At 49.3% G+C, this 57,671-nt stretch carries 57 protein-coding genes (1 of these 57 running past the window's edge); 6 read left to right on the top strand and 51 right to left on the bottom strand.

Annotation, left to right across the window (positions count from 1 at the left end):
• Positions 1 to 629: the 5' portion of a lytic transglycosylase domain-containing protein gene (locus BLQ32_RS17250; protein WP_074511434.1), read on the bottom strand. It extends 19 nt beyond the left edge of the window; 629 of the gene's 648 nt are visible here — the first part of the coding sequence; the start codon lies at positions 627 to 629; its stop codon lies off the left edge, out of view.
• 162 nt (positions 630 to 791) lie between these two features.
• Here BLQ32_RS17250 and mscL point away from each other — a divergent pair, with 162 nt between their 5' ends.
• On the top strand, positions 792 to 1,181 hold the full coding sequence (mscL, locus tag BLQ32_RS17245) for a large conductance mechanosensitive channel protein MscL (RefSeq protein WP_074511433.1): 390 nt from the start codon (positions 792 to 794) through the stop codon (positions 1,179 to 1,181).
• 7 nt (positions 1,182 to 1,188) lie between these two features.
• On the opposite strand, the gene BLQ32_RS17240 is transcribed toward mscL, so the two are convergent.
• The 4 genes from BLQ32_RS17240 to BLQ32_RS17225 form a co-directional block, all read right to left on the bottom strand.
• Positions 1,189 to 1,749 (bottom strand): SCO family protein, encoded by a 561-nt coding sequence (locus tag BLQ32_RS17240; RefSeq protein WP_074511432.1) that lies wholly within the window; start codon positions 1,747 to 1,749, stop codon positions 1,189 to 1,191.
• A 95-nt stretch (positions 1,750 to 1,844) separates the two neighbouring features.
• Positions 1,845 to 1,973 carry a YvrJ family protein gene (locus BLQ32_RS17235; protein WP_074511431.1) on the bottom strand — a complete coding sequence of 43 codons (129 nt, stop codon included), beginning with the start codon at positions 1,971 to 1,973 and terminating at the stop codon, positions 1,845 to 1,847.
• A 55-nt stretch (positions 1,974 to 2,028) separates the two neighbouring features.
• Positions 2,029 to 2,244: a DUF2922 domain-containing protein gene (locus tag BLQ32_RS17230; protein ID WP_036809155.1), complete on the bottom strand. Its 216-nt coding sequence runs from the start codon at positions 2,242 to 2,244 to the stop codon at positions 2,029 to 2,031.
• Positions 2,245 to 2,264: 20 nt separating this feature from the next.
• Positions 2,265 to 2,483 carry a DUF1659 domain-containing protein gene (locus BLQ32_RS17225; RefSeq protein WP_036809158.1) on the bottom strand — a complete coding sequence of 73 codons (219 nt, stop codon included), beginning with the start codon at positions 2,481 to 2,483 and terminating at the stop codon, positions 2,265 to 2,267.
• 121 nt (positions 2,484 to 2,604) lie between these two features.
• Between BLQ32_RS17225 and BLQ32_RS17220 the strand changes: the two genes are divergently transcribed.
• Positions 2,605 to 3,039, top strand: a complete 435-nt coding sequence (locus BLQ32_RS17220; RefSeq protein ID WP_074511469.1) for a DUF2621 family protein — start codon at positions 2,605 to 2,607, stop codon at positions 3,037 to 3,039.
• A gap of 86 nt (positions 3,040 to 3,125) precedes the next feature.
• Here BLQ32_RS17220 and BLQ32_RS17215 read toward each other — a convergent pair whose 3' ends face one another.
• From BLQ32_RS17215 to BLQ32_RS17175, 9 genes are all read right to left on the bottom strand, one after another.
• Positions 3,126 to 3,635: a CcdC family protein gene (locus tag BLQ32_RS17215; RefSeq protein ID WP_083335392.1), complete on the bottom strand. Its 510-nt coding sequence runs from the start codon at positions 3,633 to 3,635 to the stop codon at positions 3,126 to 3,128.
• A gap of 83 nt (positions 3,636 to 3,718) precedes the next feature.
• Positions 3,719 to 4,429, bottom strand: coding sequence for a cytochrome c biogenesis CcdA family protein (locus BLQ32_RS17210; protein ID WP_036809163.1), 711 nt, complete (start codon positions 4,427 to 4,429; stop codon positions 3,719 to 3,721).
• A 353-nt stretch (positions 4,430 to 4,782) separates the two neighbouring features.
• The gene (locus BLQ32_RS17205) at positions 4,783 to 6,552 is read right to left on the bottom strand and encodes an ABC transporter ATP-binding protein (RefSeq protein WP_074511429.1); all 1,770 of its coding nucleotides are present in this window, start codon (positions 6,550 to 6,552) and stop codon (positions 4,783 to 4,785) included.
• Positions 6,552 to 8,306: an ABC transporter ATP-binding protein gene (locus BLQ32_RS17200; protein ID WP_074511427.1), complete on the bottom strand. Its 1,755-nt coding sequence runs from the start codon at positions 8,304 to 8,306 to the stop codon at positions 6,552 to 6,554. Before BLQ32_RS17200 ends, BLQ32_RS17205 begins: the two co-directional genes overlap by 1 nt.
• Positions 8,307 to 8,423: 117 nt before the next feature.
• Complete coding sequence (locus BLQ32_RS17195) at positions 8,424 to 9,704, bottom strand: Y-family DNA polymerase (RefSeq protein WP_074511426.1); 1,281 nt, start codon at positions 9,702 to 9,704, stop codon at positions 8,424 to 8,426.
• 264 nt (positions 9,705 to 9,968) lie between these two features.
• On the bottom strand, positions 9,969 to 11,342 hold the full coding sequence (argH, locus tag BLQ32_RS17190) for an argininosuccinate lyase (RefSeq protein WP_074511424.1): 1,374 nt from the start codon (positions 11,340 to 11,342) through the stop codon (positions 9,969 to 9,971).
• Positions 11,339 to 12,574 (bottom strand): argininosuccinate synthase, encoded by a 1,236-nt coding sequence (locus tag BLQ32_RS17185; protein ID WP_175557144.1) that lies wholly within the window; start codon positions 12,572 to 12,574, stop codon positions 11,339 to 11,341. The genes argH and BLQ32_RS17185 overlap by 4 nt, the downstream gene beginning before the upstream one ends.
• Positions 12,575 to 12,699: 125 nt before the next feature.
• Positions 12,700 to 13,263, bottom strand: coding sequence for a YobA family protein (locus BLQ32_RS17180; RefSeq protein WP_235525039.1), 564 nt, complete (start codon positions 13,261 to 13,263; stop codon positions 12,700 to 12,702).
• A gap of 104 nt (positions 13,264 to 13,367) precedes the next feature.
• Positions 13,368 to 14,318: an MBL fold metallo-hydrolase gene (locus tag BLQ32_RS17175; protein ID WP_074511422.1), complete on the bottom strand. Its 951-nt coding sequence runs from the start codon at positions 14,316 to 14,318 to the stop codon at positions 13,368 to 13,370.
• Between the two features lie 768 nt (positions 14,319 to 15,086).
• On the opposite strand from BLQ32_RS17175, the gene proC reads away from it, so the two are divergent.
• Together proC and namA are read left to right on the top strand one after the other, a co-directional pair.
• Positions 15,087 to 15,890 carry a pyrroline-5-carboxylate reductase gene (gene proC / locus BLQ32_RS17170; protein WP_074511420.1) on the top strand — a complete coding sequence of 268 codons (804 nt, stop codon included), beginning with the start codon at positions 15,087 to 15,089 and terminating at the stop codon, positions 15,888 to 15,890.
• 56 nt (positions 15,891 to 15,946) lie between these two features.
• Positions 15,947 to 16,963: an NADPH dehydrogenase NamA gene (namA, locus tag BLQ32_RS17165; protein ID WP_074511418.1), complete on the top strand. Its 1,017-nt coding sequence runs from the start codon at positions 15,947 to 15,949 to the stop codon at positions 16,961 to 16,963.
• Positions 16,964 to 17,606: 643 nt separating this feature from the next.
• Here the strand turns inward: namA and rnz are convergent.
• The 5 genes from rnz to mce form a co-directional block, all read right to left on the bottom strand.
• Positions 17,607 to 18,566 (bottom strand): ribonuclease Z, encoded by a 960-nt coding sequence (rnz, locus tag BLQ32_RS17160; RefSeq protein ID WP_074511416.1) that lies wholly within the window; start codon positions 18,564 to 18,566, stop codon positions 17,607 to 17,609.
• A 7-nt stretch (positions 18,567 to 18,573) separates the two neighbouring features.
• Positions 18,574 to 19,815, bottom strand: coding sequence for a DNA polymerase IV (locus BLQ32_RS17155; RefSeq protein WP_074511414.1), 1,242 nt, complete (start codon positions 19,813 to 19,815; stop codon positions 18,574 to 18,576).
• Positions 19,816 to 20,014: 199 nt separating this feature from the next.
• Positions 20,015 to 21,130, bottom strand: coding sequence for a M20/M25/M40 family metallo-hydrolase (locus tag BLQ32_RS17150; RefSeq protein ID WP_074511412.1), 1,116 nt, complete (start codon positions 21,128 to 21,130; stop codon positions 20,015 to 20,017).
• Positions 21,131 to 21,223: 93 nt separating this feature from the next.
• On the bottom strand, positions 21,224 to 22,765 hold the full coding sequence (locus BLQ32_RS17145) for an acyl-CoA carboxylase subunit beta (RefSeq protein ID WP_036809207.1): 1,542 nt from the start codon (positions 22,763 to 22,765) through the stop codon (positions 21,224 to 21,226).
• Positions 22,766 to 22,780: 15 nt separating this feature from the next.
• Positions 22,781 to 23,179, bottom strand: a complete 399-nt coding sequence (gene mce / locus BLQ32_RS17140) for a methylmalonyl-CoA epimerase (protein ID WP_074511411.1) — start codon at positions 23,177 to 23,179, stop codon at positions 22,781 to 22,783.
• Positions 23,180 to 23,348: 169 nt separating this feature from the next.
• Between mce and prli42 the strand changes: the two genes are divergently transcribed.
• Entirely contained in the window at positions 23,349 to 23,444 is a 96-nt protein-coding gene (gene prli42 / locus BLQ32_RS19890) for a stressosome-associated protein Prli42 (protein ID WP_152911803.1), read from the top strand.
• Positions 23,445 to 23,480: 36 nt separating this feature from the next.
• Here prli42 and BLQ32_RS17135 read toward each other — a convergent pair whose 3' ends face one another.
• The 13 genes from BLQ32_RS17135 to BLQ32_RS17075 all read right to left on the bottom strand — a co-directional run bounded on the left by BLQ32_RS17135 (position 23,481) and on the right by BLQ32_RS17075 (position 40,678).
• The gene (locus BLQ32_RS17135; protein ID WP_074511466.1) at positions 23,481 to 24,473 is read right to left on the bottom strand and encodes an aromatic acid exporter family protein; all 993 of its coding nucleotides are present in this window, start codon (positions 24,471 to 24,473) and stop codon (positions 23,481 to 23,483) included.
• 55 nt (positions 24,474 to 24,528) lie between these two features.
• Positions 24,529 to 24,969 (bottom strand): BrxA/BrxB family bacilliredoxin, encoded by a 441-nt coding sequence (locus BLQ32_RS17130; RefSeq protein ID WP_074511409.1) that lies wholly within the window; start codon positions 24,967 to 24,969, stop codon positions 24,529 to 24,531.
• Between the two features lie 65 nt (positions 24,970 to 25,034).
• Positions 25,035 to 26,102 carry a methylmalonyl Co-A mutase-associated GTPase MeaB gene (meaB, locus tag BLQ32_RS17125; RefSeq protein ID WP_074511407.1) on the bottom strand — a complete coding sequence of 356 codons (1,068 nt, stop codon included), beginning with the start codon at positions 26,100 to 26,102 and terminating at the stop codon, positions 25,035 to 25,037.
• The gene (gene scpA, locus BLQ32_RS17120; RefSeq protein ID WP_074511405.1) at positions 26,102 to 28,249 is read right to left on the bottom strand and encodes a methylmalonyl-CoA mutase; all 2,148 of its coding nucleotides are present in this window, start codon (positions 28,247 to 28,249) and stop codon (positions 26,102 to 26,104) included. The genes meaB and scpA overlap by 1 nt, the downstream gene beginning before the upstream one ends.
• A gap of 1 nt (position 28,250) precedes the next feature.
• A complete protein-coding gene (locus tag BLQ32_RS17115; RefSeq protein ID WP_083335391.1) occupies positions 28,251 to 29,945 on the bottom strand; it encodes a methylmalonyl-CoA mutase family protein in 1,695 nt (564 codons plus the stop codon).
• Between the two features lie 99 nt (positions 29,946 to 30,044).
• On the bottom strand, positions 30,045 to 31,394 hold the full coding sequence (locus tag BLQ32_RS17110; RefSeq protein WP_074511403.1) for a dihydrolipoamide acetyltransferase family protein: 1,350 nt from the start codon (positions 31,392 to 31,394) through the stop codon (positions 30,045 to 30,047).
• Between the two features lie 305 nt (positions 31,395 to 31,699).
• Entirely contained in the window at positions 31,700 to 32,683 is a 984-nt protein-coding gene (locus BLQ32_RS17105) for an alpha-ketoacid dehydrogenase subunit beta (RefSeq protein WP_036809219.1), read from the bottom strand.
• Positions 32,683 to 33,684 carry a thiamine pyrophosphate-dependent dehydrogenase E1 component subunit alpha gene (locus tag BLQ32_RS17100; protein WP_036809221.1) on the bottom strand — a complete coding sequence of 334 codons (1,002 nt, stop codon included), beginning with the start codon at positions 33,682 to 33,684 and terminating at the stop codon, positions 32,683 to 32,685. The genes BLQ32_RS17105 and BLQ32_RS17100 overlap by 1 nt, the downstream gene beginning before the upstream one ends.
• A 13-nt stretch (positions 33,685 to 33,697) precedes the next feature.
• Positions 33,698 to 35,125: a dihydrolipoyl dehydrogenase gene (gene lpdA / locus BLQ32_RS17095; protein WP_074511401.1), complete on the bottom strand. Its 1,428-nt coding sequence runs from the start codon at positions 35,123 to 35,125 to the stop codon at positions 33,698 to 33,700.
• Positions 35,126 to 35,146: 21 nt separating this feature from the next.
• Positions 35,147 to 36,235, bottom strand: a complete 1,089-nt coding sequence (gene buk / locus BLQ32_RS17090) for a butyrate kinase (protein WP_074511399.1) — start codon at positions 36,233 to 36,235, stop codon at positions 35,147 to 35,149.
• A 236-nt stretch (positions 36,236 to 36,471) separates the two neighbouring features.
• A complete protein-coding gene (locus BLQ32_RS17085) occupies positions 36,472 to 37,566 on the bottom strand; it encodes a Leu/Phe/Val dehydrogenase (RefSeq protein WP_036809228.1) in 1,095 nt (364 codons plus the stop codon).
• A 24-nt stretch (positions 37,567 to 37,590) separates the two neighbouring features.
• Positions 37,591 to 38,499 (bottom strand): phosphate butyryltransferase, encoded by a 909-nt coding sequence (gene yqiS, locus BLQ32_RS17080; RefSeq protein WP_074511462.1) that lies wholly within the window; start codon positions 38,497 to 38,499, stop codon positions 37,591 to 37,593.
• A gap of 133 nt (positions 38,500 to 38,632) precedes the next feature.
• Positions 38,633 to 40,678, bottom strand: coding sequence for a sigma-54 interaction domain-containing protein (locus tag BLQ32_RS17075; RefSeq protein WP_074511397.1), 2,046 nt, complete (start codon positions 40,676 to 40,678; stop codon positions 38,633 to 38,635).
• A 125-nt stretch (positions 40,679 to 40,803) separates the two neighbouring features.
• On the opposite strand from BLQ32_RS17075, the gene BLQ32_RS17070 reads away from it, so the two are divergent.
• On the top strand, positions 40,804 to 41,037 hold the full coding sequence (locus tag BLQ32_RS17070) for a DUF2627 domain-containing protein (protein WP_036809233.1): 234 nt from the start codon (positions 40,804 to 40,806) through the stop codon (positions 41,035 to 41,037).
• Positions 41,038 to 41,108: 71 nt separating this feature from the next.
• On the opposite strand, the gene BLQ32_RS17065 is transcribed toward BLQ32_RS17070, so the two are convergent.
• The 19 genes from BLQ32_RS17065 to BLQ32_RS20065 form a co-directional block, all read right to left on the bottom strand.
• The gene (locus tag BLQ32_RS17065) at positions 41,109 to 41,843 is read right to left on the bottom strand and encodes a glycerophosphodiester phosphodiesterase (RefSeq protein ID WP_244890384.1); all 735 of its coding nucleotides are present in this window, start codon (positions 41,841 to 41,843) and stop codon (positions 41,109 to 41,111) included.
• Positions 41,844 to 41,946: 103 nt separating this feature from the next.
• Positions 41,947 to 42,414, bottom strand: coding sequence for a plastocyanin/azurin family copper-binding protein (locus tag BLQ32_RS17060; protein ID WP_074511395.1), 468 nt, complete (start codon positions 42,412 to 42,414; stop codon positions 41,947 to 41,949).
• Positions 42,415 to 42,566: 152 nt separating this feature from the next.
• Positions 42,567 to 43,325 carry a sporulation transcription factor Spo0A gene (spo0A, locus tag BLQ32_RS17055; protein ID WP_036809236.1) on the bottom strand — a complete coding sequence of 253 codons (759 nt, stop codon included), beginning with the start codon at positions 43,323 to 43,325 and terminating at the stop codon, positions 42,567 to 42,569.
• 34 nt (positions 43,326 to 43,359) lie between these two features.
• Positions 43,360 to 45,057 carry a DNA repair protein RecN gene (gene recN, locus BLQ32_RS17050; protein ID WP_036809240.1) on the bottom strand — a complete coding sequence of 566 codons (1,698 nt, stop codon included), beginning with the start codon at positions 45,055 to 45,057 and terminating at the stop codon, positions 43,360 to 43,362.
• A gap of 16 nt (positions 45,058 to 45,073) precedes the next feature.
• Complete coding sequence (ahrC, locus tag BLQ32_RS17045) at positions 45,074 to 45,523, bottom strand: transcriptional regulator AhrC/ArgR (protein WP_036809248.1); 450 nt, start codon at positions 45,521 to 45,523, stop codon at positions 45,074 to 45,076.
• 182 nt (positions 45,524 to 45,705) lie between these two features.
• The gene (locus BLQ32_RS17040; RefSeq protein WP_074511393.1) at positions 45,706 to 46,527 is read right to left on the bottom strand and encodes a TlyA family RNA methyltransferase; all 822 of its coding nucleotides are present in this window, start codon (positions 46,525 to 46,527) and stop codon (positions 45,706 to 45,708) included.
• Positions 46,524 to 48,428 carry a 1-deoxy-D-xylulose-5-phosphate synthase gene (dxs, locus tag BLQ32_RS17035; RefSeq protein ID WP_074511391.1) on the bottom strand — a complete coding sequence of 635 codons (1,905 nt, stop codon included), beginning with the start codon at positions 48,426 to 48,428 and terminating at the stop codon, positions 46,524 to 46,526. Before dxs ends, BLQ32_RS17040 begins: the two co-directional genes overlap by 4 nt.
• A 91-nt stretch (positions 48,429 to 48,519) precedes the next feature.
• Positions 48,520 to 49,398: a polyprenyl synthetase family protein gene (locus BLQ32_RS17030; RefSeq protein ID WP_074511389.1), complete on the bottom strand. Its 879-nt coding sequence runs from the start codon at positions 49,396 to 49,398 to the stop codon at positions 48,520 to 48,522.
• A complete protein-coding gene (gene xseB / locus BLQ32_RS17025; protein ID WP_036809260.1) occupies positions 49,395 to 49,631 on the bottom strand; it encodes an exodeoxyribonuclease VII small subunit in 237 nt (78 codons plus the stop codon). The genes BLQ32_RS17030 and xseB overlap by 4 nt, the downstream gene beginning before the upstream one ends.
• Positions 49,624 to 50,985: an exodeoxyribonuclease VII large subunit gene (gene xseA, locus BLQ32_RS17020; RefSeq protein WP_074511459.1), complete on the bottom strand. Its 1,362-nt coding sequence runs from the start codon at positions 50,983 to 50,985 to the stop codon at positions 49,624 to 49,626. The genes xseB and xseA overlap by 8 nt, the downstream gene beginning before the upstream one ends.
• A gap of 70 nt (positions 50,986 to 51,055) precedes the next feature.
• On the bottom strand, positions 51,056 to 51,931 hold the full coding sequence (folD, locus tag BLQ32_RS17015) for a bifunctional methylenetetrahydrofolate dehydrogenase/methenyltetrahydrofolate cyclohydrolase FolD (protein WP_074511387.1): 876 nt from the start codon (positions 51,929 to 51,931) through the stop codon (positions 51,056 to 51,058).
• 15 nt (positions 51,932 to 51,946) lie between these two features.
• On the bottom strand, positions 51,947 to 52,336 hold the full coding sequence (gene nusB / locus BLQ32_RS17010; protein WP_053166972.1) for a transcription antitermination factor NusB: 390 nt from the start codon (positions 52,334 to 52,336) through the stop codon (positions 51,947 to 51,949).
• Between the two features lie 238 nt (positions 52,337 to 52,574).
• On the bottom strand, positions 52,575 to 52,973 hold the full coding sequence (locus tag BLQ32_RS17005) for an Asp23/Gls24 family envelope stress response protein (RefSeq protein WP_036809269.1): 399 nt from the start codon (positions 52,971 to 52,973) through the stop codon (positions 52,575 to 52,577).
• A gap of 14 nt (positions 52,974 to 52,987) precedes the next feature.
• A complete protein-coding gene (gene accC, locus BLQ32_RS17000; protein ID WP_036809272.1) occupies positions 52,988 to 54,337 on the bottom strand; it encodes an acetyl-CoA carboxylase biotin carboxylase subunit in 1,350 nt (449 codons plus the stop codon).
• A gap of 13 nt (positions 54,338 to 54,350) precedes the next feature.
• Positions 54,351 to 54,863, bottom strand: coding sequence for an acetyl-CoA carboxylase biotin carboxyl carrier protein (gene accB / locus BLQ32_RS16995; protein ID WP_053166970.1), 513 nt, complete (start codon positions 54,861 to 54,863; stop codon positions 54,351 to 54,353).
• Between the two features lie 143 nt (positions 54,864 to 55,006).
• Entirely contained in the window at positions 55,007 to 55,567 is a 561-nt protein-coding gene (efp, locus tag BLQ32_RS16990) for an elongation factor P (protein ID WP_036809277.1), read from the bottom strand.
• Positions 55,568 to 55,584: 17 nt separating this feature from the next.
• Complete coding sequence (locus BLQ32_RS16985; protein WP_280513369.1) at positions 55,585 to 56,652, bottom strand: M24 family metallopeptidase; 1,068 nt, start codon at positions 56,650 to 56,652, stop codon at positions 55,585 to 55,587.
• Positions 56,649 to 57,089 carry a type II 3-dehydroquinate dehydratase gene (gene aroQ / locus BLQ32_RS16980; RefSeq protein ID WP_053166968.1) on the bottom strand — a complete coding sequence of 147 codons (441 nt, stop codon included), beginning with the start codon at positions 57,087 to 57,089 and terminating at the stop codon, positions 56,649 to 56,651. Before aroQ ends, BLQ32_RS16985 begins: the two co-directional genes overlap by 4 nt.
• A 311-nt stretch (positions 57,090 to 57,400) precedes the next feature.
• A partial coding sequence (locus tag BLQ32_RS20065; protein ID WP_280513356.1) for a group II intron maturase-specific domain-containing protein occupies positions 57,401 to 57,671 on the bottom strand: 271 nt, incomplete at its 5' end.

The raw sequence follows: 57,671 nt of genomic DNA, 5'->3' as shown, positions 1-57,671 counted from the left end.
TCTTCGTATAAATGGTAATAATGCAAAACATCTTTTACGTATTGGTCGCTGTGGTTATACTGGAAAATGGCTTGCTCAAGTTTCCCATCAGCTGCCCCGTTCTTCGACAAGTAATTTGCCGCACTGTAAAGTGCATCCGCCAGATTATAAGGATCGGCTACTCCGTCACCGTCCCCGTCAAGCCCATACCCGCCATATTTTGCAATAACGGCCGGATCGGTCTTTTCTTTTTCAGGAATTTCCCCTTGACCTTTTCCGGAGCATGTCGGATGGGTCCACCCGACAAACGTGCACGGCATAAACTGAAGATGCCCTTCTGCCCCGACCGGCGAAAGCAAAGGATCCATCGTCGAAAACTTCGTTTCAATGCGGTGGTGCGCGGCAAGCAATGTCCAGGGGATGCCGAATGCATCCGCAGCCTCTTGATAAAGCGGAATGTTTTCTTCAGGCAATTCGATTTCAAATAATTGTTGTGGCGCTTCTTTTAATGTATTCGCGACTGACATTGGATTAACTATATAAAAAACCACGACAAACAGTGTGGTCAGCACAATAACAGCTGGAAACAGGATAATTAAAAACCACAATTTCAAACGGATGCTCCGCTTGAGTTTTCTTTTTTTCTTCATTCTTCCCACACCTAAATGTCCATTTTCCCCAGTTTACCACAGTTTATCCTACTTATCTGCATCCATCTTTCGCTTAAAAAAGTACGACTTCGAATCGTTTTGGTAGAATAATATTGAAAACCATTCACCCTAACTCTATACTGAAGTTTAGGAGGTGATCATGTGTGGGAGGACTTTAAGAAATTTGCTTTAAAAGGAAATGTATTGGACTTGGCAATTGCAGTCGTTATCGGAGCTGCATTCGGGAAAATCGTTTCCTCATTGGTAGAAGACATCATCATGCCGGCAGTCGGAATCTTGCTCGGCGGTTTTAGCGTTGAAGACTGGACTTATACATTTCAAGGGGCAGAATTACGGTACGGACTGTTTGCACAATCCGTCATCGACTTTTTCATCGTTGCCTTCTCTATTTTCTTAGTTATTCGCATTTTTACGAAATTGAAACGCAAAAAAGATGTGCCTGCTGAAGCGGAGCCTGAAGTGCTGGATAAAAAAGAAGAACTGCTGCTAGAAATTCGGGATTTATTGGCAAAAGAAAAAACCGGTCTATGACCGGTTTTTATTTTTGGATCAATTCGTTTAAGTCGCCTGCAATCTCGTCTACCGGCACATCCGTATAGCCATCGTAGTTATTGGCGACGGCCCCTTCTGCATCCATCAAATAAAACGAAGTGCCATGGACCACCTGGTCGCTGTTCGGATCGTCTTTGACCAGCGCCTTGAAATTGTCAACGGCAAAGTCTGCGATTTCTTCTTGGCTGTACCCGGTCAACAAATGCCATTTGGATTCATCGGGCACAGAAAAATTGCCCAAGTACGCTTGCATTTTTTCCGGTGTATCTTCTTCAGGATCGACACTGAACGCTACAATTTTATAATCTTCGATGCCTTCTTCCACCAGTTTTTCCTGAATGCCGGCCATGTTAAACGTCATCGGCGGGCAGACCGTCTCACAATTGGTGAAGACAAAAGTGGCAAGCCATGGCTTCCCTTTTAAGCTATCCAGGGAAACTTGCTCCCCTCTATGATCGGTATAGGAAAAATCCTCAATTGATTGATTGCCGCAGGCTGAAAGAATCAGGATCAGCCCCATCAGGAGGGCAATTCGCAGATGTCTCATGATGCATTCCTCCATTCATCCATAACCTTAATCATAGCGAATGCCCCTGGCCAATTCAACTGAACCTCTCTGCTCTTTGTCACAAATCTGTGAAGTCAGGAAAGCTTTAATGTCACCAGTGCATCGTGTATCGCCACTAGCTTCGCTTCCACCCGGTGCATCAAGTAAAAAGATACAAAAATCGGGAAGCCCACTTCCTGGATCAACCGCATCCACTCATCCATTTTTCCACCTCGCTTCTATTCAAAAAGGCTCCCCCGAATCAGGAGAGCCCACTTGTTAAACTTCGTAATCGACGACGTTGCGTTCCACGATGCGGGCGCCTTTGGCGGCAGCAAAACGTGAACCTTCCACTTCAAAAATATTTTGTGCAATGATCGTCTGCATGCCCGCCTGAAGTTCAAGCGAAGTGACGTTCTCGCGCGGATCCTCTACCGACAGCGTGACTTCTTTGCCCGCAGTTGTAGCAAAGATCAATTCCAATGTTTTTGCCATTCGTTAATCCCCCTTTGTCATTATGCGTAAATGTTGAGTCCGGACTGTTTTTCCAGGAACATCAGCTCTTTCGTGCCAAAGCCTGTCAATACGATGGCGACGGCGTGGATGGCGTCAGCCGCAGCTGTTTCCGTTACGTTGTGGTACGCTTTTACTTTTTTCTTTGTCTTTCCTTTGTCGTCCAACCCGTTGTCGTATGTGCACCGGATGCTTGCACTTTTAAATTCGCTTGCTGCCATGTCGATCACCTCCTTTCATTCGCTATATAGACACAAATCAAAAAAAGAGATACCTTTTGGATGAATTTTTACGAAAATCCTTCTATAATAGATGAAGGTAAGAATAAACGAGGTGAACAAAGTGGCACTTGAAGGCTGGTTTTTATGGTTTATCCTGTTCTGGGTCGTGGTATTGGTCGGCTTGTTTGCAATCGGCGGCTATTTCATGTTCCGGAAGTTTTTAAAGTCGATGCCCAAAAAAGACGGCTTATCGGATTTGAACTGGGAAGAGTATTACGTGGATAAAACCATCCACTTGTGGGGTACGGAAGAAAAAGCAATGCTGAACGAATTGGTGCAGCCGGTTCCAGACTTGTTCCGCCCTGTGGCTAAGCAAAAAATCGCTGGCAGAATCGGCCAGATCTTGTTGGAAGAAAAAGTGAAGAAAATGAAGCTTGAACATATTATCCGAGGATATATCATTGCGACGCCAAAACGCGACCATAAATTCCTCCGGAAAAAGCTGGCGGAAATGAAAATCGACATTTCGCCGTACGAGCAATATTTCGAGAAATAACAAACGCCATTCCTTTTGAGGGAATGGCGTTTTTCTTGCTCTCTGCGCTATATTACAACAGATTTGATTTTAAAAAAGCGCAGCCCTCAATTAGGGACTGCGCTTTCCAGTTTTCCCTGCAATTTTTTATACTGCAGGTACATGGCAAGACGCCATGGAACAATCATGCCAAAGGCCAGAATCCAGAACATGCCGCCCAGTTCCCCGATATCAATCGTAGAACTTAGCACGACTTTGCCGACCACACGGATCAGCAATAAGCCAATCAGGATAAAAACAAAGGCTTTTGATTGTTTTAAATAGATATCGCCGTCGCGGATTTCAAACTTGGATGACCAAATCAGCACCGTGGAAAACAATACGCCGACGAGCAATGCTTCTCCTATTTGGATAGGTGCGACTCGGAAAAAAGGAAATACGAACATCAAAGCTCCCGTAGACATAAATAAAGGAGGCAAAATGATTTTTTTCGCCGAAGCCGGTTTTTTGGCAGATTTGCTGCGGACGATCATTGCCATAATCCCCATACCCAGCGCGCCGACAGTGGTCACCACCAGCATAATCCAAGGAGGAACCATTTCCAGAAACTCAAACATGTCGGTCAACTCCGAAGCTCCGTATTTTTAGGCCATTTTCTTCTATTATAAATCTAGTACTCATGCTTCCACCTGCTTCATCATTAGAATCCTTGGAAATCGCCGAAAACCGGGCTCAAAATACGGATTAGGTACGTCATGCCATCAAAGAACAGAAGCACACCGACAGCAATCATGACATAGCCGCCAACGGTCATAATCTTTTGGCTGTTGCGGCGCAGCCATCCTGTCTGGGCCACAAAGAATGACAAGACGAAGAACGGAATCGCAAAGCCGAGAATATAAGCTACCATATACCAGATGCCGGACCCCGGGTTCGTTGCAGCAAGCGCGTAAATGGCTGCTGTAATCGGTCCGGTACACGGCGTCCACCCCGCGGCAAAAGCCAATCCGATAACGAATGTTCCAAGGAAGCCGGACGGACGGTTTTTAAACGACACTTTCCGATCTTGCATCAAGAACTTCGGCGTAAAAACACCGACAATCATCAAGCCGAACAAGACAATGAAAATGGCCCCGACTTGGCGGATCAGTTCATCATACCGGACAAACCATTCGTAAAAGAAAGAAGTGCTGAATCCGAGGGCAATAAAAATGGTTGAAAATCCTAACAGGAAAAATAAGGTATGGTACATGCCGCGTTTGCGCATGACCTTTTTGTCGTTTTTGAGCTCATCTATCGACATCCCGGTTATATACGATAAAAATGCCGGATACAACGGCAGCGTACAGGGCGAAATAAAACTCAAAAATCCCGCACCAAATGCGAGAAACAAATTGATATCACTGGCCACAATTGTCACCCTTTCACTATGCTCTCCCTATCTTACCAAATTTGTCTTTACATGACCGCCTCTTTGCCTGTGACATCTTTGTGGACAATGAAAAAAGGAAGAATCACCTGACAAAAATAGAAAGGATGCCCTAGGAAAATTTCGACTACGGGCCGCGCCTATTTGCTGGTTCTTTTATTTTTTATCATCATATCATTTTCCCTCTGTTTTTCCTTTTTTATTGCTGGATTTTCTCTTCTTGTTTCTTGTTTTGAACTTTTTTCATTTTTCCTTATGTAGCTTTCTACATGTATTAGGGATTAACGCCTTTTATTCTGAAATTAAAAAAGAACGGCCGCAGCCGTCCCCTTCTTTTATTCCACAATGCCGTTTTGAAGCAGGTACATTTTATGATACAGTCCGCGTTTCGCCAGCAATTCCTGATGGGTGCCGCGTTCGACAATTTCCCCGTGGTGCAACACCAAAATCAGTTCCGCATCCTGGATCGTGCTGAGGCGGTGCGCAATCGCGATTGTCGTCCGCCCTTGCCGCATCCGCTCAAGCCCGACCTGGATTGCCACTTCCGTCTCTGTATCGATGTTGGCTGTCGCTTCGTCGAGCACCAGTATTTTGGGATCGGTGGCCATTGTACGGGCAAATGCGACGAGCTGCCGTTGCCCGCTTGAAAAGGTGGATCCGCGTTCCGTCACCTGCTGCTGATAGCCTTTCGGCAATTCGTTGATAAAACGGTCGGCTTGCACAAACTGCGCTGCAGCCTGGACTGTCTGATCCGGCATGCTGTGGTCATGCAAGCGGATATTGCTGTCGATTGTGCCATAAAACAGGAACGGATCCTGCAGCACGAGCCCCATTTTGCTGCGCAGCTCTTTTGCCGGGTATTCTTTCACCGACTGCCCATCAATCAGGATATCGCCTCGTTCAAACTCGTAAAACCGCATCAGCAAATTGATGATGGAACTTTTTCCGCTTCCTGTATGGCCGACAAGCGCCACGGTTTCTCCCGGCATTGCCGTGAAACTGATGTTTTTCAATACATCGCCTTTGCCGTCATACGAAAAGCTGACATTGCGGAATTCGATTTTCCCGTCCACAATCTCGCCGCCTGCCCCGGCTTGCGCCGGCGCCAAGTCGTCTTCATCGAGCAATTCAAAAACGCGGGATGCCGAAACAATCGCCTGCTGGAAAATCGACAGCCGCTCCATGACCTGGTTGACCGGTTCGAAAAAGCGGTTGATGTACGCCACAAAAGCGTACAGGACCCCAACTTCTACCGTATTTGTAAATGATGTCACACCAAAATAGCTGAGCAAAAGGATCAGTGCCAACGCATACACCAGGTCAATCGCCGGATGCAGCAGCAAGCCGTCCAATTTGATGTTGCGCTTGCCCGCCTGCCAATGTTTTTCGTTGATGTTATTGAATTCATCCTGCAGCCGCGCTTCCTGGCCGAATGCCTGGACCATGCCCATTCCCTGCAGCGATTCAGACAATTTGGCATTCAGCTGCCCGAGCCGCTCGCGAAGATCCTGGTAGAATTCCGAACTGTATTTGCGGTACAAGTACATGATCCATACAAGTATTGGCAGCACCAATAGCGTGATAAGGGCGAGCCGGACATTCAGGAAGAACATCGCAATATAAACGCCGACGATCAAAAAAATGCTTTGCACAAATCCGATCAGCACGCTGACGAACATTTCCTTGATGGCTTCGGTGTCATTGGTGACGCGTGACACCATGCTGCCGGCAGGAGTCCGGTCGAAATAGCGCATGCCCAGATTTTGGACTTTCGTGAAGACATCGATGCGCAGCTGCTGAATGATTTTCAATGCCGCTTCCTGGAATTTCAGCAGCTGGAAATAGCTGATGACGACATTGGAAACCTGGATGAAAAAGTAGCCCAACGCGAGCCCGGCAACCGGGCCCGTTGGAAACGAGCCGGGCGTCAAGTAATCGTCGATAAACGTCTTGATCAGCACCGGCCCGAGCACATCGCCAATGACGGTCAGCACCAAGAGGAACATGGCGACGGCCAGCATCCTCTTATGCGGCGCCAAGTACTTCAATAAGCGTTTGAAGACGAGCCACTGGTCTTTGCCGGTCAATTCTTTCGGTTTTTCCATTACGCCTCGCCTCCCTGTTCGACGAGCGCTTCCAATTGCTGCAGCTCATACATTTCGTAATAACGCCCTTTTTTCTTCATCAATTGGTCATGGGTCCCGATTTCAGCGACTGTGCCTTCATGCATGACAATGATCTGATGCGCATGCTGAATCGCGCTCAAACGGTGGGAGGTGATGATTGTCGTTGCGCCGGTCCGTGTTTTTTTCAAAGAAGAAAGAATCGCTTCTTCCGTTTTGGCATCAACCGCTGACAAGGAATCGTCCAAGATCAGCAGTTCCGGCCGCATCATCAAGGCACGGGCAATGGAAATCCGCTGTTTCTGCCCGCCTGACAGCGACACCCCGCGCTCTCCGACAACCGTGCTGTAGCCTTCCGTAAAATTCAGGATATCCTGATGGATATGGGCAAGCTTTGCCGCTTCGTGCACTTCTTCCATGGCGGCATCCGGCCGGGCAAAAGCGATGTTGCCGGCTATTGTTGTGGAAAACAGGAAATGGTCCTGCGGCACATAGCCGATCGCTTTTCGCAGCTGCTGTTTTTTATAGTCGTTGACCGAAATGCCGCCAAACGTGATGTCGCCGTCGTAATGGTCGAATTCACGCAGCAGCAGGCGCAAAATTGCCGATTTTCCGGAACCGGTCTTTCCGACGATGCCAAGCGTCTCTCCGCGGCGCAAGGTGAAATAAACATCCCGGAGCGCCGCCCGGTCGTCGCCGGTGAATTGGAATTGTTCAAGCGAAAAGACGATATCGCCTTGCGGGCGCACGTCAACGGCGTCTTCCCGGTCATCGATATCGACCGGTTCTGCAAGCAAACGGCGGATCCGGTCATAGGAAGCCCGTCCGCGTTCGACGATATTGAAAAGCCAGCCGAAAGCAAGCATCGGCCAAACCAACAAGCCAAGATAAGTCGTGAAAGCCACCATGTCGCCGATGGTCATTTCGCCGTTCATGACAAAATATGTACCAAATCCGAGCGCCAGGAAATAACAGACGCCGATAATCGCCGAAATGGTCGGATCGAACAGCGAATCGACGCGGGCCACCCTGATGTTTTCATCGACTACACGGTCCGACAATCTTTTGAAGTCGTCAATGTCCTGCTTCTCCTGCCCGAATGTTTTGATGACTTTCATGCCGGAAATGCTTTCCTGCGTCTTGTCATTGAGGCTTGAAAAGGCTTCCTGCGCCCCGTGGAAGCGTTCGTGCAGCAGCTTGCCGTAATAATTGGTCATATACGCCATCAGCGGCATCGGCAGCAGCACAATCAACGTCAATTTCCAGCTGACGGTAAGGGCCATCGCCGCAATGACAAAGCCGCCCGTCGCAATCGAATCGACCAGCGTCAAAACGCCGATGCCGGCTGTCTGCTGCACCGCCTGCAAATCGTTTGTGGCATGCGCCATCAAATCCCCGACCCGCCGCTTCTGGTAAAACGCCGGCGACATCCGGGTGAAATGGGTGAACAGCCGCTCACGCAAATTCTGTGCCAGCAGGATCGATGAACCGAAGATCATCAAACGCCAGGCGTAGCGGAGCGCATACATCAAAAGCGCCGAGGCGCCGAGTATCCCCAGCCATTTCACCAAAAAAGCGGGCGTCAATGTGCCCCGTCCGATTTCGTCCACGACAAACCCGATAATGCGCGGCGGCAGCACTCCGAGAAATGCCACAAACAAAAGCAGGATGACTCCGGTTATGTATTGCTTTTTTCTTTCTTTGAAAAACCAGCCCAACTCCCAAAAAACGCGCATCTTCTTTTCCCCTTGCTCTTTAAAATATATGTATGAGTGGATTCTTTTTTTATTTTACCAAGCTTATTTATGGAAAGATAGAAAATAATTCGAGTTTTGAAATAAATTGAGCAGGCGTCAGTCTTCCGGTTCTTCAAAGCTGCCGTCTGCATTATGGCCGCCGATCAGGCGGGCACGTTCGCGTGCCGTGCCGGCTTCTGTATAGGAAACCGCCCGCAAGACGGCGGTCGGCCCGTATTTTGAGCGCAGCTGGTCCATCGCTTCCCCGAGTTTTCGCGTCTGCCATTTGCGCTGTTCAAACAAACTCAACTGCATCGACGTTTCGTCTTCGAGCTTTGTCAATGTAATGGCGAGCCTTCTCGCCGGGCGGCCGTCATAAAACTCCTCCAGCAGCTCTTTGCACACTGCATATATTTTCAATGTCTCATTGGTCGCTTCGTCAATGGTGCGGGCCCGGTGGAAACCGCCGCCGAACGCTTTTTTGCTGTATCCGACCGACAGCGTTACCGTCCGACCCGCTTTCCCCGCCGTGCGCGCCCGTCTGGCTACATCTTCTGCCATTTCAAGAAGCACCGTCAAAATATCCCGGGCAGTTGTGTAATCGCGGTACAGGATTTGCCCTTTTCCGTAACTCACTTGCCCTTCGATGATCGGCGGGCCAAGCTCGGACAAATCGATGCCCCAGGCGTGGTGGTACAACTGGTTGCCCAGTATCCCGAAACTGGCTTCAAGCTGCACCAAGTCCGTGTGCGCCAAGTCGCCGACAGAAAAAATGCCCATGCCGTTCAATGTGGTTTCAAGCCGTGAACCGATTCCCCACATTTTGCTGAGCGGTGCGACCGGCCATAGCTTTTCCGGCACATCTGCAAAAGTCCATTCTGCAAACCCTCTGCTTTTGGCCTCCAAATCAAGCGCCAATTTTGCCATCAGCATATTCGGGCCCATGCCGATTGCCGAAGGCAAACAGAACTGGCGGATGATATCGTCCTGGATCCGGGCAATCAACTGCTCCGGCGTCCCCCATAATTTTCGGGTGCCGCTTAAATCGACAAAACTTTCATCGACGCTGTATACATGGATCGCTTCAGTCGGTACATATTCCTTCAGCAAACGGGTAATTTCCATGGATACATCCAGAAAAAAGCCCATTTTCGGCTCGATTTTCATAATGCGCGGATCGTCCGGAATCTCGAAGAGCCGGGTGCCGGTCCGCACGCCGAATTCTTTTTTCAGCACCGGCGAAGCGGCCAACACCACACTGCCGCGCCGCTCCTGGTTGCCGATGACGGCAATGCAGGCGGTCAATGGATCAAGGCCAAGGTCAATCGCTGTGCAGCTGGCGTAGAAACTTCGCATGTCGAGGCAAATGATCGGCCTTGTTTCCAATCCTTCATACATGCCTTTCGCCCCCTTTTTTCTCTTTCCTTTAAGCATATAGGAACACTTGTTCTTAATCAATAACCGTTTTGGGCGGAACTCAAACCCGCAGCGGCTGTTTCCGAAGCCAGTGGGCAAAGAAAAAACGGTTTGCCCTTGTGGAAGAGGCAAGCCGTTTTGGTTCAAACCAACTGTAAAAGCCGATTTTCCTTAGGGGAGAGGAAAATCGGCTTTCAGTTTCCAGATGCGGGTACCAAGCGCATCTGGCGTATATGATTGGACTTTTCACCCGATGAGTTGCTTGGCAAGTCCCAGTTGATGGTGTACTTGATCAAATCCTGTGCCCCCGAGCGAATTTCTGCGCTGAACGGCAGTTTTCGGCTTCAAGGTTTCGTAAATGTCTTCGCCAATCAATGGGCTTGCATCCTGCAGATCCGAAAGAGGCAAATCTTTCAGGAAATAACCGCGCTGGATGCAGGTGAATACCAGTTTGCCGGTCACGTCATGCGCTTCGCGGAACGGCATGCCTTTTGCCGCCAAATAGTCGGCAAGCTCTGTGGCATTGGAGAAATCCGAATGCACGGCCTTTTCCATCGAATCGGTGCGGACCGTCATCGTGCGGACCATGCCTTCAAATATCGGCAGCGACCCCATTAACGTGTGGACGGTATCAAACATGCCTTCCTTGTCTTCCTGCATATCTTTATTGTAGGCAAGCGGCAGGCCTTTCAAAGTGGTCAGCAAGCCGAACAAATTGCCGTAGACGCGCCCCGTCTTGCCGCGGATCAATTCCGCCATATCCGGGTTTTTCTTTTGCGGCATGATGCTTGAGCCGGTCGAAAACGCATCGTCCAGTTCAATGAAACGGAACTCTTCGCTCGACCAAAGAATGATTTCTTCGGCGAAACGCGACATATGCATCATCAGCATCGAAGCATTGCTCAAAAATTCCACGATGAAATCGCGGTCGCTGACAGCGTCCAGGCTGTTTTGGTAGACGCCTGAAAATCCAAGGAAGCCGGCAGACATTTCACGGTCAATCGGGAAAGTCGTGCCGGACATGGCACCCGCGCCAAGCGGCGACAAATCAATGCGCTTCAGCGATTCAGACAAGCGCTCTTTATCGCGTTCGAGCATCCAGAAATACGTCAGCAAATGATGGCCAAATGAAATGGGCTGCGCGCGCTGCAGATGCGTATAGCCGGGCACAATGGTATCCACGTGTGCTTCGGCCTGCTCCACAATCGCCGACTGGAAAGCCGTAACCGCTTCGATGATTTCCTTTACCCGATTTTTTAAATAAAGATGCATATCGGTCGCGACTTGGTCGTTGCGGCTTCTTGCCGTATGCAGCTTGCCGCCGACCGGACCGATTTCATCGATTAAATGCTTTTCCAAGTTTAAGTGGATGTCTTCATTCGAAACACTGAATTCCAGATCGCCGGCTTGCGCTTTTTCTTTCAAAGTCTCAAGGCCCGATAGGATCAGCGACGCTTCGTCTTCCGTAAGGATCTGGCAGGCCGACAGCATTTTCACATGCGCCGTACTGCCTTCCAAATCTTCCATGACTAGTTTCTGATCAAAAGAAATTGAAGCTCCGAACTCATCGACCCACTGTTCGGCCGATTTCTGAAAACGGCCTCCCCACAGTTTGGTCATGATTGAACGCCTACTTTCACGTTTTCAGGAACAACGACTTCTTTTTTGTTGACCATGGAATTGACGACAGTCGGAAGGCCCCACAATTCGATAAAGCCGACAGCCGAGTCGTGGTTGAATGTATCATCTGTAGAGTACGTCGCCAATTGCTCGCTGTATAGCGAGTTAGCCGATTTACGCCCCTCGATGATGGCATGGCCTTTGAACAATTTTACACGCACCGTGCCGTTGACAAACACTTGTGTTTCTTTCAGGAAGGCCTGCAGAGCAGTACGAAGCGGTGAGAACCACAATCCTTCGTAGATCAATTCCGTCAATTTTTTCTCGATGACCGGTTTGAAATGCGCCATCTCTTTTACCAACGTGATGTCTTCAAGCTCTTTATGTGCCGCAATCAAGGTCATGGCCGCTGGAGCTTCGTAGATTTCACGTGATTTGATGCCGACCAAACGGTTTTCCACATGGTCGATTCTGCCGACGCCGTGTTTGCCGGCCAGTTTGTTCAATTCCAGAATGAGGTTCGCGAATGTGTACGAAACGCCGTTCAACTGAACCGGCACGCCGTTGACGAATTCAATTTCCACCACATCCGGCGTATCCGGTGTGTTTTCCAAAGCGTTTGTAATGTCATAAGCTTCTTCCGGCGGTGAAGCCCACGGATCTTCTAAGACGCCGCATTCGTTGGCGCGTCCCCATAGGTTTTGGTCAATCGAGAACGGGCTGTCCAAGTTGACCGGAATCGGCACATTGTTCTCTTTGGCATAAGCGATTTCTTCGTCACGCGACCAAGCCCATGCACGGACCGGCGCTACAACTTCAAGATTCGGATTCAATGATTTGATCGATACTTCAAAACGCACCTGGTCGTTGCCTTTGCCTGTACAGCCGTGGGCAACAGCAGTTGAACCGGTTTCTTCTGCGATTTCAACCAATTTCTTGGAAATCAACGGACGCGACAATGCCGACACAAGCGGATATTTGCCTTCGTATAAAGTATGGGCTTGCAATGAAATAAGTGCGTATTCATCGGCAAATTCTTCTCTTGCGTCGATCATGTAGCTTTCCACCGCGCCGACTTGAAGCGCTTTTTGTTTAATGAAGTTTAAATCCTTGCCTTCCCCGATATCCAGGCAAACCGCGACAACGTCGTAGCCTTGTCCTTTCAGCCATGGAATGGCCACCGATGTATCTAAACCGCCTGAGTATGCGAGTACTATTTTTTTATTCAATATGAAAACCTCCAATGTATTTTTATACAGTTATGTGATGTGAATATACATATAATAGCACGTACTATTTATAAGTGCAAGTAAATTAATTCATATTTTTGCATAAAAAAAAGCAGCGTTAGCTGCTTTTACTTTCCACCGACTGTATATTCATGTGTATCCATGTTGATGCGCACTTCCGTCATTTCCCCGTCAATCATATTATTGAACAGGAATCCGATTTCATTGTCCCGGACGATCGGCTGGCCCAGTATGACCAGGCTCGACAATTGTTCTCCTTCTATATAAGCGACAAGCGCCTCGGATTGCTCCGCAGACTCTTCATCATTCAAAATGGAGACGGTTTGGGCTTCGCCTTCCATAGGAAAGGTTTCGCCGAGCGGCCCGTTATAATCGATGCTGACTTTCATGCCGGTTCTGATATCACTGATGACCCCTTCGGTCGTTTCGGTACCATTATCAAACTGGACCTTCACATCTTTCGGGATCGTAAAATAAATATTATTCACCAGGATCTGGTTCTCCTGCGTCACTTGCGTAATGAACCCTTCCTCTGACATTTCCTGCTGTTGTTCGGCAGTCGCTGCTTGCTGTTCTTTTGGCTTGTCTGCAGCAGGCTCAGCGGCCTTGTCGTCAGAACACGCAGCCAGAAATAGCAGGCTTGCCATCAAGATGCTTAATTTTTTCAACATAACCCATTCCTTTTCACTTTAATCTTCGCTGTTTTTATGCATTTTTTGAAAAGTCCAACAGGTTCATTTTAACCGCTGAAAGTGCTCGGTGCAATAGAAACCGTTTAGACTTTCGAATACCGGAAAATCCCTGAATCATCCAGCCGTTCTGCGATTAAACCGTCTTCCAATAAATAATCGATTTGTCCGATTGTTTCAGACAAGGTCAATCCCAGTTCTTTTTCATAGGCATATGGAAACAGCTGCTTCGTCAAGTCGTATACGGTCTGTTCTTCACCGCTGCCCAGCATATCGAGCACTTTCAGCGCACGCTGATGCTGCTTCTCCAAACGCCCTGCGACCAGTTCATGGACATTCCGCACTTCTTCGCCATGTCCGCTGTAAATCACATCGATCGGCATTTTCAATAAACGGCCCAACGATGCATTATATTGAAGCAGCGATTTCGGACGGCCATCAGCAGGATCAAGCGGAGGCTCGATCAGCGGATTCGAAGACACTTTGGCAATCACGTGGTCCCCGCCGATCATTTCTCTGCTTTCCGGATTCCAAAACGACAAATGGCTTTGTGCGTGGCCAAGCGTTTCCATCGCATGCCATTCTTCATGCCCGGGCAGTGCATCGCCTTCATTAATCGACATATCCAGCGGCCGGCTGCCCATCAAATTCAGCGGCCGTTTCATTTTCTTGACCCAAAACCAAAGCTCTTCCGGAACCCCTTCTTCTTTCAGGCGTTCGAGGTAAAAGGCATCGTGGTAGTCCAAAAATGCCTGGTCGCGCCTCAGCCATAAATCATTATAGGGGTGTCCGTATAATTTGGCATTGTCAAAACCGTCGACCCAGCCGGCGTGGTCCGGGTGGTGATGCGTCAGCACAACTTGCTCCACATCTTTCGGTTCAACATGGGCTTCCTTCAGTCCCGCTTTCAACGCAAGCCATGCTTCCGGTGTTTTTGGTCCGGCATCAATCAATGTCAGCATGTCCCCTTTGATCAAATAGGAATTCACGTCGCCGACCGCAAAGGGTGTCGGTATAATTATCTTATGTAAACTCATTTCTCCATCTCCCTTGAAACTGAATCGCTATTCACCTATCATACCGATATTTTTCTGTTTCGTCACGCACCAAAGAGCATTTGACAAACAATTGAGACTCCCTCTATAATTCAGGTAATATAGACAGGCGAAGAAAAAGACCAGTACAGAAGGTGATGGTGCCAAGAGAGTGCGCTCCAGCTGAAACGCGCATCCCCGCTCCCTTCTCGAACCTGCTTTCGAGCTGCCGTGCAAACACGGCCGTATCTCTGCGATAAAGAGCTCGAGAAGTGCCGCTCGCCGGCAAATTTAGGTGGTACCGCGGAAACCAAGCGTTTTCGTCCTTGCAAAGCAGGGACGAATGCGCTTTTTTTATTGGAAAAGCGGAGGTGCCCGATCAGCTCCGACAGGCATAAGATGGATTGGCGAAGCGGCATGTTTTCAGCCGCATAGCCAAGACAGCTTATGACCCGAGGAGCTGGGCACCGGATTCTAGACAACGGAAAAACGGAAACGGCCGTTTAGATTCGACAGGCATAAGACGATTCGGCGAAGCGGCATGTTTTCAGCCGCACAGCCGGAGCGGCTTATGACCCGAGAATCTGGCCGTTGCAGTTAGACATTGAAAAGCGGAGGTGCCCGATCAGCTCCGACAGGCATAAGATGGATTAGCGAAGCGGCATCGAAATGCGAAACGAGCCATTAAAATCCAATGCCCCACGCCCCAAATACATAAGAACCACAAAATCCAAACCATCCGTTTAAAGAAAAGAAAAGGAAGTGACCGCAATGAACATCGTTTGTGTAGGAGCCGGATCCATGGCAGAATCCATGATTCACGGCTGGATCAATAAACGCATACTAAGCCCAAGAAATATTTCCGTAATGAACAAATCAGATGTTGAACGTCTGGAATTCCTGCGGGATGAATACGGGGTCAATATTGTCCAAAAAGAAAAAACGGAACTGGAAAATGCCGATTTTATTTTGCTGGCAATGAAACCGAAAGACGTGAGGGCTGCACTGGGCGGCATTCAGGAACACTTATCCCCCGGCACCGTCGTTCTGTCGGTTGTGGCGGGCGTATCGATTCAGACCATCCAAAAGCTGGTCGGCGATTTGCCGGTTGCCCGCGCCATGCCGAACACATCGGCAAAAATTGGCAAGTCGGCGACCGGCGTCGCCTGGAGCAAACAAGTGACGTTGGACCAGCAATACGAATTGCGTGATCTGCTTTCTTCGATCGGCAGCGTCACCGTCGTCCAGGAAAGCCAGCTTGATGCCGTGACAGCGGTTGCCGGCAGCGGGCCTGCCTTTGTTTACTACTTTGCAGAAGCAATGACTGAAGCCGGCGTCAACAGCGGCCTGTCGGTGGAAGACGCCACTAAACTTGTGCGCCATACGATAGCCGGCGCTGCCGACATGCTGCAGCAGGCAGATTTTAAAGAATTGCGGAAAAAAGTGACCAGTCCGAACGGCACCACCGCAGCCGGCATTGCTTCCCTGGAGAAAAACGACTTCAAGCGCATCATCGGAGAATGCATAGAGCAGGCATCCAGCCGCTCCCAAGCCTTGGGACGCGAATTTGAATAATTCCTTTTGCTATACTAGATATCGACTCGTTTGGCATTAAAGGGGAGGAAATTGTATTGGCTAAATTATTTGAACCACTGACCATTAAAAACACCACTTTTAAAAACCGCATCGTTATGGCACCGATGTGCATGTACCAAAGCGACCAAGAAGATGGACAAGTGACCGACTGGCACCGCGTGCACTATCCGACGCGTGCTGTCGGCCAAATCGGGCTGATCATTGTAGAAGCGACAGCTGTCCAGCCGCAAGGGCGCATTTCCATGAGAGATTTGGGCATCTGGGATGACAGCCATGTTGAAGGGCTTGCAGAGATTGTCCGGCTGATGAAACAAAACGGTGCAAAAACAGGCATCCAATTGGCGCACGCCGGCCGCAAAGCGGATTTGGAAGAGCCGATCCAGGCACCAAGCGCGATTGCTTTTAATGAAAAATATCAGACGCCGCATGCCATGACGGCAGAAGAAATCAAAGAAACCGTCCAGGCCTTCAAAGAAGGCGCTAGACGGTCCAAAGAAGCGGGCTTTGATGTGATTGAAATCCATGCGGCGCATGGCTATTTGATCAATCAGTTCCTGTCGCCGCTTTCCAATAAACGCACCGACGAATACGGTGGGTCTGCAGACAACCGCTACCGCATCCTGCGCGAAGTGATCGACGCCGTCAACGAAGTATGGGACGGCCCGTTGTTTGTCCGCATCTCAGCAACGGATCACACCGAAGGCGGCATGACGCCGGAGCAATATGTGGAAATGGCGCAATGGATGAAACAACAGGGTGTAGACTTGATTGATGTCAGTTCCGGAGCACTTGTGCCGGCTCAGATTTCTGTCTATCCGGGCTATCAAGTGCAGTACGCGGAAACCATCAAAAACGGCACGCCGATTGCTACAGGAGCGGTCGGCTTGATCACGAGCCCGTTGCATGCAGAAGAAATCTTGCAAAACGGCCGTTCGGATATGATCTTCCTGGCGCGGGAACTGCTTCGCGACCCTTACTGGGCTTATACGGCCGCAAAAGAGCTGGATGCCGATATAGAAGCGCCCACCCCCTATAAGCGCGGCTGGGTATAAGGCAGTTGCAAAATCCCTGGAATTTAGTATACTGAAAGTAACGTAAAAAAACCGAATGCCGGAGCATTCGGCCAGCTGCATGCCGCACCATGGGCGGTTGGCTGGAAATCTTGGCTTTGAAAATAACCGTCATTCCTCTACCACAAGGGACGGTTATTTTCTTTGTTTATAGCCAAGTCCCTTGCCTGCAGCTGTATATTTATTTTATCACAATAGGAACGTATGTTCTATTATTTCTGTATTTTCAGAACAAAAAGTGTTTAAAAATCCAGAGAGATTTAGTATACTGAAACTAGCGTAAAAAAACCGAATGCCGAAGCATTCGGCCAGCTGCATGCCGCGCGTGAGCGGTTGGCTGGAAAACTAGGCTCTGAAAATAACCGTCATTCCTCTACCACAAGGGACGGTTATTTTTTTTCGTTCATGGCCAAAATCATGGAAACGACCAAAGTCACTGCACTGATCGTGAGTCCAATGCTCGTGAAAACAAGAGCAAATGATTCTGAAATCGTCATGTCACCACCCCCTTTCTCCGGGAATGGCCAAACCGTCCTCATGCAGCTGTACCTTTATTTTATCACAAATCGAACGTTTGTTCTATTATTTCCATTAAAAACTTTTAAAAACCAAAAAAAACCATCGCTTAGCGATGGTTTTCCATTTTTTTCTTTAATTCGTGTGCCTGCTGGTGCCATTCGTATTCCGCAAAATCGCGGGCAATCCATGTACGTGGATGCACATCTTTCACTTGGGCGATCAGAATTTTTTCATCGTCCGGCAAGAACCGGGCACTGATGTGGTTGGCAATGAGTGTTTTCGCGCCGGCGCGGCTGGCTGTTTTTGCGGCATCGAGTATGGTGGAATGGCCATAGTCTTTCGCCAGTTTTTGTGTTTCCGCGTCAAAAGTGGCTTCGTGGACGACAACGTCTGCATCCCGGCTTAACGAGACGGCGGCTTCGCAATATCGTGTGTCGCCAAGAATGGCGACAACGAATCCCGGTTGGGACGCTTCTGTAACGTCTTCACTTTTGATTGTGGTGCCGTCTTCAAGCACGACGGCTTCCCCGCCTTTTAGTTTTGCGAGCAGCGGCCCTTTCGGCACACCGAGAGAAGTGGCGCGCTCCATATTCAATTTGGGCGGCAAAGGCTTTTGCGTAATGCGGAAGCCGTGCGACGGAATGACGTGGTCAAGCAATGCCGCTTCCACCCGCATGGTGCCGTCTTCAAAAATGACGCCTTCGAGTTGTTCATGGAACACGATGTCGTACGTCAAGTGCGTCCGGCTGATGCGCAGGAAAGTTTCCACAAACTCTTTGATGCCCGTCGGACCGTAAATTTCCAACGGTTCGTCTCCTCCTTGGAACGAGCGGGAACCAAGCAGGCCAGGCAAGCCGAAAATGTGGTCGCCGTGCAAATGGGTAATGAAAATCTTTTCAATTTTGCGGGGTTTCAACGTAGTATGTAAAATCTGATGCTGGGTCGCTTCTCCGCAGTCAAACAGCCAGACTGTTCCGCGCTCTTCCAGCAGTTTCAGGGCAAGCGCGCTCGTATTGCGCTGCTTGGACGGCATGCCTGCCCCTGTGCCAAGAAATAATAACTGCATAAAGTCCCTACTTTCTATTGTGGTCGTGATCGTCGAGAAAATCTTTGCTGAAGCTGGTTTTCGAGTCGTAAGAGGTCTTCTTGTATTTTGCGCCGCGGACCAGGACATTTTTGCCGAATTTCGATTCCAGCTTGGACATCAAATCGAGAATCGGCTCTTCTTTGGCATGCTCCTGAAAATTGAAAATCGACAATTGCTCGGTCATATCGCCTTTGTCCTTGACGTTTGAAACCGTGACCCCGACCAGTCGGAGCGGTTCCCCGTTCCAGTTTTTTGTGAACAATTGCCAGGCGTGGCGGAAAATATCGTCGCTTTTCCAGACCGTATTTTTCAAGGTGATGCTGCGGGTATGGTTTTGCCACTCCGAACTGCGCGTCTGGATGCTGACGGTCGGGCCTGCCAGTTCTTTGGCTTCCAGCCGGTTGGCCACTTTTGCACTCAACTGGCGGAAAATCACTTTCAACTGCTCTTCATCCGTTTCATCCACCGGCAGCGTGGTGGAAGTGCCCACGCTTTTCGTATCGTAAATGGACTCAGGATCCACGATCCGGTCATCGATGCCATTCGCCCGGTTTTGGAGCCGCAGCCCGTTCTTGCCCATTTTTTCTTTGACGAGGCCGGTATTGGCATTCGCCAAATCGCCGATGGTTTCGATTGACAAGCGTTTTAGTTTCGCCGCGGTGCTTTCGCCGATGCCGTGCATTTCAATGACCTCCAACGGCCATAACTTTTCCTGGATGTCGCGTTTTCGCAAGATGGTAATGCCCATCGGCTTTTTCATATCGGATGCCGTTTTGGCCAAAAACTTATTCGGTGCAATGCCGATCGAACACGGCAAATCCAGTTCCGACTTCATGCGCTGCTGGATCTCCTCCGCAATCGACAACGCGTGGCGTTCTTTTGCAAGCTCCGTCACATCAACATAGCCCTCATCGATTGATACCGGTTCCACCAGATCGGCATACGAACGCAGTATTTCGAACATCGCTTTCGACGCCGCCCGGTAGCGCTCAAAGTTTGGCGGCAAAAGGATCAGTTCCGGATACTTCCGCTTCGCTTCATGCACCTGCATCGTGGTGTAGATGCCGTGCGCCCGCGCTTCGTAAGAACACGTCACGATGATGCCGCGCCGCTCTTTCGGATTGCCTGCAATCGCTATGGCTTTGCCCTTCAAAGAAGGGTCATGCGACTGCTCGACCGAGGCGTAAAAACTATTCATATCAATATGGAAAATCACTCGGCCAGCCATAGAAATCGCTTCACTTTCGTTTTCTTCCAGTTTACCATATGAAAAGCGTGGATGCTTGCTGCTCCGTATTGTCAGAATAGCGGTTCCAATCCAGACGGCCAGGAGTGAATCAATTACGATTCATGAGAACTTTTGTCCATAAAAAAACCGCAGCTGCTGCCGGCTTTCCGGCTGCAGTTGCGGTTTTCCAATCATTCCATTAAAGTGCCGATTCCTTCACGATTTCAATCAGCATTTCTGCCAGTTTTTCGAGTTCTTCGATCGGCATGCGCTCTTTTTTTGTGTGGATTTCTTCATAGCCGACACAAAGGTTGACCGTTGGTATGCCATGGCCGTTGAAAATATTGGCATCGCTGCCGCCGCCGCTCATCAAAATCGGCGCCGGGCGATTGATATTGGCTGCTGCTTTTTTGGCGATTTCGACGACGCGTTCATTTTCGTCAAAATGGAAGCCCGGATACATCAGTTTGACTTCTGTTTCCGCACGCCCCCCCATTTGTTCGGCCACTTCTTCAAAAACAGATTCCATATGCGCCGTTTGGGACGCCAGCTTGTCTTCTTTGATCGAGCGCGCTTCTGACAGGATGTGCACTTCGTCGCAGACAATGTTTGTCGCTTGCCCGCCTTCAAAACGGCCGATATTGGCAGTCGTTTCCTCATCAATGCGCCCGAGCGTCATTTTCGCGATCGCTTTTGCTGCAATGGTAATGGCTGAAACGCCTTTTTCTGGAGCCACACCGGCATGGGCTGTCTTGCCGTAGATGGTCGTCCACAATTTCGCCTGGTACGGTGCCGATGTCACGATGCCGCCGACTTTGCCGTCGCTGTCTACCGCGTAGCCATATTTGGCAACCAGCAAAGAAGAATCCATTTCCTTCGCTCCCACCAAGCCGCTTTCTTCACCTGCTGTGATGACCAGCTGAATATCACCGTGTTCAATTTGCTGTTCCTGAATGCTGCGGATCATTTCAAACAAAGCGGCGATGCCGGCTTTATCGTCTGCACCCAGAATCGTCGTACCGTCTGAATACACATAGCCGTCGCGGATTTCCGGCTTGACGCCTTTTCCCGGAACAACCGTATCCATATGGACGGTGAAATAAATGGCCGGTATATCCGCAGCGGTTCCCCGCAGCGTGGCAATCAAGTTGTTGGCGCCGTGGCCTGTACGTGTTGAGGAATCGTCTTCTTGTACGAAAAACCCGAGTTCGCTCAACTTTTCTTTCAGCGCAGCGGCAATTTCCGCTTCATTTTTTGTTTCCGAATCGATTTGCACCAATTCAAGGAATTCGTTCAACAGTCGATCTTTTTTCATAAATTAGGACCTCTTTCTTTTTGGGCTTGTGCGCCCGGTTGAATCAATGAACAATCAGCGGGAAACGAAGCCCCCGCTGATTGAAGTTGTTCGTTATAAGGGCATATTGCCGTGTTTTTTCGCTGGGCGCGTATCTTTCTTGTTGCGCATCATTTCGAGCGCCTGAATCAATTTGACGCGTGTTTCCCGCGGATCGATGACGTCATCGACCATGCCGCGCGCTGCTGCTACGTAGGGATTGGCGAATTTCTCGCGGTATTCCTCGATTTTTGCTGCACGCGTTTCTTCCGGATTGTCGCTCGCTGCAATTTCACGGGCGAAAATGATATTCGCCGCACCTTGTGGCCCCATCACCGCAATTTCCGCGTTCGGCCATGAGAATACCAGGTCAGCGCCGATTGATTTGGAGTTAAGTGCGACATAAGCGCCGCCGTATGCTTTACGCAGAATGACCGTCATTTTCGGCACGGTCGCTTCTGAATACGCATAGAGGATTTTTGCGCCGTGGCGAATGATGCCGCCGTGTTCCTGCTTGATGCCCGGGAAAAATCCGGTCACGTCTTCAAACGTGATCAACGGAATATTGAACGAATCACAGAAGCGGATAAAACGTGCCGCTTTGTCTGACGAGTCGATATCAAGCCCGCCGGCCATCACTTTCGGCTGGTTGCACACCAGGCCGACTGTTTCGCCTTTGATGCGTGCGAGGCCGACGACGATATTGCGGGCAAATTCCGGCTGAACTTCCATGAAACTATCGGCATCGACCACTTGCTCCACAACTTTGCGGACATCGTACGGCCGGATCGCTTCGTAAGGAACGATATCAGCGAGATCCGGACGGTAATCGTCTTCCGCATCCACTTCAAGCCGCGGCGGCATTTCTTGGTTATTTTGTGGAAGGTAGCTGATCAAGCGGCGCACCATCTGCAATACGTCCTGTTCGGAATCCGAACGGAAATGAGCGTTTCCGCTAATTGCTGTATGTACTTTCGATCCACCTAAATCTTCAGATGAAATTTTTTCGCCTGTCACCGTTTCAATGACTTTCGGCCCTGTGATGAACATCTGGCTCGTCTTGTCGACCATGAAAACAAAATCCGTGATGGCCGGTGAATACACCGCGCCGCCAGCTGAAGGTCCCATGATGACGGAAATCTGTGGAATAACCCCGGAATAGATGGAATTCCGGTAGAAAATATGGCCGTAGCCATCAAGCGACAAAACGCCTTCCTGGATGCGCGCGCCGCCGGAATCGTTCAAGCCGATGAATGGCGCCCCATTTTTCGCCGCCAAATCCATGACGTTCGCGATTTTTTGGGCATGCATTTCACCAAGTGCTCCGCCAAATACCGTGAAGTCCTGGGAGAACAAATAAATTGGACGTCCGTTCACTTTGCCGTAACCGGTTACAACCCCTTCACCCGGTCCTGCACCCATCCCGAAATCGGTTGTGCGGTGTTCCACGAACGGGCTCAACTCGACAAAGGAACCTTCATCCACTAATAGTTCGATGCGTTCACGGGCAGTCAGTTTGCCTTTTTCGTGCTGCTTGTCGATGCGTTCTTCGCCGCCCCCAAGCTCAATTTCGCGTTTGCGGTCATACAACTCATTGATTCTTTCGTAAATGTCCATTTCTCCACTCCTCAATCATTGCTTTTCACAAAGTTCGTATAATACTCCGTTTGATGACTTCGGATGCAAAAAGGCAACCATTGCCCCGCCTGCTCCAGGACCTGCATGCTCGCTCAAAAGCTGGACGCCTTTGTCGCGCAGTTCTGCCATGCGCTGCTCGATGTTTTCCACTCCGAAAGCGATGTGATGGATGCCTTCTCCCCGTTTTTCGATAAACTTGGCAACGGCGCCCGTATCGTCCAGCGGTTCCAGCAATTCGAGCTTAATATTGCCGGCATCGATAAAAGCCACTTTCACCTTTTGGGATGACACTTCTTCAATTTTCAACAATGGACAGCCCAGTGTTTCGGTATAGTATGTAAGGACTTCATCAATGCTGCGTACAGCGATTCCAATATGGTCGACTTTTTTCATTTTCTCACTTCCTTTTTTATGTTCTCTTTTATTGTACCTATTCCGTTGCTAAAACTAAAGGGGCTACTTGAATATTTGGAAAACGGCCGAACGTAGAGCTACAAATTTGTCTCGTTTTATGGTATTATTTCTTAAAAGCCATTATGGAGACCAAAGGAGCATTGCGTTCATGAACAACCCTGCATTCCGTAAGTTTATCGTCTATGCGATGATTGGCATCATGCTATTGTCCACATTAATGATGGGACTAAGCTTTGTCATTTAACTAGCACTAATCGAATACATTAAAAGACAGCTGAAATCATCCGATTTCAGCTGTCTTTTTGTTGGTGAAGCCTTTATAGGACGATTTGATTTCCAGATACGTGTCCATTTCTTCGATCACTTGGTAGAGCGCCGCCATCGCCAGAAATTTTTCGTGGCTGTCAGGCAGCGGCATTCCGGCAAATTCATCTTTGACGGCTTGCAATTTACTGATGTAGCGGTAAGCGGTATTGCCGGAATGGACGTGGCTTGCCAAGTCTTCCAGAAAATCAGCCACCAAATGCGAATGCCCGATAATAACCGGAAGTGCGGTAATCTTGGGCAGGATGCGCTCAATGATTTCAAGCTGCTGTTCGCGCATGTCGAAATAGTGGTAGTACTTGTTTTCGAGACGGGTCACGTGGTTTTCAACATCCTGATAAGCCAGCGCCTTCGCTTTTTTCAGCAGTTCCGTGCTCTGGGTCAATTCTTTTCCGTCCCAGTTCGACTCTCCTTGCCGCAGGAAAATCGAAATTTCCTGGAAGATGGAAGAATACAGCGATTCGATATCATAGCGGTACGTATTGAGTTTCCCTTCAATGCTCGGCATGTACATATTGACCGCCAGCGCCGTCCCGAAGCCGACGGCCATCAAAGAAAGTTCATTCAAGAACAGATCCAGCGTCAGGTTTTTGGAATCGTAAATATGCAGCAAGATGACCGAACTGGACACAAAGCCGTCTGAAAACTTCAAGGAAACGAGCACCGGAATAAATACCAAAATCATCAGCCCGATCAGCAGCGGGTGATAAGCAATGTTTTCCAAAAAGACGAATGCAAAGGCGATGCCGATCAAGCTCGCCACAAAGCGTGAAAATGCCGCGCGGATGGATTTCTTTTTCGTCGGCTGAATGCACAAAATCGTCAAAATCCCGGCGGAAACATAATAATCCAAGTTAAAAAATTGCGCCAGGGAAATCGCAATCGCCACCCCTGCAGCGGTTTTCATTGTCCGGTAGCCAATAGAAAATCGTTTCAGTTTCAGTTTCATGTTCTGCTCCTTTTCGCCGACATAAAAAAATGCCCCTTTTTGAGGGGCATTCGTTTTAGATTTCTTTGCAATGCTCTTCAAACAGCTCTTGGATGTGCGTAATAACGGACATCGGATCATGGCCTTCAATTTCATGGCGCCCGATTTCATCGGCCACTTTGCCATCTTTCAAAAGAACGAACGATGGAGAAGACGGAAGATGGTCTTCGCCGAAAATTGCGCGTGCCTGTGCTGTCGCTTCTTTGTCCTGTCCTGCAAATACCGTCAACAAGCGGTCAGGGCGTTTGTCGTAATGCACAGAATGTACGGCTGCCGGACGGGCGATGCCTCCTGCGCATCCGCATACTGAGTTGATCATGACAAGGCTAGTGCCGGGTTGAGAAAAAACGTCCTTCACTTCTTCAGGTGTTGTCAGTTCTGTATAGCCAGCGTCCACCATTTCCTGGCGTGCCTGCTTTGTAATATCATTCATAAGAAAATTAAAATCCATTGCCATTTCTATCACTCCTTATCATTTCCTTCATTAATCATAGCAGGAGTTGAAAAGACATGCAAAAAAGCTTACTCGAACAATTCCGCAATGGCTTGCGCCACCGTCAGCTGATCCTGAAGCACTTTCTGCTCGAGTGTGCCCACTTGCTTCCGGCGCTCGGCATCCCCGTAAAAACGGCTCAACAATTCGTCGGTGATCATGGAATTGAACCAGTCTTTCGTCTGGTTCTGCCGGCGCTTTTTCCAGTAGCCGCTGCCTTTGACCGTGCTTTCGAAGTCTTTGACCATGTCCCAGATTTCCGAAATGCCGGTTCCTTCAAGAGAAGAAGCAGGCAAGGCCTGCGTTTTCCATCCCTCAGTCGCCCGCTGCAGGAAATGCAGGATCTGTTTGTATTCACGCACCGTCTTTTTGGCAAGTTCAGCGTTGTGGCTGTCCGCCTTGTGGACAACGATGGCGTCCGCCAGCTCCAGGATCCCTTTTTTCATGCCCTGCAGTTCATCCCCGGCGCCGGTGAGCACGAGCAGCATAAAGATGTCCACCATGCCGCGGACGAGCGTTTCGCTTTGCCCGACGCCCACCGTTTCGACCAAGATCACATCGTATCCAGCCGCTTCGCATAACAGCATCGTCTCGCGCGTCTTTTTATGGACGCCGCCGAGCGTACCTGCTGTCGGCGAAGGGCGGATAAACGCTTTCGGGTTGCGCGCCAGGCTTTCCATACGGGTTTTGTCGCCCAGGATGCTGCCGCCGGTGATCGAAGAACTAGGATCGATGGCAAGGACTGCCACACGGTGCCCGAGCGCCGTCAGCATTTCGCCGAACGTCTCGATGAATGTGCTTTTGCCGGCGCCTGGTACCCCCGTGATGCCGATCCGAATCGAGTTTCCGGTATGCGGCAGTAAGCGGTTCAGCAATTCCTGGCCGTGTTTTTTATGCTCCGGATTCGAGCTTTCAAGAAGCGTAATCGCTTTTCCTAAATGCAGGCGCGAACCGCTCCGGACCCCTACGGCCATGTTGTCGTACTCGAAAGGGTTGTCCTGCGGTTTTTTGAATCGTTTCCGCGGCGAGGCCATCATCCCGTCATGGGCGGCTTTGACCCCTTCCATTACCCGGCGAGTCCTTGTTTCGCGGTCCATCAGTCGGCCACTTCCTCGTATCCCAGGCGCACGTAGATTTCTTCAATCACTTTTTGCGCGGCCACAGGAATCACGGTACCTGGCCCGAAGATGGCGCTCGCTCCGTTGTTGCGCAGGAATTCATAATCCTGCGCCGGAATAACGCCGCCGACAACGATCAAGATATCCTCGCGGCCGATTTTTTTTAATTCTGCCCATAAGTCCGGCACAAGCGTCATATGGCCGGCTGCCAGTGAACTGACGCCAATGACGTGTACGTCGTTTTCTACGGCCTGCTGCGCTGTTTCAGCCGGTGTCTGGAACAACGGACCGATATCCACATCAAAGCCGAGGTCGGCGAATGCCGTCGCAATAACTTTCGCGCCGCGGTCATGGCCATCCTGCCCCATTTTCGCAATCAGGATACGCGGACGGCGCCCTTCATTTTCAATAAAGTCTTCGGTCATCTCTTTGACGACTTCGATTTCCTGCTGGTTCGAGAAGTTGGAACTGTATACGCCGCTCACGGAACGGATCACCGCCTTATGTCTTCCGGATGCTGCTTCGATCGCATCGGAAATTTCACCCAGAGTGGCACGCAGGCGCGCCGCATCAACGGCGCATTCTAAAATGTTTTCGTCGCCGCTTTGTGCAGCCGCCGTCAATCGGGTTAATGCTTCCTGGACTTTGTCGTTGTCGCGCGAAGCTTTCATCTGCTCAATGCGTTCAATCTGTGTTTTCCGCACGATGGTATTGTCGATATTCAAGATATCAATTGGATCTTCTTCGTCCAAGCGGTATCGGTTGACGCCGATGATCACTTCTTCATTTGAATCGATTTGCGCTTGTTTTTTCGCTGCTGCTTCTTCGATGCGCATTTTCGGAAGGCCGGTTTCAATCGCTTTGGCCATGCCGCCAAGTTCTTCGACTTCCTCGATCAGCTGCCATGCTTTTTCCATCAATTCCTGCGTCAGTTTTTCGACGTAGTACGAACCGCCCCAAGGATCAATCACTTTGGTCATCATCGTTTCTTCCTGCAGGAACAACTGCGTATTGCGGGCAATGCGGGCGGAGAAATCCGTCGGCAAAGCGATCGCTTCATCAAGCGCATTGGTATGGAGCGACTGCGTATGGCCCATTGCCGCTGCATTTGCCTCAATCAATGTACGGGTCACGTTATTGAACGGATCTTGTTCGGTCAAACTCCAGCCGGACGTCTGCGAATGCGTACGAAGGGCAAGAGACTTGCTGTTTTTTGGATCGAACGATTTCATCATTTTCGCCCAAATTTCACGGCCTGCGCGCATTTTTGCGATTTCCATGAAATAGTTCATGCCGATTCCCCAGAAAAATGACAAGCGCGGTGCAAACGAATCAATATCGATGCCTGCTGCGAGCCCCGTACGGACGTATTCGAGCCCGTCAGCCAGTGTATAGGCCAGTTCAATATCCGCTGTGGCTCCCGCTTCCTGGATATGATAGCCCGAAATGGAAATCGAGTTGAATTTCGGCATTTTGGTGGATGTGTATTTGAAAATATCCGCGATGATCTGCATCGACATCGCCGGCGGATAAATATACGTATTGCGCACCATGTATTCTTTTAGAATATCGTTCTGGATCGTTCCGGCCAGCTGCTCCGGTCCGACCCCTTGTTCTTCTGCAGCCACGATGAAGAACGCCATGATCGGCACAACTGCCCCGTTCATTGTCATCGAGACCGACATCTGGTCAAGCGGAATGCCGTCAAACAGGATTTTCATGTCTTCGACGCTGTCGATGGCAACGCCCGCTTTTCCGACATCGCCCACCACGCGTGGATGATCGGAATCATAGCCGCGGTGCGTAGCAAGGTCAAAAGCGACCGAAAGCCCTTTTTGCCCCATTGCCAAGTTCCGGCGGTAAAATGCGTTGCTTTCTTCTGCTGTCGAAAACCCGGCATATTGACGGACGGTCCATGGGCGCGATACATACATCGTCGGGTAAGGCCCGCGCACGTTCGGAGCAAACCCAGGATGGCTTTCCTGCAAATCCGCGATGTCCTCATGGGAATAAGCCGGCTTAACCGGTATTCCTTCATTCGTTTCAAAAACTTCCTCGTGGATGGCCACGTCTTGATTGATTGTTAATTTCTGTAAATCCACTTTACTGAAATCCGGTCTTCCCATATCAGATGGCCTCCTTTCCAAGGCTAAGAATTTGTTCCAACTTCGAAGTGATGTGTTTGCCCGAGTAAATGGCATCCGTTACGCCAAATTCTTCCCAGCGGTTCAAATCGTCTTTTCCGTACTTGCCTGCAACGTCAATAGAGGCCGCTGCATTCAGGGCCGGAATGATTTCTTCCAGCACTTCTTTTGGCCCGCATAGGACAGCGTAGTCGATGGCGTTCTCTGACAGGAAGCGGTTAACTTCTTCAGCATTTGAGAGTTCCGGGCTGATAAGTGGTTCGATGCCTCCCACAGCCAAAAAGCCTTGGACAAAGTCCGATTGGGCTTTCACTGTTTTTAATGGTGCCACATGCAAAACAGCCGCTTTCAAAAGTCTTTCTTTGCTTTGTGCGCGCAGTTTTTCAAACGGCGAAGACAAGCGTTTAGCAGACATATAAACCAAATGGCTTTCAGCAACTTGGCCTTCTTTAACCGGTTCCTGCGGATTGGCATAGATATTTGTGCCAATCAAGGAATTTTCGCGGGTAGCGACTTTTTCTTTGCGCTCCACCCATTTTGACTGAATGTCATCTGTCAGCCAGCCCGACTTGATGACTTCGGAATAGCCGCCGGCGGCTTCAATCTCCAGGAAATAGCTCCATGCCGCATCGACAAATTCTTTTGTCAAGGTTTCGATAAAGTAAGATCCGGCCGCCGCATCCAATACATGCGATACGTGAGTTTCTTCTTTAATGACCAATTGCACATTGCGGGCGATTCGGCGGCTTTGCGCATCGGGCACTGTCAAGAAGTCATGCGGATGAACCGTATGCGCATTCGTGCCGCCAAGGACCGCTGAAAACGTGGCATTGCCGGCGCGCAGCAAGTTCACATATGGATCCAATTTCGAGTAAGAACGCACGGACGTTTCTGTGAACACCGGAATGGCCGGCGCTTCTTCTCCGTATGCCGAGCAGAACGCGTTCCACAGAACACGGAAAGCCCGCAGTTTGGCAACTTCCTGGAAGAATTGCGTATCCACTGCAAAGCGCACCCACAGGTCTTTTGCCTGGGCAGCGAAATTGCCGCGGTCCATCTTCTCAGCGAGAATGCTGAGCGCAACGCCCAGTTCGTGGACAATTGTTCCGCCGGCATTATGTACAGGCACAGTATCGATCAATTGAGTGCGGACTTTTTGCGGCACTTCCACTTCCGCTTCGGAAAAAATAACGCCTTGCACATGCCCGAGTTGTTCTTCCTCAACAAAATCAAAGACGCGGAGAATGCCGTTGTCGTCAGATCCCAAACGGAAATACAGCGGATAATGGACGATCAGTTCTGCCAGTTCTTTCAGCTCGGCATCAGTCCATTCCAAGTTCTGATAGCTGAGATAGACGATCATTTCATTGCCGCGCTTCAAATCATCTTTGATTGCCACCAAATAATCGCTGACAGTTGCTGCATGTGTTTCCTGTGCCACAAACCAACCCGGAAGCCTTTTGCCATTTTGCACGGCTTTCGTTTGGTCAAAAACAAATGTGTCGAGGCGGTCCAGCATTTCTTTTGTGTAAAGCGGCTCGAGTGTGATTCCTTCAATAGTGGGTGTTTTTAAAGTTTTTTCGAACGGCTTTCCTTTCAGCGCTTTTTCAGCAGCTTCCCGCCATTCTTCGTATGTACGTTCCGAAAATTGAGTCTTTTTCATCGATTCGATTGTCAAACTGTTCCCTCCTTAAAGGATATCTCTTCCCATTTTACCTGAGTAAACGCTCACATTAAAGAGAAAAAAGCTGGAAGTCCGCAGACTCCCAGCTTTCCATCAATAAACGGACGTATTTTCTTTGTTCATATTTTCAAGGATTTCTTTGACGCGGCCGAGGAATTGTCCACAAACAAGTCCATCAAGTACGCGGTGGTCAAGCGATAAGCACAAGTTGACCATATCGCGTGCAGCCATCATGCCGTTAGCCATAATGACCGGGCGCTTCACGATCGACTCGACTTGCAGGATTGCCGCTTGCGGATGGTTGATGATCCCCATCGACTGAATAGAGCCGAACGATCCGGTATTGTTGACCGTAAACGTTCCGCCTTGCATGTCTGCAGAACCCAATTTTCCGTTGCGCGCTTTTAATGCCAACTCATTGATGTCGCGGCCGATTCCTTTAACCGACTTTTCATCCGAATTTCTAATGACCGGTACGAATAATGCATTGTCCGAAGCAACAGCAATCGAAATGTTGATGTCTTTTTTCTGGATGATTTTGTCGCCAGCCCACATCGAGTTCATCATCGGGAATTCTTTCAACGCTTGGGATACGGCTTTCACGAAGAACGCGAAATACGTAATGTTAAACCCTTCTTTTTTCTTGAATTCGCCTTTGATGGAATCGCGGTAGGAAACCAAATCCGTTACGTCCACTTCGATCATCATCCAAGCATGCGGGGCTTCGTGCTTGCTCTTCAGCATATTGGCTGCGATTGCGCGGCGCACGCCGGTAACCGGAATTTCGATATCGCCAGGAGCGCTTTCGATCGGTGCTGATTTTGCAGCAGGAGCTGTTGTCGGTGCCGGCTGCGCTTTAGGTGCTTCTGTTTGCGCTGCTGGAGCTTCCTGTTTCGCTGCCGGTGCATCTCCCGCTTTCGGGATATTGCCGCTTTCAATCAACGCCAGCAAATCTTTGCGCGTGATGCGCCCTTCATTGCCCGTTCCCTGCACTTGTGCAAGATCAATATCGTTGTCTTGTGCGAGGCGCAAAACAGCAGGAGAATAGCGGGCTTTTGATCCTTCCGGGCGTACTGGCTGGGAAGAGCCTTTCGTTCCGTTCAAGCCGGAAGTCGGTTTGGTGTCGTCTGCAGGCATGACGTTTTCTTTGCCGACGTTGGCAGGCTGTGCTTCGGCTTCTGCTGCCGGAGCTGAGTCGCCGCCTTCGGTTTCGATGGTGCAGACGATTTCGCCTACCGCCAGTGTTTCGCCTTCTGCAGCAATTAATTCTTTAATCGTGCCGGTAAAGGAAGATGGCACTTCCGCTGTTACTTTATCGGTGTTGACTTCCGCCAAAGGATCGTACTTATTGACGTGGTCACCGGGCTGAACGAGCCATTTTTCAATCGTTCCTTCCGTCACACTTTCGCCTAGCTGAGGCATTTTTATATTTTCAATAGCCAAAGGGATTCCTCCTTAACTGCTTTTATCGTACTTTGGAGCGTCTGTAGCGCTTCCGCTTTTCTTGTCTAGCTGCAGCGCCTAGCTCCTCGAGACGCTTCAGACTGGTCGACGATGGCAAAAATCGCCATCACTGCCCAGCCTTCCAGCGCTTGTCGGAGCTGAGCAGGCGCTTCCGCTTTTCTTGTCTAGCTGCAAGAGCCAGCTTCTCGGGACATAAGCCACTCCGACTGTGCGGCAAAGAACGCCGCTTCGCCGGATCGTCTTATGCCTTTCGAAGCTGAACGGCTCTTTCCGCTTTTCTTGTTTTAAAACTCCGCTAGTTCCCGCATTGCTTTTTCTACTTTATCCGGGTTGATCATGAAGTATTTCTCCATCGTCGGAGCATAAGCCATTGCCGGAACGTCCGGTCCTGCCAAACGGCGGATCGGGGCATCCAAGTCGAACAGGCAGTTTTCAGCGATGATTGCTGCCACTTCACCGATGATGCTTCCTTCTTTGTTGTCTTCTGTCACCAAAAGAACTTTGCCGGTTTTCTTGGCAGCTTCGATAATCGCTTCTTTATCCAATGGATAAATTGTACGAAGATCCAAAACGTGCGCTGAAATGCCGTCTTCAGCAAGGCGTTCTGCCGCTTGAAGCGCGAAATGCACAGCCAGTCCGTACGTGATGACCGTGATGTCGTCGCCTTCGCGTTTGACGTCCGCTTTGCCGATTTCGATGGTGTAATCTTCTTCCGGCACTTCGCCTTTAATCAGGCGGTAAGCGCGTTTGTGTTCAAAAAACATGACCGGATCTTCGTCGCGGATAGCCGCTTTTAACAGCCCTTTTGCGTCATAAGGTGTGGATGGAATGACGATTTTAAGCCCCGGCTGGTTGGCGAATACCGCTTCCACTGATTGGGAATGGTATAACGCACCGTGGACGCCGCCGCCGAATGGTGCACGGAAAACGATCGGGCAAGACCAGTCGTTGTTTGAACGGTAACGGATGCGTGAAGCTTCCGAAATGATCTGGTTGACTGCCGGCATGATAAAGTCCGCAAACTGGAACTCTGCAATTGGACGCAAACCGTACATGGCTGCCCCGATGCCGACGCCTGCAATTGCAGATTCCGCAAGCGGCGTATCCACTACGCGGTCTTCTCCGAATTGGTCGTATAACCCTTGTGTTGCTTTAAATACGCCGCCTTTTTTACCCACGTCTTCTCCAAGAACAAAAACGTTTTCGTCACGTTCCATTTCTTCTTTCATGGCAAGCGTGATGGCGTCAATATAGTTCATAACTGCCATTATTCGTTTCCTCCTTCAGCGTAGACGTATTTTAAGGCATGTTCCGGTTCAGCGTACGCAGCGTTTTCCGCATAGTCGGTCGCTTCATTGACAATTGCCATGATGCGGTCGTTGATTTCTTTTTCAAGCTGATCGTCCATGATGTTGTGTTCTTTCAAGTATGCGCCGAAAGTCAAGATCGGGTCTTTTTCTTTTTGCGCTGCCAATTCATCAGCCGAACGGTACTGGCGGTGGTCATCGTCCGATGAGTGGGCGGTCATCCGTTCGGAAACCGTCTCAATCAGGCTTGGCCCTTCGCCGCGGCGTGCGCGGTCAGCTGCTTCTTTTACGTGTTTATAAACTTCGATTGGATCATTCCCATCAATCGTCACACCCGGCATACCGTATCCGATAGCCCGGTCCGAAACGTTTTTGCTCGCCACTTGGCGGTCAAATGGAACGGAAATTGCGTATTTGTTGTTTTCAACCATTGTGATGACAGGCAATTTATGTACGCCTGCAAAGTTCAAGCCTTCATGGAAATCGCCTTGGTTGGATGAACCTTCACCCAATGTGTTGAACGTAATGAAATCCTGCTTCTTCATTTTTCCTGCAAGGGCCACACCGACTGCGTGAGGCAGCTGGGTCGTGACCGGTGAAGAACCCGTCAAAATGCGGTTTTTCTTCTGGCCGAAATGCCCTGGCATCTGGCGGCCGCCGGAGTTTGGATCTTCCGCTTTGGCAAAAGCCGACAGCATCAGATCTTTTGGCGTCATGCCGAAATGAAGGACTACGCCAAGATCGCGGTAATAAGGAGCGACATAATCTTTCGTGTTGTCCAGTGCATAAGCAGCTCCCACTTGTGCTGCTTCCTGCCCTTGGCAAGAAATGACAAACGGGATTTTTCCTGCGCGGTTGAGGAGCCACATGCGCTCATCGACGCGGCGCGCCGTCAGCATCGTCTCGTAAATTTTCAGCAAATCTTCGCTGGTCAAGCCAACTTCTTCGTGTTTTGCAACCATTGAAATTCCTCCTTTAACTATGAATCGCTTTGCCGTCTACTGCCAGCGCCGCTTCGCCCATCACTTCGGAAAGCGTCGGGTGCGGATGGATCGTATCGGCGATTTCCCAAGGCGTCGCATCCAGAACCATGGCAAGGCCCGCTTCTGAAATCATATCCGTCACATGCGGCCCTATCATATGGACCCCAAGAATATCGTTTGTTTCTTTGTCTGCGATGATTTTGACAAAACCGTCAGACTCTCCGTACACAAGCGCTTTGCCGATCGCTTTGAATGAGAATTTGCCTACTTTGACATCAAAGCCTTTATCTTTTGCCTGCTGCTCTGTAATGCCGACGCTTGAGGCTTCCGGATTTGAATAGATGCAGCGCGAAACCAAATCGTAATTGATGGCATGCGGTTTATTGCCTTTAATGTGTTCGACTGCCGTAATCCCTTCATGCGAAGCAACGTGCGCCAATTGCAGTCCGCCGATGACATCGCCGATGGCATAAATATGGGATTCTTTCGTCTGGAATGTATCTTTTACTTGAATAAACCCTTTTTCGACGATAATGTCGGTGTTCTCTAAGCCGATGTTTTCAACATTCGCCTGGCGTCCGACCGATACCAGCATTTTTTCGGCACTGAAAGTTTCGGTGCCGGCTTTCAACTCAGCTTGAATGGTTACGCCATTGTCGCCGGTTTGGAGAGTGTCCGCCAAAACTTTGGCGCTCGTCGCAAATTTGATGCCTTTTTTCGTCAATAATTTCTGCATTTCTTTGGAAATGTCTTTGTCTTCTGTTGGAATGATGCGGTCTGCGTATTCGATGACCGTTACATCAACGCCAAAATCATTGAGCATGGAAGCCCATTCGATGCCAATGACGCCGCCGCCGACAATCAAGATCGACTTCGGAAGTTCTTCCATTTGAAGCGCCTCGTCAGAACTCATGACAAATTTGCCATCAATCGTCAAGCCAGGCAATGTGCGAGGGCGTGAGCCGGTCGCAATGATAACGTTATGCGGAATCAGCATTTCGTTTTCTTCGCCGTTGGCCATCTCTACGGAAACCGTACCGGCATTCGGCGAAAAGATGGAAGGCCCCAAAATGCGGCCGATTCCTTCGTAAACATCGATTTTTCCTTTTTTCATCAAGCCTTGGACGCCTGCGTGCAATTGGTCCACAATTCCTTGCTTCCGCTGTTGCACACGAGAGAAATCGAGTGAAACTTCTCCGGTGTTTACACCGAAATCCGCCGCATGGTTTTTCGTTGTCGAATAGACTTCTGCACTGCGCAGCAACGCTTTGCTTGGAATGCATCCTTTATGGAGGCATGTGCCGCCAAGTTTGCCTTTTTCGACGATTGCCGTTTTTAAGCCGAGCTGGGCAGAACGGATTGCTGCTACATAACCGCCGGTTCCGCCGCCAAGGATGACTACATCATAATTTTGTGCCATTTAAAGACAACCTCCTTTTAATCATTTTCTTGCTGTATATGTTTTTGCTTTTTCTTCTTTATTTAAGACCCGAACGGCTCCTTCTACCAAAGCCTGAAGCTCGTTTTCGCCTGGCATGACCAGGACATCCGCAATCCAATTGATGCGTTCGGAAATCGAGGCAGTAAACTCTTTGCCGTAAGCCAAACGCCCCGTCAAGATAATAGCGTCTACCTTGCCGCCTAAAACGGTACTGGCCGATCCGATTTCCCGCGCTACTTGGTACGCCATCGCTTCATAGATGCTTTGGGCTATTGCATCGCCTTTTTGAACGCGCTTTTCCACTTTCACTGTGTCGGTGGTGCCGAGGTAACCGGCAAGGCCGCCTTGGCGGATGAGCATTTTCATGATTTCCTGCCGGCTGTACTTGCCAGAATAGCAGAGCTCCACCAAATCGCCTGCCGGGACTGTGCCGGCACGTTCGGGGCTGAATGGGCCGTCTCCATGAAGTCCATTGTTCACTTCTACGACACGCCCGTTCAGGTGCACGCCGACCGTGATGCCGCCGCCCATGTGGGCTACAATCAGCCGCACGTCTTCGTACGCTTGCCCTTTTTCTTTGGCATACCGCCGGGCTACCGCTTTATGGTTCAGCGCATGGAAAATTGATTTCCGTTCAATCAGCGGCAGACCCGATATCCGGGCGATCGGGTCAAGCTCATCAACTACCACAGGATCTACAATGAACGAAGGGATGTTCAATCCTTCCGCAATTTCGTAGGCGATGATGCCGCCAAGATTGGAGGCGTGCTGGCCCAGTATCCCTTTTCGCAAATCCTTAAGCATGGTTTTGTTGACTTTGTACGTTCCGCCTTCGATGGGATGCAGCAATCCGCCTCTCCCGCACACGGCAGAAAGTTTGGAGACGTTCATCCCTTCTTCATCCAGTGTTTCCAGGATGGTTTGGGTCCGAAAACGGTATTGATCAGGGATTGTCGGAAATTCTGCTAAAGACTCAGCCGAATGGTGAATCGTCCGTTCCATGATCAGGATTTCGTTGTCAAAAACGCCGATCTTAGTCGATGTGGAACCCGGGTTAATGACCAAAATACGATGCAGCTGTTCTTGCACAGCGAACCCTCCGTTCTTTTTCCATTTTCAGCGGAAAAAGCCAGTTTCCCGGCTCTTTCTGCTTTTCTTTATGTAGAGCTGGAAGGCCTCGTTTTGAGGCGCTTCCGCTTTTCTTGTCTAGCTGCAGCGCCTAGCTCTTCGGGTCATAAGCCAGCCCAACTGTGTGGCAAAAAGCGCCACTTCGCTGGTCTGTCTTATGCCTTTCAGAGCTGACCAGGCGCTTCCGCTTTTCTAGACTATCTTCTGCTGATGATGTTGTGTTCGTTGCGCAGGAATGAGCTTCTTGATTTGGCTACGCGTTCGATGCGTTCTTCAGCCAAACGGTCTGCTGCTTTGTAGCTTGGGATTCCGTCGCGTTTAGAGATTTCAAAGATTTTTGAAATGCTGTCGTAGATTGTGCCGACGCGTTTCAGCGCACGTTCTTCGTTGTATCCGTATAATTCGTCAGCAACGTTGATTACGCCGCCTGAGTTGATAACGAAGTCAGGTGTGTAGACGATGCCGCGTGCTTCCAATTCGTCGCCGTGGCGTTCTTCTTTCAACTGGTTGTTGGCAGAACCGGCCACCAATTTCACTTTTAGTTGAGGAATCGTTTCGTCGTTGATGATGGCGCCCATTGCACATGGTGCAAAAATATCAGCTTCTTGTGAGTAGATATCATTTGGCGCTACGGCTACAGCACCGAAATCATTTACTGCACGCTGAACAGCTTCTTCGTTAATGTCTGATACGATTAATTTTGCGCCTTCTTCGTGAAGGTGTTTGCAAAGTGTGTAAGCTACGTTCCCGACGCCTTGAACCGTTACTGTTTTGCCTTCAAGCGAATCGTCGCCGAATGCTTCCAAAGCTCCAGCTTTCATTCCTTTGTAGACGCCGTAAGCTGTTACCGGAGATGGATTTCCTGAAGAGCCGAATGCCGGCGAAACGCCTGTGACAAAATCAGTTTCTTCACGGATCAAGTCCATGTCAGCAACTGTTGTGCCTACGTCTTCAGCAGTGATGTAACGGCCGTTCAAGCCTTGGACAAAGCGGCCGAAAGCGCGGAACATCTCTTCGTTTTTGTCTTTCAACGGATCTCCGATGATTACGGTTTTGCCGCCGCCAAGGTTTAAACCGGCTGCTGCATTTTTGTAAGTCATGCCGCGCCCTAAACGGATCGCATCTTCAATCGCTTCTTCTTCTGTTGCATAGTTCCACATGCGCGTGCCGCCTAGTGCCGGCCCAAGAGTTGTATCGTGGATGCAGATAATTGCTTTAAGTCCTGAAGTTTTGTCTTGGCAGAAAACCAATTGCTCATAATCGTGTTGTTCCATTTTGTCAAAAATAGCCATTGTTAGTTCCTCCTAGTATGTTCGTTAAATGTTGGACGAGCGAAGTGCCAGTGCCAGCGAATACAGTTTGCTTTCAGCACTGTCGGCGCGTGAAGTTAAGACGATCGGCGCTTTGGCCCCCGCAATCAGCCCGCCGACTTTCGCTTTTGAAAAATACACCAATGATTTGTATAGGATGTTGCCGGACTCGATATTCGGGACAAGCAGGATATCTGCATTTCCGGCTGTGTCGCCGGAAATCCCTTTATGTTTTGCCGCATTGATCGAAATGGCATTGTCGAGGGCGAGCGGCCCGTCGACAATGCAATCGGTAATTTGGCCACGCCTGTTCATTGCGGCCAGTGCCGCTGCATCAAGTGTAGCGGGCATTGCCGGATTGATGACTTCTATCGCAGCAAGCGGCGCTACAATCGGCTTGGTGACGCCGACGGATTGTGCAACCTGAACGGCATTTTGTATGATTTGAGCTTTTCGTTGCAGATCCGGATTGATATTCATTCCGGCATCGGTGAGGAACAGTAAGCGGTCAAACCCGGGAATTTCAAAAGCAGCCACATGGGACAGGATGTTTCCTGTCCTCAAGCCGAAATCCCGATTTAACACGGCCTTCATCAGGATGGCGGTTGGGATCTGGCCTTTCATCAGCACGTTTGAATCGTTTATGTACACCGATTTAACCGCTTGTTCAGCTGCCTGGTCAGCCCCTGCAGCATGATGGACTTTAATTTTCGGATGATCAATCAGATGAGGAAAGTCGGCATGGATCATTTTCTTCAATTTGGCTTCGTCGTCATACAGCCGGAAATTCGCAAATTTACGTTCCACTGCCACACTGACGGCTTTGAGCACTTCATAGTCTGCAGCTGCTGCGACTGCCACGGTATGTTCTGCTTCTGCAGAAATTTCATCCATTAATTGAGTTAATGTAACCACTTTCAACACCTCATTCCTTTTTAATTAAAACAGAAAAAAGCATGGAATATAAGAGTTGTAAGCGCTTTATTGCCATTATTAACTAAAAAACCTTGCAAATTCTTGCAAAACCCTGCAAGAATTTGCAAAGACCTTAGGAAAGTCCGTATTTTTCTAATTTGTAATAGAGGGTCCGCAAGGAAATTTCGAGTTGCTTGGCGGTTTTGGATTTGTTGCCTTTAAACTGCTTTAAGGCATGTTGAAGAATGCCTCTCTCAATCGTGTCCAGCTGCTCCTGCAGCGGCACCGATGACTCGAAGGTCACTTCGTGCTTCGCTTCCGGGGCCTTGATCATGTTTAAGGGAATATGCTCTTCAGTCAAGACCTTGTCGTTCATCTGCATGAAAATCATTGCCCGGCTCAAGACGTTTTCGAGTTCCCTCACATTGCCTGGCCAATCATAGAGGCGCAGCAATTGCAGCGCTTTGTCCGTGACCGTCTCCACGTTGCGGCCATACTCCTGATTCAACTTGAGCAAAAGCCGGTCCGCGATTCTCGGAATGTCCTGCTTCCGTTTCCGCAGCGGCGGAATCAAAATCGGCATGCGGTTTAGCCGGTAATACAAATCTTCGCGGAAAGTGCCTTCCAGCAAAGCTTTTTCCATATTGGCATTGGTGGAAGCAATAACCCGGACATTTACCGGAATCGGCGTCGTGCTGCCGATGCGGAGCGTTTCGTGTTCCTGCAGTACACGCAGCAACTTGCTTTGGATCGCCGGCGACAATTCCCCGATTTCATCTAGGAAAATACTGCCGTTATTGGCTTCTTCGAACAAGCCTCTTTTTTCGCCGCTTTTGATGCCGGGCAGCGCGCCTTCTTCATAGCCGAACAATTCGCTGTCCAATAATTCCTCTGTCAATGCGGCACAATTCACCCGGACGAATTTATTGTATTTCCGCTCGCTCGCACTGTGGATGGCATGGGCGAACAATTCTTTGCCCGTCCCGGATTCGCCGCGCAATAACACCGTTACAAGCGTCTGCGCAGCCAGTTTGGCCTGCTGGAGGCTCAATTGCATTTCCGGGCTCAATCCGATGATGTCGTCGAACGTATACTTCGATTCGAGCGTCCGGATAATGCTTCGTGCCCGGTCCAATTCTTTCATCAGCGAGCGGATTTCGGTTGTATCGTGGATGACCCCGACACTGCCTTTCAGTTTGTCATCTACAATAATCGGGGCGACATTGACGATCACTTCGCGGTTTGCCGGGCCGACCTTTAAATTGACGCCCCGGTAAGGCTTTCGCGTCTGGAGCGCTTTTAAGTGCATGCTTTCTCCTTCGGATATATCCGCAGACGCCGGCTGGCCGATGACTTCTTCCATTTGAAGGCCGGTGATGCGGGTATAGGCCGGATTCACCAGCAAGCCGTTGCCGTTTTCATCGACGACCGATATGGCATCATCGCTCGATTGGATGATGGCTTGCAGCATCGTCTGGACTTCTTTCAAATCCGTAATCTGTTCTGCCAGCGACACCACTTCTGAAATATCTTTAAAGACAGCAAACGCACCAATCGTTTCCCCGTGTTCATCGACCATCGGAAAACGGGAGGAAACAATTTTAGCGCCGTTTGGCAAAACCAGCTCCCGGTTCAATTCCGTACGGCCGCTTTCATAGGTGTGCGGCAGTTCGCTGGCCGTGATGAATTCATGGATCGGCCGCCCGATGGCAAGCTCCGCTTTGACTTCGAGCATGCGGGAAGCGCTTTTGTTCAAGAAATTGATATGGCCGTTCCGGTCAATGCCGACCATGCCTTCTTCAATCGAGTTGAAGATGATGTTTTGCTTATGGCTTTCCTCGCTCAATAGCGAAATAAAATGTTCTTTCTCGGTAATCAAGCGCACCAATACATTGGCAATCCCACCCGGAATAATAACGGTGGACTTTGGAAAATGAAGCGGCAATTCCTGCTGCACTTCATCGCTCCCTGTTACATTGACCACCATATGCACATCGTCTTTATAAAAATCCCGGTAATCGGTTGAAACGGGAATGCCCCATTGTTTGGCTTTTTGCACGGCCGGCGCCGCCAGATTGATGTCTGCTATGCCGCACACCCGCATATAGTCTGATTCCAAAAGCATCTGCAGAATGGCTGATCCCCCAGCGCCTCCACCTATAATCAATACGTTTTGCAATGGTCTTCATACCTTTCCGATTTTTCTGTGCAAATCTTTGCAGTATCTGTCTTTAGCGTACCTGAGGATGTGTTTCTTGACAACTAAAACGGAATTAGAAACAATAGAAGAGAAGGAGTGGAAACATGGGACGTTTAATCGCATTTATCATTTTGCTGATTCCTGGTATTATGGCTGCATACGGCATAAAACTGATGCGCGATACCTTATTTAATAAACTATTGGAACCTTACCCTGCCTTGTGGATGCAATTTACATTAGGAACAATTTTCGTGGTGCTCGGCATCGGATTTTTCGCAGGTTTCCTGTTGAACCGGGACCGCAAAAAAGGGACCGTCGCCAAGAGATTCCAGAAGTAACAGCTGTTATTGGAATATCGCCAGATACCGCCTGAAATCCAACACAATAAACGATCACAAAAAAATTGCGTCTACCTGTCATAGGTAAGACGCAATTTTTTTGTGATCCGTTCCGGATGATCCGTAATGATCCCTTTCAGCTCCGGGGCGATTCTTTTCATCGCAGCTTCGGAGCCGATGAGGCCGTAAACCCGGATGGTTTTTTTCATTTCATGGAGGGCTTCCAGAAAAGACAACGAGTACAGTTTTCTGTGGAGGTGGATGCTGTCTACCCAATCCATACGCCGAAGGGTTTCCAAAGGCACGCTCTTCTTCAAGATCAACGCCATTTCTTTTGTCGGCATTAACTGCTTCATTTCCTTCAGGAGCTGCGGGCTAAACGAAGAGATATGGAAATCGTCAAGCCCATCGAGCATCGCTGCCAATATTTTCGGCCCGTTCGGATGGGCGGCAAATGAATTTTTCATTTCCACATTCAACGGAATGTTCTTTTCCTTTGCCCATTGGAACACTTCATAAGCAAGCGGAATTTCCAGATCCGAAAAACGACGCTTCCATCGTTTGCCGATCTTTATTTCTTTTAAGCATTGATAATCAATTTCTTCGATTTTGCGTTTTTCGCCGGCAAGCCGCTTTAAATTGTCATCGTGGAACACGACCACTACGCCGTCTTTGGTAATCTGCACGTCCAGTTCAATGCCAACTTCAAGCTCGCAAGCTTTCTGAAACGCATCCCACGTATTTTCCAGCGCATGTTTGGAAGCTCCGCGATGGGCATACACGTTTACTTCGGACAACTCGATCATCTACTTTCTGTTAGTTAGGTTTAATGCCAAATAATTGAACTTCCCGTTGATGCTAAAAAGAAAATAGGCCAGGTTCAATCGCCCCGGCCTACCTCTCAATTTGTCAGTCAAAAGCGACGTTGTGTTCAACCTCATCCTGATTGGTCCACGTCACCACAGTGCCAGGAGCAACGATCAATTCCGATTCGCTAAAAGCAAGGTCCGCCATTTCCACAGCCGCTTCGCCGCTCATGGATGCCCCTTCTTCCACAATCACGGTCATTTTCATGGTCGGATGCGGATCACAGTGAAGCGGAAATTTCCCCGCTTCGTTAAAAACAAAACTTGTGGTTTCCCCTTGTGCAATCAGCGGGGAAGCCGTGCCGCTTGCTGCTTCAGGCGCATCGGCAGAGTCCACCGAAGAAGATTCGGGTTCATCCTCTTTGGCAGCGTCATCTGCATTATGATCGCCTTTGTCCATTTCATGGTCCGCTACATCGGTTTCCTCTTCTGCCGGCTGCGCATCTTCCTGGCCACAAGCCCCCAACACCAAAACACCCCCGACAATAAGCGCACTCCATCTTCTGTTCATGCAAATCCTTCCCTTCTTGTTTTTCTTATAACGTCCAAAGAAACAACCGGGCAATTTACATCAAGAGAATGATTGCATGCAACTTCTGCAGAGGGTCTTCCTAGCTAAATGCTTGAATAGCCAGTTGCATTGCAAGGATTCTTTACCCTTAATTATAAGGTAGAATCCATCCGGATGCTATCGGCAACCATTGCAATGAACTGGGAATTGGTCGGTTTTGATTCCAAATGTTCTTCGCTGTATCCGAACAGCTTGGAGATGTGCTGCGTTTCTTTTCGGCTCCACACCACTTCGATGGCATGGCGAATGGAACGTTCCACGCGCTGGGGCGTCGAGTCGAAATGTTTCGCGATTCCCGGATAAAGCTCTTTTGTGACCCGATTTAAAATATCCGGATTTTCCAGCACCAATGAAACCGCTTCTTTTAAGAAAAGATAGCCATTGATGTGGGGAGGAACTCCGATTTCTTTAATTATATGGGTGATGGCTTCATCCTTCGCAGCTGCTTCATTTTTGGGGTTGTCCACATTTTCGCGCTTATGCATAATGTGGCTGATTTGAACGGCCAGCCGTTCTGTCTCAAACGGTTTCATGATAAAGTACGACGCACCGTATTCAGCCGCCTGGCTCATGATGGATTCCTGGCCAAATGCAGACAGCATGATGACATCAATGTCCCGCAACCCGCCGTCTTCTTTGATGGCATCCAACACGGCAATGCCGTCCAAATAAGGCATGATGATATCAAGCACCAACACATCCACTTCGTGCTGTTTCAGCATCTCTATGCAAGTTTTTCCGTTATACGCGACAGCGACAACTTCCATATTCGATTGGCTGCTTAAATAATCACTCATCAGCTTCACCAATTCGCGATTATCGTCTGCGATTGCAATTTTGATCTTGTCCATCAACTTTCTCCCCCTGATGACTGCTTCTTGCAAATTACCTCATCGTCAGTTTTCTGTCGCGCGCCAACGTCAACAATTCTTCGGCATGTTGCAATGTCAATTCCGTAATTTCTGCGCCGGACAGCATGCGGCTCATTTCTTCCGTGCGTTCCTGGCCATCCAATTCGTGGACGGCAGTGACCGTGCGCTGTTTTTCCACTTTCTTTTCGATGAACAAATGCTGGTCCGCCATCGCTGCTACTTGCGGCAGATGCGAAATGCACAGCACTTGCGAATGGACGGAAATTGCAGCGATTTTCTCGGCAATGGCCTGTGCCACCCGGCCGCTGACTCCCGTATCCACTTCATCGAAAATGATCGACGTAATGCCCTGGTGTTTCGAAAAGATCGTTTTTAATGCGAGCATCATCCTCGACAATTCTCCGCCGGAAGCCACTTTGGTCAATGGCTTTAACGGCTCTCCCAGGTTGGTTGAAATATAAAAAGCGATTACATCGCGGCCATTGCGGTCAAAGCGGCCACTCGGCAGCGAACTGAAATTCACTTCAAACGACGCTTTGCCCATATGCAAGGCCTGCAGTTGTTCCATAATGGCATTGCCCAGCTGTTTGGACGCTTTTTTTCTAAGGATCGTCAATTCTTCCGCTTCAACCCGCAGATCTTCCGTAAGTTCTTTCAGCTTCTCCTGGTCCAGCTGCAACCGCTGGTCCCGGTTGATGAGGCGGTCGAGTTCATCCACCTGCGTTTCATAGTACAAGAGCATATCCTCTACAGAAGCCCCGTATTTCCGTTTCAACGATTGAAGCAGCGTCAGGCGCTGTTCAATTTCATTGAGGCGTTCCGGATCAAACTCCATGTCGTCAATTACACGTTTGATTTCAGTGGAGACATCCTGAAGCTGATAAAAAGCACTTGATAAGGTTTCCGACTGGCTGCTGAAGGCTTCGTCGACCGAAGCGGCGTGTTCGAGTTCGGACATGGCGGAACCGACCCAATCCAGGCCTTTGGATTCGCCTTGGATCGCTTCGTGGGCAGCAGATACCGATTCGTAGATTTTGTTGAAATTCTGAAGTCTTTTGCGTTCCTGCTGCAGCTCTTCCTCTTCACCTGCAACCAATTCAGCGGCTTCGATTTCGCGCAGCTGAAACGTCAGCAAATCGATTTTTTGTGCAATCTGCTGTTCGTTTTCATTGTACGAGGCAAATTCCCGCTTCAGCTTCAAGTATTTGTCGTACGTATTCAAATAGCTTTCTTTCGCTTTGGCAATCGACTTGCCGGCAAACTGGTCCAGCAAATAGACATGCTGTTTCTCGTCCATCAATTCCTGCGTTTCATGCTGGCCGTGTATATCGATCAACGCCGCACCCACTTCGCGGAGAATCGAAATGGTCACCAGTTTCCCGTTGATGCGGCACACATTTTTTCCTTTATCGTTGAGCTCGCGGCGCAGCAAAATATCGCCGTCGCTCGAGTTTATTCCAAATTCATCCAGTTTACGGAACACAGGATGTTTTTCATCGTCCAGAGAAAAAAGACCTTCAATTTCTGCTTTTTTAGCGCCGTGCCGTATAAACTCTTGGCTCCCGCGCCCCCCTGCCAATAAATGCACCGCATCAATGATGATGGATTTGCCGGCGCCGGTTTCCCCGGTCAACACGGTCAATCCATCCGTAAAGCTGACGGTCAGTGCATCGATAATGGCGAAATTGCGTATATCCAGTTCCCGCAGCATACCCATCCACCTCTTTTTATAGCATTTCGATCAAGCGTTGCTTCAGCACTTCCCGTTGTTCGGTGTCGCGGCATATAATCAGGCACGTATCGTCTCCGCAGATCGTCCCAAGGATTTCTTCCCAGTCCAAATGGTCGATCAGCGAGCCGATGGCATGTGCATTGCCCGGCAATGTTTTCATGATCAAAAAGTGGCTCGCTCCGTCAATGCTGACGAAGGCATCCGTCAAAGCACGGTGCAGTTTCTGCATCGGGTTAAAACGCTGGTCTGCAGGCAAACTGTATTTATAGCGCCCATCCTGCAGCGGCACTTTCACCAGATGCAATTCTTTTATATCACGCGAGACCGTTGCTTGCGTTACTTCATACCCAGCGGACTTCAATAAATCCACGAGTTCGTCCTGCGTTTCAATTTCACGATTGGAAATCAAATCGCGAATTTTTATATGGCGTTGGCCTTTGTTCACTTTATTGTCCTCCCAGAATGAATAATTATTCTATATGTCTAATATCGTACCTTTAATCCTTCTGAAAAACAAGCAAGGAACTGAATGGGCATGGGAAAACCCAAACGGCAAAGCGGCCTTCCCCGGCAGCCTCTTTTTAGGGCCAGCAAGCCAAAAAGAAAACACATCCCGCTGGAATGTGTTTAAAGTTTTTCATGTGCCATTTTTACGGTTTCTGCCACTTGCCCTTCCGAAAGAGGCGCAATCTCCTGGCCTTCAGCGGCGGACTGCAGATGGAACAGAAATTCGATATTGCCTTCTCCGCCGGTAATCGGCGAAAAAGACATGTTTTTCAAATGGAAGCCTGCATCAATGGCGAAGCCCGCCACTTTTGCCAGCACTTCTTTATGGATTTTCGGATCGCGGACGATGCCTTTTTTGCCGACAGATTCACGCCCTGCTTCAAATTGGGGTTTTACCAAGGCAATAACATCGCCGCCCGGCACCAAAATGGTCTTGAGGACCGGCAGAATGATGCGCAGCGAAATGAAACTGACGTCAATCGTTGCAAATTCCGGCAGCCCTTCAGCAAAATCTTCCGGTTTGGAATGCCGGAAGTTGGTGCGTTCCATAACGGTAACGCGTTCATCCTGCCGAATTTTCCAAGCCAATTGATTGTAGCCGACATCCAGCGCGTAGCAATGCTTCGCGCCGTTTTGCAGTGCACAGTCCGTAAATCCGCCGGTGGAAGAACCGATGTCGAGCATCAGCTTGCCTTCGACCGACAAGTCGAACTCTGCTAATGCCTTCTCCAGTTTCAAGCCTCCGCGGCTGACGTATTTCAAGTCGTTGCCTTTCATCTGAAGCGGTGTATCTTCGGCGATTTTTTCACCGGGCCGATCCATCCGCACTTCATTGGAATAGATAATGCCTGCCATGATTGCCCGTTTTGCTTTTTCGCGTGTTTCGCAAATTCCGCGCTCCACCAGCAGCACATCTACCCGTTCTTTTTTCGGTTTGTTCATAGCGCCGTCGTTTCCGCCTTTGTTTCCGGCTTCACACGCTTTTTCACCATACGCACTACTTCATCGCTGTTCAAATGGATTTCATCCATCAGTTCAGCCACATCGCCGTGTTCGATAAACTGATCCGGAATGCCCAAGCGGTCAATAACCGCTCCTCGGTATTGGTTTTCTTCAGCAAATTCCAATACCGCACTGCCGAATCCGCCTTGCAGCACAGCTTCTTCGATTGTCACAATCGGGACATTGCGTTCAAAAATCTGGTGAAGCATGCTGATGTCCATCGGCTTGATAAAGCGGGCATTAACCACTTCAGCCTGTATGCCTTCTTCGCGCAATTGCTCAGCCGCATGAAGCGCCATTGGAATGGTGGTTCCGAAAGTTAAAATGACCGCATCCGTTCCTTTTTCCAGCACTTCCCATGAACCGATCGGCAAAGCTTTCAGTTCTGCATCCATCGGAACGCCTAGGCCGTTTCCACGTGGATAGCGCAGTGCAATCGGACCGCCGTTGTAGTCAATTGCCGTTTTCACCATGTGCTGGCCTTCGTTTTCATCTTTTGGCATCATAATGACCATGTTTGGCAAGTTGCGCAAAAACGCTACGTCAAAGACGCCTTGATGCGTTTCGCCGTCTGCTCCAACAAGCCCTGCCCGGTCAATGCCGATAAAAACATTCAAGTTCTGGCGGCAAATGTCGTGGACTACCTGATCATAAGCGCGCTGCAGGAACGTCGAGTAAATCGCCAAAAACGGTTTCATGTCCTGGGTGGCAAGTCCTGCTGCCATTGTCGCAGCATGCTGTTCTGCAATGCCGACATCATAAAAACGGTCAGGGAATTCAGAGGCGAAGCCGACTAGTTTAGAGCCGACCGGCATTGCAGGCGTAATCGCCACAATGCGTTCATCTGTCCGTGCCAGTTTTCGGACCGTTTCCGCCACAAGTCCACTCCATGAAGGGGCAGTTGATGAAGATTTCACCAAATCGCCGGTCTCCATTTTGTATGGGCCAGTTCCGTGCCAAGTGCCGACTGTATCCGTTTCTGCAGGCAAAAAGCCTTTCCCTTTTTTCGTGATGACGTGAAGCAGGACCGGGCCGCCGGTTTTCTTGGCGTACCGCAGGTTTTCTTCCAATTCTTCCAAATCGTGTCCATCAATCGGGCCAAGGTAGGTAAAGCCAAGCTCTTCAAAAAACATGCCGGACACGACAAGGTATTTCAAGCTGTCTTTCAGACGTTCTGCCGTAGAGGCCAGTTTTCCGCCGACTGCTGGAATTTTCTTTACCAAATATTCCAAATCGTCTTTGACTTTATTGTATTTGCCTGCTGTGCGCATTCTGCCGAGCATGCTGTGCATCGCCCCGACGTTTGGCGCGATGGACATTTCGTTGTCATTCAAGATGACAATCATATCGGTTTTTTCATGGCCAATATGGTTAAGGGCTTCAAATGCCATGCCGCCTGTAAGCGCTCCGTCTCCGATGATCGGAATCACGTGGTTTTTCGCTTTTTTGATGTCGCGCGCCGCTGCCATTCCCATTGCTGCTGACAAAGAAGTCGAACTATGGCCGGTTTCCCAGACATCGTGGTCGCTTTCGTTGCGTTTCGGGAAGCCGCACAAGCCTTTAAATTGGCGAAGCGTATCAAACTGGCTCGCTCTGCCCGTCAAAATTTTATGCACATAAGACTGATGCCCTACGTCCCAGATAAACTTGTCGTCGGGGCTGTTGAATACTTTGTGCAGCGCAATTGTCAGTTCCACAACTCCCAGGTTCGGCCCAATGTGGCCGCCTGTCCGGGATAGGTTTTCTATTAAAAATCGCCGTATATCTTCACTTAAACGAACGAGCTGTTTATTGTCCAGCTCTTTTAAGAAAGATGGACTAGTAATCGTATGCAGATCCATTCCATCACACACCTTTTTAAATTTTTTCCATTAAATAGCCTGTTTCCATTATATCAATCTCAGCCCAATGTACAAATTCGGGGGCCGAAATTCAGTTTTTTCTTTTCACGATTAACGCAGTCAGTTCTTCCAAAAGCCCTTTTCCCCCGCCCAGCGCCTGAATGGCCTGCAATGCTTCGGCAGCATGATAATCCAGTTTTTCTTTTGCTTTTGGCAAAGTCAAGAGGCTCGGATACGTGCTTTTCTCGCTCGATTCGTCTTTTCCGGCAGTTTTGCCCAATTCCTGGGACGTGCCTGTGACGTCCAAAATATCGTCCTGGATCTGGAATGCGAGGCCCAAATGTTCACCGAACCGGCTGAGTGCCAGCATTTCTTCCGGAGTGGCTTTTCCAAGAATGGCTCCTGCGAGGATGCTGTAAGTCAGCAATGCCCCGGTTTTTAAGCGGTGCACTTGTTCAAGTTCCGCGAGCGTCAATTTCTTTTCTTCGCCTTCGATGTCGAGCACTTGCCCGCCGACCATTCCTTCAGCACCCGCAGAAACGCTCATCAAATCAATGAGGCGAACTTTGTCGTCGCTTGAGACATGCTGCAGCCTTGCCACTACGCCAAAGCTGTAAGTGATCAAAGCATCGCCCGCCAGAATGGCCACGGCTTCGCCGAACACTTTATGGTTGGTCGGCATGCCGCGCCGCAAATCGTCATTGTCCATGCTTGGCAGATCGTCGTGGATCAGCGAATACGTATGGATCATCTCGATCGCCGCAGCCACTTTCAATGCTTCCGGATGTTCGCCGCCCAGTTCATGGAGGACAGCCAACAGCAGAATAGGCCGGATTCTTTTTCCGCCCGCCTGCAAGGAGTAGTGCATGGACTCTTTTAAGGAAGCCGGAATGGACAATGCGTCAATCAATTCCGCCAGTTCTTTTTGGATCAGCGGCTCATAATGAGCCTGGAATTGGGTTAAGTTCATTTCGCATTACCTTCCGTTTCTATGTCCACTGACACTTCTTTGCCGTCTTTCATCATGGTCACGAGCTGTTTTTCCGCATTTTGCAGCTTGTCGTGGCAGACTTTCGAAAGTTCCATTCCTTTTTGGTATAAAGTCAGCGCTTCTTCGAGCGGCACATCGCCTTGCTCCAATTGACGCACGATTTCTTCCAGTTGTTCCATCGCCTGGTTAAACATGATTTCTTTTTCAGCCATCTTTATTGTCTCCTTTGCTTGTTAAAATGCGTCCTGTCACAGTCGCTGCCAAATTTCCGTCTTTCATTGAAATGGTCAGACTTTCGCCTTCTTCAACCTGGGTGACACTTTTGACGACTTGGCCGCCTTTGTATGAAATCGAATAGCCGCGGTCCATAATTTTCAACGGACTTAAGGCATCAAGTGTCCGCATAGCTGAAGACAGCTGCTGGGTGCGGTTTCGCAAAGATTGGCCGATCAGGCTGTCCAGCCTTCTTTGCAGATGGTCCAGTTCGCCTGCGGATTGCTTGATCAAATTTTCCGGGCTTCTGCCTGCCAATTGCCTATCCAAATAGGCATGCTGCTCTCTTGAGCGCCTGTAAGTTTGGACAACTTCACGCTGCAGGGAGTCTGTAGCCCGTTCAACCCGCTCGATGAACGGCCGGTACAAACGGTCTGGATAAGCAAACGGCATCGACGAAGTCAGCCGGTTCAGCGCCGTTTTTTCTTTTGTAATGGTATTGGAAGCCATCCGGTACATGCCGGTGCGGTAGCTCAATAGCCGTTCGAGCAATTCGGCTTTGCTCGGCACCGCCAGTTCAGCCGCCGCTGTCGGGGTCGCCGCCCGAAGGTCCGCGACGAAATCGGCAATCGTGGTATCGGTTTCATGGCCAACTGCGGAAATGATTGGAATGCGCGACTGGAAAATCGCACGCGCTACGGCTTCATCGTTAAATGCCCACAAGTCTTCAATCGAACCGCCGCCCCGCCCGACAATCATAACGTCGTAATCCGATTTATTGGCTGCCTGGATCGATTGGACAATCGACTGGATGGCCTGCGCTCCTTGCACCAAAGTCGGGTAAATCACAATTTTCGCCAGCGGATACCGGCGGTTAAGCGTAATGCAAATATCGCGCACCGCTGCCCCGGTAGGCGCTGTGACAACAGCAATTTTTTCCGGGAAACGCGGGAAAGGCTTTTTATGTACAGCATTAAACAGTCCTTCTTTCGCCAGCTTTTCTTTCAGCTGTTCAAAAGCCAGATAGTAATCCCCGATGCCGTCTGCCTGCATCGTTTGGGCATACAGTTGGTATTGGCCGGAAGCTTCGTAGACGGTGACATCGCCGCGGATCAGCACGGTCATTCCACTTTCCGGTTTGAACTTCACCGTCCGGGCATTGGCTGCAAACATGACAGCCGGCAGCCGGGACGAATTGTCTTTCAATGTAAAATAAATATGCCCGCTCGTATGGATTTTTACGTTTGATAATTCCCCTTTGACGTAAACGTCACGCAAATGGGGATCGGCATCAAATTTCTTTTTTATGTATTTGGTTAACGCCTTGACGGATAAATACGGGTCGCTCGACAAAATTTCAACCCCAATCTTAGAAATTAAAAAGCTGTCTTTCTTTCGAAAAACAGCTTCTTTTTTATTCATTTTACATCGTTTCGGCGCTTTTGTCTTTCTGAAGCCCATTTTCAGCGGATTGGACCGTGTTTTCCATCAGCATCGCAATGGTCATCGGGCCAACGCCGCCTGGAACCGGCGTAAGGAATGAAGCCGTCTGGGACACATCCGCAAAATCGACGTCGCCGCACAACTTGCCGTTTTCGTCCCGGTTCATGCCCACATCAATCACGACTGCACCTGGCTTGATAAAGCTTTGGTCAATCAATTTGGCACGGCCGATTGCAGAGACCAGAATATCCGCCTGTCTTGTAAAAGAAGCCAAATCAGTGGTTTTCGAATGGCAGTACGTAACTGTCGCATCTTTCTGCAGCATCAATTGCCCGACCGGTTTGCCGACGATATTGCTGCGGCCGATGACTACGGTATGTTTTCCGGCAGGGTTGATATCGTAATGCTCGAGCAGTTTCATGATGCCATGAGGCGTACAAGGCAAGAAAGCTTCTTTGCCGATCATCATATTGCCGACTGAAATCGGATGGAAGCCGTCTACGTCTTTTGCCGGATCGATGGCCAGAATCACTTTAAATTCATCAATTTGCGCAGGCAGCGGCAGCTGCACCAGGATTCCGTGGATCTTCGGATCGTTATTCAGTTCTTCAATGGTCGAAAGCAGTTCCGCTTCCGTCAAGGTATCCGGAAATTGATGCAAATCCGAACGCATGCCGAGGGCTTCACATGTTTTCTTCTTGTTTTTGACATATGTATGGGAAGCGGAGTCTTCGCCGACCAGCACTACTGCCAGACCGGGAATAACTCCTTGTTCTTTCAATCGTTCCACACGCGTTTTTACTTGCTCTTTGATTTTTTGGCTTACTGCTCTACCGTCTATTGTTGTCGCAGTCACTGTAGTTCCTCCAATTCAATTTGCTAGTTCGTCTGTGAATTTCGATAATACCCCGTTGACAAAGCGGCTTGATTTGTCATCTCCGAATGTTTTGCTGAGTTCGATCGCTTCGTTCATAATGACGCTTGCCGGTGCATCTTCCATATACGCCAATTCAAAAACAGCCATGCGCAGGATGGTCCGTTCCACTTTTGGCAGGCGTTCAAGTGTCCAGTGCTCGAGGTGGCCTTTCAGTTTTTCGTCGATTGCCTCAATATTGGTATGCGTCCCTTGAACAAGCAAATCATAAAAATTATCGCGTTCAAGCCCCATTACGTGCTCGGTTGCTTCTGCAATTGTCAATTCCGTTCCATCCACTTGAAATAAAGTCTGGAGCGCCTTTTCACGTGCTTCATGTCGTTTCATAATAATATCCGGTCTCCTTTTCACACTAATTATCCCCCATTATACAGGTAATGCACCCGAACTTCCATGTTTGAAATGTTTCGATAATTAAGGGCAGGCGCAATATTAGCATGATTTTTAATCGGCAATCCCCAAAACGGAATTTGCCAAAAAGAAAGCACTGTCCGCCAAGCCTGTAAACAGACTTGATGGACAGCGCGTGCTTTTTTCGTTTAGCCCAAACCGAGTAAAGCGCGCTTTACTCTTCGGTCTGCTGGGTTTCGAATTGGACACCGGTTATATGGACGTTGACTTCCTGCGTTTGAAGAGACGTCATATTTTCCAGGGTCTGCCTTACTTGTTCCTGCAGCTTCAAAGCGGTTTGCGGAATCGAAACGCCGTACTTCACGACACAATAGATGTCAATCATCAATCCTTCTTCTGTCAGATCGGTCTTGACGCCTTTGCCGTGAATTTTTTTGCCAAGGCGTTCGGCAACACCGGAAGCAAAGTTGCCTTGCATGCTGGCGACGCCTTCGATATCTGTCGCTGCTATGCTGGCGATGATTTCAAGCACTTCCGGCGCCACTTCGATATTTCCTAAATGCTGTTTGCCGCTTGCTTTCATTTGCAAATAAGGGGCTGTTTTTTCTGCCATGTTGAGTTCCTCCCTTAGGATCCTAGAACGTCGTACTTTTCAAGGAATTTCGTATTGAAGTCCCCTGACTTAAACACTTCATGATCCATCAGTTTTAAGTGGAACGGAATGGTTGTATGAACGCCTTCAACGACGAATTCATCGAGCGCGCGTTTCATTTTGGCAACCGCTTCTTCACGTGTATCTGCAAAAGTGATCAGCTTCGCTACCATTGAATCATAATATGGCGGAATGCTGTAGCCTGGGTACATCGCGGAGTCCACGCGTACACCAAGACCGCCTGGCGGCAAGTACATCGTTACTTTCCCTGCAGATGGCATAAAGTTTTTCGCCGGGTTTTCCGCATTGATGCGGCATTCAATCGACCAGCCTTTGAATGTGATGTCTTCCTGCTGGAACGCCAAAGTTTCGCCTGAAGCCACTTTCAACTGCTGCTGAATCAAATCGATTCCCGTAATCATTTCCGTTACCGGGTGTTCCACCTGGATGCGTGTGTTCATTTCCATGAAGTAGAATTTCTGGTTGACCGCGTCGAAAATGAATTCGACCGTTCCGGCGCCGCGGTAATCAACAGCCAAAGCCGCTTTTACAGCCGCTTCGCCCATTTCCGCACGGAGTTCCGGTGATAAGGCCGGAGACGGCGCTTCTTCTACCAGTTTTTGCATCCGGCGCTGAATCGAGCAATCACGCTCGCCTAAATGGACGGCATTGCCGTGCGAGTCAGCCAGCACCTGGATTTCGATATGGCGGAAATCTTCAATGAACTTTTCAATATAGACGCCGGGATTGCCGAAAGCAGCCGCAGCTTCTTTCTGTGTCATCCGAAGTCCTGTGATAAAGTCATCGCGGTCACGCGCTACGCGGATGCCTTTTCCTCCGCCGCCGGCTGTAGCTTTGATGATGACCGGGAAACCAATTTCTTCAGCAATTTCAAGGCCTTCTTTCTCACTGCCGACGATGCCGGTAGAGCCGGGCACAACCGGTACGCCTGCAAGGCGCATCGTTTCCCGTGCCACGTCTTTTGTTCCCATTTTGGAAATGGCAGCAGAAGTTGGCCCGATAAACATGATGTCGCATTCTTCACAAAGCTCTGCAAAGCTGGCGTTTTCAGCCAAAAAACCATAGCCCGGATGAATGCCGTCACAGTTCGTCAATTTCGCTACGGAAATAATGTTAGAGAAATTCAAATAGCTGTCTTTCGATAGTTTGGGTCCGATGCAATATGCTTCATCCGCCAATTCTACGTGAAGCGCTTCTTTGTCCGCTTCAGAGTATACCGCTACCGTTTCAATATCCATTTCCTTACAGGCACGGATAATCCGAACAGCGATTTCACCGCGGTTTGCAATTAACACTTTTTTCATAGCTTTCTCCTCCTCAGTTAGCTTTTACGAGGAAGAGAGGCTGACCGTATTCAACTAGCTGGCCATCTTTTACAAGAATTTCAGCAATTTCCCCATCCACTTCCGCTTCGATTTCGTTGAACAACTTCATCGCTTCTACGATGCAGACCACTTGGTCAGCCGAAACTTTCGATCCTGGCTGAACATATGCCGCCTCTTCCGGTGAGGGTGACTGATAAAATGTGCCGACCATCGGCGATAAGATCTTATGTAGATTTTCATCTTGCACTGCTGGAATTTCAGGAGTCTCCTCTGAAATCAGTTCTTCCGGTTTTGCAGCTGGAGCTGGTGTTGAAGCTGGTGCTGGCGTTGCTGGCGCTGCTGCAGGTGCCGATTGGGCTGGTGCTGCCGGCGCTTGTGGTGCTGCATTGGTTTCGCCGCTGTTCTTCTTCAGCTTCACTTTTGTACCTTCGGATTCGTAAGTGAACTCATCAATTGATGAATTATCCACCAGTTTAATAATTTCTCTGATTTCTTGGATTTTCAATTTGTTCTACTCCCCTTTATGTATGGTTTATGCAACTATTTAATTTTAGACTTTTTTCTGAAAAAATGAAATAGCCATTTGGCAATTGGAAAAGTGGCCTCTTTTGAAGAGGCCACTTTTTTAACCAACTTCAGTGCACGAACTTACTGCGCGCGTGATACGTAAGAAGAATCTGTTGTGTTGATGATCAGCTTGTCGCCAACATTGATGAAGAAAGGAACTTGTACAATAAGGCCAGTCGACAGAGTAGCTGGTTTTGAGCCGCCGCTTGCCGTATCGCCCTTGATGCCTGGGTCCGTTTCTGCAACTTCCAGCACAACTGAATTCGGAAGTTCTACGCCGAGTACTTCACCTTGGAATTGAATGACTTGGACTTCCATGTTTTCCTGAAGGAATTTCAATTCATACTCAATGCTTTTCTCAGGCAATTCGATCTGGTCGTATGTTTCGGTATCCATGAACGCATGAGTATCCCCATTTGCGTATAAATATTGCATTTTGCGGTTATCAATTTGGGCTTTCGCCACTTTTTCACCGGCACGGAATGTTTTTTCGTTGACGTTCCCTGAACGCAAATTGCGCAATTTCGTGCGGACAAAAGCTGCGCCTTTTCCTGGCTTCACGTGCTGGAATTCCATTACGCGCCAGATGTCGCCATCCACTTCAATTGTTACACCTGTTTTAAAATCGTTTACTGAAATCATGTAAGTTCCTCCGTTTGTTATAAAATGCGTAGCTCTTTCGTGGAGTGAGTTAATCGTTCATTTCCTGACTCAGTTATCAGTATATCATCTTCAATGCGAACTCCGCCAATTCCCGGAAGATATATTCCCGGCTCCACTGTCACAGCCATCCCCGGTTCAAGAACTGTCTGCGATTTAAATGATAACCCAGGTGCTTCATGCACTTCAAGTCCGATGCCGTGCCCCGTTGAATGGCCGAATGCTTCTCCGTAGCCTTTAGACTTGATGTAGTCGCGCGCAATGGCATCTGCTTCGATGCCCGTCATGCCCGGACCGATTTTTTCGACACCCAAAACTTGCGCATCCAGGACCACTTGATAAATTTCCTTCAATTTGTCGGAAGGTTCTCCAACCGCCACGGTACGCGTAATGTCCGAAATGTAGCCGTTGTACAGAGCCCCGTAGTCCAGCGTAATAAAATCGCCGCTTTCAATCCTTTTTTCCGTGGCTACGCCGTGCGGCAAAGCCGACCGGAGTCCGGAAGCAACAATCGTATCGAATGAAGAAGAGGTGGCGCCTTGTTTTCTCATGAAAAATTCAAGTTCGTTCGAAATTTCCAGTTCGGTCTGGCCGACTTTGATAAATTTGCAGATATGTTCAAACGCGTCATCTGCAATTTTCGCTGCCGCCTTCAAGATGCTGACTTCTTCGGGAGTTTTGATCATCCGGATTTTCTCAATCAAGCCGCTGACCGGTTGTAATTCCGCTTCGATTTTGGCCTCATAATCCAAAAAGGCTGCATAGGTCACGTAATCTTTTTCAAAAGCCAGGGATTTCACGGCAAGGTTTTTCACCAGTTCTGCTGCTTCTTCCAATAAATTCGTTTTGGCCTGCACGACGTCGAATTCTTTGACTTGTTCTCCAGCTTGTTCCGTGTAGCGGAAATCGGTGATGAAATACGCTTTATGTGGCGTGACAAGAGCGAGTCCAGCCGTACCGGTAAATTCAGTTATGTAACGAAGATTGTACTGGCTTGTAATCAACAAAGCCTCGATTTGCTGCTGTTCCATTTCCTTGCGCAATTTTTGTAATTTCAATGGAGTCATCCTCTCGCTTGTTTTAATAGCAGTGCGTGCAACGCCAGCTTGTAAACGTCCTGGCCGAAGCCGGTAATCTGCCCGGCCGCCACTGGAGCGATATACGAATGCTGGCGGAATTCTTCGCGTTTGTAGACATTTGAGATATGTACTTCAACCACGGGAATATGAACGGCGGCAATGGCATCGCGTATCGCGACGCTGGTATGGGTGTAGGCGCCGGCATTCAAAACAATTCCTTCCGTGCCGTCGTCAGCTGCCAAGTGGATCCAGTCGATCAGTTCACCTTCATGGTTCGACTGCATACACATCAGGTTGATGCCGTTTTCCTCCGCGAATTCCATCAAGTCTGCTTCGAGCTCATCGAGCGTAAAGGTGCCGTATGCTTCTTTCTCGCGTTTCCCGAGGCGATTCAAGTTCGGCCCATTCAAACACAAAACTTTCATTTCCCCACTCCTTCCCTTTGAAGTCTTCATTATTTTACCATACCGCTTAAATTAAGAGAGCAAATATTTCATTAATGGCTGTTGGCGTTCGTTGTTTCGCTTTTTTGTTTTTTTAAAATTACCTTATGTAGCTTTGTACATTTATTAAGGGAATAGCCTTTTTCATAATAAATTTTGAGTCGAACCTGTTGCCGGATGCTGAAATCGAACAAATATAGCACCTTTCAGTTTTTCCCAATCGAGTAGGAGGGAGTGATTAACTCCCGACCTCTCACACCACCGTACGTACCGTTCGGTATACGGCGGTTCAATTAAGATGGATGACGCAAAGTTTCATAACGTGCGACCAGACTTTTGAGTCCTTGGGAACTCCAGTAGGAGTTTCCGAGGGCTCTGTGCAATACGGGACTTTTTGAAATTCGCCAGTAGCTCTTTCGCGAGTTGCCCCATTCATAAGCCTTCCCTTTCGGGATACTCAACCCGATGAGTTTTCTCACTTTCGTACTCGGCTTCTTCCAATCTTTCCATATGCACATGCGGAGCCTTCTTCGAATCCACGATTCGAGGTCTTTGAATACGCTC

This window comes from Planococcus glaciei (genome assembly GCF_900099655.1).
In the GTDB taxonomy this organism is placed as follows: Bacteria; Bacillota; Bacilli; order Bacillales_A; family Planococcaceae; genus Planococcus; species Planococcus glaciei.
This window is presented reverse-complemented; position numbering and strand designations above follow the sequence as displayed.

Bases quoted from the DNA above. Each gene is read 5' to 3' on its own strand.
- BLQ32_RS17240 (WP_074511432.1), bottom strand. From the start codon at position 1,749: ATGAGACATCTGCGAATTGCCCTCCTGATGGGGCTGATCCTGATTCTT.
- BLQ32_RS17235 (WP_074511431.1), bottom strand. From the start codon at position 1,973: ATGGATGAGTGGATGCGGTTGATCCAGGAAGTGGGCTTCCCGATTTTT.
- BLQ32_RS17230 (WP_036809155.1), bottom strand. From the start codon at position 2,244: ATGGCAAAAACATTGGAATTGATCTTTGCTACAACTGCGGGCAAAGAA.
- BLQ32_RS17225 (WP_036809158.1), bottom strand. From the start codon at position 2,483: ATGGCAGCAAGCGAATTTAAAAGTGCAAGCATCCGGTGCACATACGAC.
- BLQ32_RS17215 (WP_083335392.1), bottom strand. From the start codon at position 3,635: ATGTTTGAGTTTCTGGAAATGGTTCCTCCTTGGATTATGCTGGTGGTG.
- BLQ32_RS17205 (WP_074511429.1), bottom strand. From the start codon at position 6,552: ATGGAAAAACCGAAAGAATTGACCGGCAAAGACCAGTGGCTCGTCTTC.
- BLQ32_RS17200 (WP_074511427.1), bottom strand. From the start codon at position 8,306: ATGCGCGTTTTTTGGGAGTTGGGCTGGTTTTTCAAAGAAAGAAAAAAG.
- BLQ32_RS17195 (WP_074511426.1), bottom strand. From the start codon at position 9,704: ATGTATGAAGGATTGGAAACAAGGCCGATCATTTGCCTCGACATGCGA.
- argH (WP_074511424.1), bottom strand. From the start codon at position 11,342: ATGACCAAACTGTGGGGAGGCCGTTTTCAGAAATCGGCCGAACAGTGG.
- BLQ32_RS17180 (WP_235525039.1), bottom strand. From the start codon at position 13,263: ATGTTGAAAAAATTAAGCATCTTGATGGCAAGCCTGCTATTTCTGGCT.
- BLQ32_RS17175 (WP_074511422.1), bottom strand. From the start codon at position 14,318: ATGAGTTTACATAAGATAATTATACCGACACCCTTTGCGGTCGGCGAC.
- proC (WP_074511420.1), top strand. From the start codon at position 15,087: ATGAACATCGTTTGTGTAGGAGCCGGATCCATGGCAGAATCCATGATT.
- rnz (WP_074511416.1), bottom strand. From the start codon at position 18,566: ATGCAGTTATTATTTCTTGGCACAGGGGCAGGCATGCCGTCCAAGCAG.
- BLQ32_RS17155 (WP_074511414.1), bottom strand. From the start codon at position 19,815: ATGGCTGGCCGAGTGATTTTCCATATTGATATGAATAGTTTTTACGCC.
- BLQ32_RS17150 (WP_074511412.1), bottom strand. From the start codon at position 21,130: ATGAAAAAAGATCGACTGTTGAACGAATTCCTTGAATTGGTGCAAATC.
- BLQ32_RS17145 (WP_036809207.1), bottom strand. From the start codon at position 22,765: ATGGACATTTACGAAAGAATCAATGAGTTGTATGACCGCAAACGCGAA.
- mce (WP_074511411.1), bottom strand. From the start codon at position 23,179: ATGAAAAAAGTCGACCATATTGGAATCGCTGTACGCAGCATTGATGAA.
- prli42 (WP_152911803.1), top strand. From the start codon at position 23,349: ATGAACAACCCTGCATTCCGTAAGTTTATCGTCTATGCGATGATTGGC.
- BLQ32_RS17135 (WP_074511466.1), bottom strand. From the start codon at position 24,473: ATGAAACTGAAACTGAAACGATTTTCTATTGGCTACCGGACAATGAAA.
- BLQ32_RS17130 (WP_074511409.1), bottom strand. From the start codon at position 24,969: ATGGCAATGGATTTTAATTTTCTTATGAATGATATTACAAAGCAGGCA.
- meaB (WP_074511407.1), bottom strand. From the start codon at position 26,102: ATGGACCGCGAAACAAGGACTCGCCGGGTAATGGAAGGGGTCAAAGCC.
- scpA (WP_074511405.1), bottom strand. From the start codon at position 28,249: ATGGGAAGACCGGATTTCAGTAAAGTGGATTTACAGAAATTAACAATC.
- BLQ32_RS17105 (WP_036809219.1), bottom strand. From the start codon at position 32,683: ATGGCAGTTATGAACTATATTGACGCCATCACGCTTGCCATGAAAGAA.
- BLQ32_RS17100 (WP_036809221.1), bottom strand. From the start codon at position 33,684: ATGGTTGCAAAACACGAAGAAGTTGGCTTGACCAGCGAAGATTTGCTG.
- lpdA (WP_074511401.1), bottom strand. From the start codon at position 35,125: ATGGCACAAAATTATGATGTAGTCATCCTTGGCGGCGGAACCGGCGGT.
- BLQ32_RS17085 (WP_036809228.1), bottom strand. From the start codon at position 37,566: ATGGCTATTTTTGACAAAATGGAACAACACGATTATGAGCAATTGGTT.
- BLQ32_RS17070 (WP_036809233.1), top strand. From the start codon at position 40,804: ATGGGACGTTTAATCGCATTTATCATTTTGCTGATTCCTGGTATTATG.
- BLQ32_RS17065 (WP_244890384.1), bottom strand. From the start codon at position 41,843: ATGATCGAGTTGTCCGAAGTAAACGTGTATGCCCATCGCGGAGCTTCC.
- BLQ32_RS17060 (WP_074511395.1), bottom strand. From the start codon at position 42,414: ATGAACAGAAGATGGAGTGCGCTTATTGTCGGGGGTGTTTTGGTGTTG.
- spo0A (WP_036809236.1), bottom strand. From the start codon at position 43,325: ATGGACAAGATCAAAATTGCAATCGCAGACGATAATCGCGAATTGGTG.
- recN (WP_036809240.1), bottom strand. From the start codon at position 45,057: ATGCTGCGGGAACTGGATATACGCAATTTCGCCATTATCGATGCACTG.
- BLQ32_RS17040 (WP_074511393.1), bottom strand. From the start codon at position 46,527: ATGAACAAACCGAAAAAAGAACGGGTAGATGTGCTGCTGGTGGAGCGC.
- dxs (WP_074511391.1), bottom strand. From the start codon at position 48,428: ATGGATCTGCATACGATTACTAGTCCATCTTTCTTAAAAGAGCTGGAC.
- BLQ32_RS17030 (WP_074511389.1), bottom strand. From the start codon at position 49,398: ATGAACTTAACCCAATTCCAGGCTCATTATGAGCCGCTGATCCAAAAA.
- xseB (WP_036809260.1), bottom strand. From the start codon at position 49,631: ATGGCTGAAAAAGAAATCATGTTTAACCAGGCGATGGAACAACTGGAA.
- nusB (WP_053166972.1), bottom strand. From the start codon at position 52,336: ATGAAACGACATGAAGCACGTGAAAAGGCGCTCCAGACTTTATTTCAA.
- BLQ32_RS17005 (WP_036809269.1), bottom strand. From the start codon at position 52,973: ATGGCAGAAAAAACAGCCCCTTATTTGCAAATGAAAGCAAGCGGCAAA.
- accC (WP_036809272.1), bottom strand. From the start codon at position 54,337: ATGAAAAAAGTGTTAATTGCAAACCGCGGTGAAATCGCTGTTCGGATT.
- efp (WP_036809277.1), bottom strand. From the start codon at position 55,567: ATGATTTCAGTAAACGATTTTAAAACAGGTGTAACAATTGAAGTGGAT.
- BLQ32_RS16985 (WP_280513369.1), bottom strand. From the start codon at position 56,652: ATGACTCCATTGAAATTACAAAAATTGCGCAAGGAAATGGAACAGCAG.
- aroQ (WP_053166968.1), bottom strand. From the start codon at position 57,089: ATGAAAGTTTTGTGTTTGAATGGGCCGAACTTGAATCGCCTCGGGAAA.